Raw genomic sequence first — 57042 nt, forward strand, 5'->3', positions numbered from 1 at the left:
CCGTGCATTTTGGTAAAGCGCAGATTCATTGCTGCTGTCCGGTACAGGGTAAAAGGTCATTGTACTCCGGCAGGCGTGCGGCGTCAGGGGGGCTGCCCGGCCCTCTTGTTATTGCCATCTACAGGGGCTGCGTAGCCAGAGGATTATCGTGCAGTTGGGTGTACAATACGCCCCTACATTCTTTCAGGCTGCCATCATGCTTTCCTACCGCCACAGCTACCACGCCGGCAACTTTGCCGACGTTCTCAAGCACATCGTGCAGATCGCCATCATCGAGTACCTGAAAAAAAAGGACAAACCCTTCACGGTGCACGATACCCACAGTGGCGCGGGGAATTATCTGATCGATAGCACCCACATGCAGAAGACCGGTGAGTTTCACGACGGGATCGAGAAGCTGCTGGATCAGCGCACCGGGGTCGGCGTTATTGACCAGTATGTGAAGCTGGTGAAGCAGTGCAATCCTGTGGGCAAGCTGCGTGAATATCCCGGGTCTCCCAGGATCGCTGCCAGCCTGTTGCGCGAGCAGGATCGGCTTCAATGCACGGAGCTGCACAGCACCGACCATGAATTGCTCACCCAGCTGTTTGCCGGCAACAAGCGGGTGCGGGTGGAGAAAATGGATGCCTGGCAAGGCGTCAAGGCCATGCTGCCTCCCCAGCACCGGCGCGGTATGGTGCTGATCGATCCGTCCTATGAACTGGAGCGGGATTATCGGGACATGCTTCCCGCGTTGCAGATGGCCATGGAGCGTTGGGCTACAGCCACCTATGCAATCTGGTATCCGGTGATGGATCGCAATCGCACCGAGTCGTTCATTCGCCAGTTCGTTAAAGCCGATATCCCCAATATGCTGAGGGTGGAAATGTGTGTGCGGGCAGATGCCTCCGGTCGCGGCATGACCGGATCCGGCCTGCTGGTGATCAACCCGCCCTACACCCTGGCCCAGCACATGGCCCAGGCCATGCCGGTATTGAAGAAGTTACTGTGCGACCCGGAAGCACCGACCCTGGTGCGGCAGCTCACCGAAGAAGCGCCGTCATGAGTGCTCAGTGGGCGGCACAAGTCTGACCGCCCGGCTGCCGACGGTTGGCACTGCAAGGCCGCCAGCGCGCTGGTAGACTGCGCCGCTTTCGATGCCGCGGTGAGTGCTTACTGGCTACCGGGCGCGTATAACTAAACGTCCATGCTCCGGATTGTGCCGCCATGACCGAGACCCGAATTCGTCGACCTTCCCTGGTGGATGCCCTGTTTCCCATCGTCGTGCTGATCAGCTTGCTGGCGGCCGCTGTCTATCTGTATGGCGATGATGCCTCCTACGGCCCCAACCAGATTGCCCTGCTCTTCTGTGCCGGCCTGGCCTCCCTGATCGGCCTGAAAAATGGTCTCACCTGGCGGGAAATCGAAACCGCCATGGTGCGCGGCATTGCCGTGGCACTGGGCGCCATACTGATTCTGCTGATGGTGGGTGCACTGATTGGCACCTGGCGGTTGGCGGGCATCGTGCCGTCACTGATCTACTTCGGTCTGGAACTGATGAATCCCGCCCTGTTCTATGCGGCGGCCTGTCTGATCTGTGCGGTGATTGCCCTGAGCATCGGTTCCAGCTGGACCGTAGCTGCCACCGTGGGCGTGGCGCTGATTGGTGTTGCCAGTGGTCTGGGGTTGTCCCTGCCTGTGGCGGCCGGGGCGGTGGTGTCCGGCGCTTACTTTGGCGACAAGATTTCCCCGCTCTCTGAAACCACCAACCTGGCGCCTGCAGTGGCCGGCTCCGAGCTGTTCGAGCATATCCGGCTGATGCTATGGACCACAGTGCCCTCCATTGTCATCGCCTTGCTGATCTTCCTGGTCCTGGGCCTGAATGCCCGGATACCGGATGCTGGCGTGGATCGTATCGCCCCCCTGCTGGCCGGACTCGAGAGCCAGTTCCATATTTCCCTTCTTCATCTGGTGCCGTTGGGGCTGCTGTTGTTCATGGCGCTCAAGCGCATGCCAGCCTTGCCAGCCATTTTCATTGGTGCACTGGTGGGCGGCGTCTGGGCCTTGTTGTTCCAGCAGGAGGCCATTGCTGTGCAGGCGGGCGTGGCCGACCCGGACTGGGCGCTCACCCTGCAGGTGATCTGGCAGACCTTCTTTTCCGGCATCACGGTGGAGACCGGTGACGCCGCATTGAATGACCTGCTGTCGGGTGGCGGGATGGCCTCGATGATGAACACCGTCTGGCTGATCATGTGTGCCATGGCCTTTGGCGCAGTGATGGAAAAGGCCGGGCTGCTGGCCCGTTTGATCGAAGGACTGCTGGGCATGGTGAAGGGGGCTGCGGGCCTGATCACGGCCACTCTGGGTACCTGTTTTGGCAGCAATATCCTGACTGCGGATCAGTACATCTCGATCATCATGCCCGGCCGTATGTTCCGTGAGGAATATGAGCGGCAGGGGCTGGCGCCGGTGAATTTGTCCCGCGCCCTGGAGGACGGCGGCACCATCACCAGTCCGTTGATCCCGTGGAATACCTGCGGTGCCTACATGCAGTCGGTGCTGCTGGTGCCGGTGACGGACTACCTGTTTTTCGCCTTCTTCAACCTGATCAATCCCGTGCTGGCACTAGCCTACGCCTGGCTGGGCATCAAGGTTTTGCGTTTGAGCCCCCCACAAAAAGCCTCAGCCTGATACCTTGTAAGAGCTGCGCAGATAGGTCTTCAAACAAAAAGGCCCGCCCGGAAACCCGGGCGGGCCTTTTTGCTTTTGGCGCGTTGCCTGTTGCGTGAAGCGTGCTGCGTCGCTCTCACATAAACTGCATGTTCACCGCGAAGAACAGCTGCCATTCCGGCTGACCCGGACCGCGGTCGGCCACGGACACCTGCGGTTCCATGAAAAAGTTGAAAACGGTCTTGTTGGCTTTCACCACCTTGCCAAGCCGTGCCCCCACCGGAACGCTGTAATTGTCCGAGTTGAAATCGTAATTCCAGATCGGCGCAGTGCCGGTGTACCAGCCATCCTGCAGTTGATAGAAAAAGAACGGCTGGAAGGCGGTCAGGCTGACCCGGTCACGGTCATTGGTATCGCCAATGCCGCCACGGTAGATCAGCAGGTAACCGTACTGGTATTTGGCGGAGGTAGCATTGAAGTAAACGTTGGCGAGCCCGGCCTGCCATTGCTCATTGCCCAGTGCATCGTCGGACGCGGTGGGGGCTACCAGTTGCGGCCCCACCCCGAAGCTGACAGCGGGATTACCGGTGTCGATCAGGTAGGCGGCAAAGATGTCGGCATCACCGGAGCCGGTCTGGTGGGCGCCACGCATGCCGGTGGGGAAGGTGTTGATGGGCAGGGAGGCACGCATCAGCCAGGCGCTCTCGCCGATGGAAAATGGCTGGGCATAGCGGAACACCAGCTGATTGGCATCCTCGTCAATATCGGTGAGTTCACCAATGTAGTAATTCTGGACGTTGAAAGCTTTCATGTTGGCCAACGGGTTGTTGGCCTGGGCGGCAGCGTTGTCTTCGGCCTGGCTTGGGGTGGGAAGCATAAGTGCCATGGCGGCAACCATGCCGGTACGCAAGGCGGTGAGGGTATCCATCATGATGCTCTCTCTCTGGTCCGTGAGAAGCATTCAGTGTAACCAAGTGCCGCGAGTCTGACACTCCGATTAACTTTCATTGAACAGCAGCACCAGGGTGCCGCCGCGCAGCGCGCTGCCGTAGTTCAGGTTGATGCCGACGCCCACATTGTCCACGAAAGGGATGTTCATCTTGCGCACATCCAGTAGCCAGCCAATCCCTGCCTCATAGTAGTAATGGTTGCCCAACGGGCCATCCAGATCACCGCCCAGGTCATAGCGCTGGGCCTGCATCCAGACATTCTGGCCGGGCAGGATGCGGGTGACGAAGGGGTGGCGCCAGCGGGCGCCGTTGGACCAGTACCAGGCTTCCGGTTGCACATCGTGGGCGGCTTCGCCGGTGTCGAAGGTGCGGCCGTGCATGTAGTGCAGGCTGCTGATCAGCTTCAGTTCGGCATCCCTTCCGCCCACAAACCAGGTGACGCGGACATGGGGCTCTGCCTGCCAGGCGTTGGCGGAATAGTTGGTGACCAGACCGTCAAACAGCGGTGCGAGTGCCTGTGACTCCGGGGTGTTGAAGTCGGTGCGATTACGGTAGCGCTGCCAGTGCACATTCAGTCCGGCGGCCAGCCCCACATGGCCATTAAAGCGGTGCCGAACTTCGCCGCCCAGCGTCAACGTGGTGATCGAGCTGTCGATGGCGTCAACGGCGCTGCTGTCGGAGCTGATGATCTGGGTTTCCTGTTGCTGGCCCAGATAGGCCGCCTTGGCGCCCAGTACCAGGGTGTTGCTGTCTTCGCCCAGCGGAGTGCTCCATGTGTAGGGAATCGACAGTGTGGAGAGACGCTGGCGTAGCTGCTGGGCTTCCAGTGAGCCCAGGTTTTCATCTTCCAGGCCGATAAAGTTGTTCGGGTCAAAATCCCAGAAACCAAAGCGCACTGCATCCCCGCCGGTGAGCAGAATGGCGGTGACATAGCTTTCTGCCAGGCTGAGGCGGATCACCTTGTCCAGCGGCGAGGCGGCCCGTGATGTGGCGGCGACAGTGGCAAGCAGGGCGAGCAGAACGAGGTGTCGAGTCATGACCAGAGTGGGGAAGTGACTGTGGTGCTAGTTAAGCACAAATATCGCACCTGTTTGCACTGTGGGAGCGGTTGTCCGACCGCGATTTACTCTCTTCCCGGAAAAGATCGCGGTCGAACGACCGCTCCCGCAGGGAAGGTTGGGACTCATGCAAAGAAGCCGCACCCTGCATCCGGGCGCGGCCTCCTGCGTGATTGCTGCTACACAACCGTTTCCGCGTTGTTGCGTGCAGCGTGATGCGTGTTGCGTAAAAGGCGTGTTGCGTCTCTATTAAGGCAGTAACGACTCTGGTTTGAGCTGCTCATCGAAGGTCTCCCGCTGACGTACCACAAAGGCCTGGTCGCCATCCACCATAACTTCGGCGGGGCGGTTGCGGCTGTTGTAGTTGCTGGCCATGGCGAAGCCATAGGCACCAGCACTGCGCACGGCGAGCAGGTCGCCGGTTTCCAGGGCCAGGGCGCGGTCCTTGCCGAGGAAGTCGCCGGTTTCACACACCGGACCCACGATATCCCAGGTGCGGCAATCGGCGTCGTGAGGTTTTACCGGCACGATGTTCTGCCAGGCGGAATACAGGCTCGGGCGAATCAGATCGTTCATGGCGCCGTCGACGATGGCGAAGTTCTTGTGCTCGGTGGGCTTGAGGAACAGCACCTGGGTGATGAACACCCCGGCGTTGGCGGCAATGGAACGGCCCGGCTCGATATGCACCGGCAGGTCACCGGGAATGTGCTTGAGTAGCGCCTGCACGTAAGCGGCGCGGTCCGGTGGGGTCTCGTCGTTATAGGTCACGCCAAGGCCGCCACCCAGATCCAGATGATGGATTTCGATGCCGTGCTTCTGCAGGGTCTCCAGCAGTTTGAGGACGCGCTCCAGGGCATCTTCAAACGGTGCCAGATTGGTGAGCTGGCTGCCGATGTGACAGTCGATGCCGAGAATGCGGATATGCGGCATTTCGTGGGCACGCTGGTACAGGGCCGGGGCCTTCTCGATATCCACGCCGAACTTGTTGTCTTTCAGGCCGGTGGAAATATAGGGGTGAGTCTGGGCGTCCACATCCGGGTTCACCCGGATAGCGATGGGCGCTTCCATTTCCAGCTCGCCCGCCACCAGGTTGAGCAATTCCAGCTCGGCGGCAGATTCCACATTGAAGCAATGAATGTTGGCCTTCAGGGCGGCGGCCATCTCGGCGGCGGTCTTGCCGACACCGGAGAAGACAATCTTGTCCGGATCGCCGCCGGCACGCAGTACTCGCTCCAGCTCTCCACCGGAGACGATATCGAAACCGGCACCGCAGCGGGCCAGCACGTTCAGTACTGCCAGGTTGGAGTTGGCCTTGACCGCATAGCAGACCTGATGGGGGTGGTCGCCAAAGGCTTCGTCGAACGCCTTGTAATGACGCTCCAGCGCAGCGCGGGAATAAAGATACAGCGGCGTGCCGAAGCGGTCCGCCAGCTGTTCTACAGGCAGTTCTTCGGCAAAAAGCTGGCCGTCTCGGTACTGAAAGGGATCCATGATCAGTCCTGTTCGTCGTCTTGCTGAGTATCGTCAGCGGTGTCAGGGGCCGGTTGACTGGTGGCCGGCTGTTCGGTCTCGTCCGGGGCAAAATACAGCGGACCTTTCTGGCCGCATCCGGCAAGGAGGGCAAGCAGGCACAGGGCGGAGAGGCGCATGATTGGGCTCCGGCGTTGGCTGGCGGCACACTGGGTATGCCTCCAGAGAATGGCTTAGGCGTTCCCGGTATTGTCCAGCGCTTCGCGGGCGCGGGCAACGGCGGCGCGAACCTGGTCGGGGGCGGTGCCGCCGATATGGTTACGGGCGCTCACGGAGCCTTCCAGGGTCAGCACCTCGAAGACATCCTCGTCGATCTGGTCGCTGAATTGCTTGAGCTCGGACAGGGACATGTCGCCCAGATCCTTTTTCTTCTCCACGCCGTAGGCCACGGCCTTGCCGACAATCTCGTGGGAGTCGCGGAAGGCGATGCCCTTGCGCACCAGGTAATCGGCCAGGTCGGTGGCGGTGGCGAAACCACGACGGGCGGCTTCGCGCATCACTTCCCGGTTGGGTTCCAGGGCCGGGATCATGTCGCCGAAGGCGCGCAGGCTACCCTTGAGGGTGTCCACGGCATCGTACAGCGGTTCTTTGTCTTCCTGATTGTCCTTGTTGTAGGCCAGCGGCTGGCTTTTCATCAGGGTTAGCAGGCTGATCAGGTGGCCGTTGACGCGACCGGTCTTGCCGCGCACGAGCTCGGGCACGTCCGGGTTCTTCTTCTGCGGCATGATCGAGCTGCCGGTGCAGAAACGGTCGGGCAGGTTGATGAAGTTGAACTGGGCGCTGGTCCACAGCACCAGCTCTTCACTGATGCGAGACAGGTGGGTCATGGACAGGGCGGCCAGGGCACAGAACTCGATGGCGAAGTCGCGGTCGCTCACCGCATCCAGGGAATTCTCACAGACACCGTCAAAACCCAGCAGCTCGCAGGTGCGCTGGCGGTTGATCGGGTAGGTAGTGCCAGCCAGTGCGGCAGCGCCCAGCGGCATGCGATTCACCCGCTTCTTGGCGTCCAGCAGACGCTCGCGGTCACGCTTGAGCATTTCGAACCAGGCCAGCAGGTGGTGGCCAAAGGTCACTGGCTGGGCGGTCTGCAGGTGGGTAAAGCCGGGCATGATGGTGGCGGCTTCGCGCTCGGCCAGGTTGAGCAGGCCCTGCATCAGGTACAGGTACTGCTCTTCCATGATCAGCATTTCGTCACGCAGCCACAGGCGGATGTCGGTGGCCACTTGGTCGTTGCGGCTACGGCCGGTGTGCAGCTTCTTGCCGGTGATGCCGATCTTGTCGGTGAGGCGCGCCTCGATGTTCATGTGCACGTCTTCCAGGGCCACGGACCACTGGAATTCGCCGGCTTCGATCTCTTTCTGGATTTCCGCCAGGCCATTAATGATGGCGTCGCGTTCTTCCTCGGTGAGTACGCCCACTTCCGCCAGCATGGTGGCATGGGCCTGGGAGCCGAAGATGTCCTGACGGTACATGCGCTGGTCGAAATTCACGCTGGCGGTGAATTCCTGCACGAACTGGTCGGTGGATTCGCTGAAGCGGCCGCCCCAGAGTTTGTTCTGCTGCTTGTCAGTCATCGTCTTGCTCATCTAAAGCCGGAATTGCGGGCGCGCAGTATAGCAGGGACGGCGGAACCTCTGAATAACTGCGTGCGGGCCGGCAATCTGTGCACCGGTTCTGGCCACCGGGAACTATCCCTTGGGGCTGACGCCATGTTCAGGTATAAGTATCTGAAGACTCATAATTTATACCGATAAGGAGCAGGAATGGCGGCCATGGAAGAGCAGCCCTCCTCGAGCTTTCTGCCCGACCTGTGCAGCGCCCGTGCGGTGCTGGTGGTGGTGGTGGTGGCAGAATTGCTGGCGCTGGTCGTCACGTTGGTGGCCACTTACTACAACGATTTCAGTCTGGCCCGTCTCGCCACTACCTCCCTGTTCGTGCAGTGGGTAGGGCTGACCTCGGCGGCACTGGTGTGTCAGCTGCGTCATCGTCTCAATCGCCTGCCCTCCAGCTGGGCGGCGGTGGCCGTGGTGCTGATGGTGGTCGTCGATACCCTGATTTTCAGTATTATCGCCACTGCGGTGATGGGCTGGGTGCAGGGGATTCTTCCAGTGGTGTCCCTGATCAATGCCACCACCTTCGTTAACGGGCTGATTGCTGCCATCATCGCCGGGTTGGTGATGCGCTATTTCTACGTGCAGGAGCAGTTGCGCGAGAAGGGGCAGGCGGAGCTGCAGTCCCGCATTCAAGCGCTGCAGTCGCGGATCCGTCCTCATTTCCTGTTCAATTCCATGAATATCATTTCCAGCCTGATCGCGGTGGATCCGGATGCGGCTGAGCAGGTAGTCGAAGACCTTTCCGTGCTGTTCCGGGCCAGCCTGAAAAGTACCGGCAGTGAGGCGACGCTGGAGGATGAACTGGAGCTTTGCCGCCGCTATATTCATATTGAACAGCTGCGCATGGGTGACCGTTTGCAGGTGGATTGGGATATACAGGTAGTCGCCAATCGCGTGCCAATTCCACTGTTAACCTTGCAACCCTTGCTCGAAAATGCCATTTATCATGGTATCCAGCCGTTGGCGGCGGGTGGTCTGGTCACCATTCGCGCCACGGAAGCGGACGGTATGCTGGTGTTGTCGGTGAGCAATCCCAAGCCTGCCGGTGATGGCCATCACAAGGGGAACCGCATGGCACTGGAGAACATTCGCCATCGCCTTGAAGCCCTGTATGGTGACCAGATAGCGGTGGAAGCCCATCCGCAAGAAAAAGAATACGAGATCGAAATTCGATATCCGCTACAACGATAAGGGACGGAGATTATGCGGGTACTAGTATGTGATGATGAACAGCTGGCTCGGGATCGGCTGAAGCGTCTGGTGGAGAAGGCAGACAACGTGGAGGTTGTTGCCGAGGCCGCCAATGGTCGCGAAGCCATCGAACAGGCCCAGGAGCATCGCCCCGATGTGGTGCTGATGGATATTCGCATGCCGGAAATGGATGGCATGGAGGCCGCTGAGCATCTCAGCAAGATTGATAATCCCCCGGCGATCATTTTCTGTACTGCCTATGACGAGCACGCCCTGCAGGCGTTCAAGGTGCATGCGGTGGATTACCTGCTCAAGCCGGTAAGCCTGGGAGACCTGGAAACCGCCATGAGCAAGGCGCGTACCCTCAACCGGGTGCAGCTGGCGGAGCTGGGCAAGGAAGTCAGCGAAGACAAGCCCCGCCGTCGCGGGCATATCAGTGCGCGCACCCATCGCGGGCTGGAGCTGGTGCCCGTGGATGATGTGCGTTACTTCCTGGCAGACCAGAAGTACGTCACCGTGTGTTTCAGCGAGGGTGAAGTGTTGATCGACGAAACTCTCAAGGAGCTGGAGACCGAGTTCGGTGACCAGTTTGTCCGCATTCACCGTAATGCCCTGGTGGCCCTGAGGTATATCGAGGGCATGGAGCTGGCCACGGCCGGGCATCACCAGGTGCGTCTGCGGGGTATTGAAGAGCGATTGACGGTAAGTCGTCGCCATGTGGCGGGGCTGCGTAAGGTGCTGCAGAGCCTTTAGTCACTGGCAGAGCGGGTAATTAACAGGTCTGGCCGGCCATGCTAGCCTTGGCTGTCCTTGGGGTATGCAACAAATAACAACAACAGGAATCACACCATGAAGAAATTGCTGATGCTGCTGGCCAGTGCTGTTCTGCTCAGTGGCTGTGCCACCGCCACCATGCCCGTGTCCGGGCTGCTGTACGCCAATGTGAAGGCGCCCCTTACCGCCACCGCCTCCACCGAGAAGCCAACCCGCGTAGGCCGTGCGTCCACCCGCTCCATTCTCGGCCTGATCGCCTCCGGCGACGCGACCATCCAGACCGCTGCCCGCAATGGCGGCATCACCGAGATCCATCACGTGGATTATGAAGCGCAGAACTTCTTCGGGGTGCTGGCGGAATATACGGTGGTCGTGTACGGCAACTGATAACGACAGCTACAAGCTACAACGCGGCGGAGAGGCTTGAGAAGGCTGCTGCACCGGGGCCGCGTCCAGAGTCTGGGCGCGGCCCCGGTCGTTTATAAAGACCAGGTGCCGGTTTAAGTCATAGGGTTTGTGGTTTTTGATTGGGGCCTCAGGGTTGTCCGGGCGGCTTGGTCGCGGCCCCAAAACGTGAAACAGACACCGCCCTTTATGGCGCGTTGTAGCTTGCAGCTTGAAGCTTGTAGCTGCTTTTCCTGTAGACTAGGGAACCTCAGAGCAATGCCTTGCATGCTCAGTCTTTCAGGCTGGTTCGCAATCTAGGCCCACTTTTCAACTGAACAACAGGATGCCCCATGTCCCGCGAAATCTTGCGTATCGCTACCCGTTCCAGCCCCCTTGCCATTTGGCAGGCAGAGTATGTCCAGCAGCGGCTGGAAAGCCTGCATCAGGGCTTGAGCGTGGAGCTGGTGCGGATCAAGACCCAGGGGGACAAGATTCTCGATACCCCGCTGGCAAAGATCGGTGGCAAGGGCCTGTTCGTGAAGGAGCTGGAAGAGGCGATGATGGATGGCCGTGCGGATATCGCCGTGCATTCCATGAAAGACGTGCCCATGGAGCTGCCTGAAGGTTTTGTGTTACCGGTGATCTGTGAGCGTGAAGATCCCCGCGATGCCTTTGTTTCCAACACTTACGACAGCCTGATGGCCTTGCCCCAGGGAGCCTGTGTGGGCACTTCCAGCCTGCGCCGGCAGGCCCAGGTGAAGGCCAATCGGCCGGATCTGGTGGTGAAAAGCCTGCGCGGTAATGTGCAGACCCGCCTTGGCAAGCTGGATGCCGGCGAGTTCGATGCCATCATTCTGGCGGCCGCGGGCCTCAAGCGCCTGGAAATGCATGACCGCATTCGTTACGAGATGCCCCCGGAAGAATCCTTGCCTGCAGTAGGGCAGGGAGCGGTGGGTATCGAGTGCCGGGAAGGCGATGACCGTACCGTGGAGTTGCTCAGCCCCCTCAGTGATGTGGATACCTGGGACCGGGTGGTGGCCGAACGGGCCATGAATCGTCGTCTGGAAGGCGGGTGTCAGGTGCCCATCGCCGGTTTTGCCCTGCTGGAAGGCGATGAGCTGTGGATGCGTGCCCTGGTGGCAGAAGAAGACGGTAGCCGGGTCTTGCGTGCGGAGGGCCGTGCCCATCGCGCCGACGGCACCGAGCTGGGCGTGCGGTTGGCAGAGGAGTTGCTGGGCCAGGGGGCTGACGCCATCCTCAAGGCACTCTACGACCGCCAGTAGTCATGCGCATTCTGGTCACCCGTCCTGCGGGCCAGCAACAGCCCCTGATGGAGGCCCTGCAATCGGCGGGGCATCAGGCCTGCCATTGTCCTGCCCTGCTGATTGAGCCGCTGCCGGTGAGTGAAGATACGCGCCGGCGGTTGATGGATCTTGATCTCTACCATGCCGTGTTTTTTGCCAGCGCCAACGCTGCCAGGCTGGCTCTCTCCGCCATGGCGGATCTTTGGCCACAGTGGCCGGTGGGCCTGCATTGGCTGGCGGTGGGCAAAGCCACGGCGGCAGAGATGGCCACCTGGCATCTGTCCCCGGAGGTGCCGGCAGAAGGGTTCAACAGCGAAGCGGTGCTGGCCTTGCCCTGTCTTCAAATGCTGAACGAGAAGAAAGTGTTGATCTGCCGGGGTGACAGTGGCCGGGAGCTACTGGCGAATGCGCTGTCGTCTCGCGGGGCCGACGTGGTGGCGTTGCCTTTCTATCGGCGCCGGGCCAACCCGGATTTCCAACTGCCGGAAGACTGTCACTGGATCATGATCACCAGTGTGGAAAGCTGGCGAGCGGTGGCGCCGCACCTGAGCGCCGGCCTTGCCTGGTCGGGGGGCATTGTGGCGGCCGGTGAGCGGGTGGCCACGGCCATTGCCGCAGACTTCGCCGGTGAGATCCGGGTGGCGGCCAGTGCACACGACGCGGATATGGTGGCTGCGCTACCGGATCGGGAGCCTGGATAAAACGTTGTCTGTGCTGGCCATAGCAGCGGCGCATTACATTGTTTAATGGACACAATGCCTTGCCCCCATTAAGGTTTTTCAGGTGTTCAACAATCCTCAATGAGAACATGGAGCTGTCATGACGCAGGACCGTCTTTATTCCCGCCAGACTGGTATGACCCGTTGGCTGATGCTTGTCATCCTGATTCTGGCTGGTTTCATCGGTGCCGGTGGCTGGCTGGGCTGGCAGGAGTACCAGCGTCTGCAGGCTGACAAGGCCGATGTGGTGGGGCAGGTGGAAACGCTCAAGGCAGCCATGGCCGCGCAACGCAGTGACGTGCAAGGGGCGTTGGCGGCATTCGAGAAGAAACAGGCGGAACTGGCCGCTCAGCGTATCAAGGACCGGGCCCTGCTCACCGACATGAAAACTGGTGGCCAGAAACTGTGGCTGATCAACGAGGCTCGCGCCCTGGCCAGCCTGGCGAGCCAGCGACTGCTGCTTACCCAGGATGCCATGGCGGCTCGCCGTCTGCTGGAAGCGGCGGATAACGTGCTTGCCCGCCTTGATGACCCTTCCGTGTTGCCGGCTCGCCAGGCGTTGGCACTGGACATGGACAAACTCAGCCGCGCAGACAAGGTGGATGTGCAGGGCATGGTGCTGCAGCTCGGCGCCCTGCGCCAGACAGTGGCGGAACTGGCTGTGCCAGTGGAAGAAGCGCCGCCGGAGCGGGACACCCCTGAGGTGAGTCAGCCCTGGTGGCAGGATGTGCTCGATCGCATGCCGGTGTCGGTACGTCACCATGAGGGCCGGGTACCCCTGCCGCTTTCCGCCGGCCAGGCTTCCCTGGTGCGCTTGACCCTGGATGGCAGCCTGCAGCAGGCCCAGCTGGCCCTGATGCAGGGCCGCGGGGAGGCCTATCAACAGGCTCTGGATAATGCGGAGATGACACTCAAGGAATGGTTCCGAAGCGATGATCCTCGTGCCGCTCACATGCTAGAAGTGATCGGGGAAATGGGCGGTCGTCAGGTGGCCTATGTGTTGCCGGAGATCGGTGCGGGCCTGGCCGCCATCGAGGCTCTCAAACGCAAGGAAGGTGACGCATGAAGAAGGTCATCCTGCTGGTCATCGTCGCCTTGGTGGCCGCCCTGGTGCTGGGTCGCTGGATGGCGGCAGACTCCGGCTATGTGTTGGTGATCCGTGATGATTTTTCCATGGATACCACCCTGGGCTTCGTGGTGTTGATGTTGATCGTCGCTGCCGTAGCACTGGTGGTGCTGACGTTACTGGGCAACGCTGCCTGGAATGCGCTGGAGCCGGTGCGCGCCACCCGCCGTTGGAAAAAGGCCGTGGCCGCCCGTCGTTTGCGCAGCGGTTTTCTGCAACTGGTGGACGGAGAACTGGACAAGTCCGAGCGTCTGTTGGTGGCCGCCGGTGAAGACGGGGACTGGCCCTTGCTGGCCTGGCTGCTGGCGGCAGAAGCCGCGCAGGAGCAGGAGAAAATGGAGGCCTCCCAGCGTTACCTGGAAAAAGCTGGTGCCGATCACCGTGGCCGTCTTGTGGCGGGCTTGATGAAGGCGCGCTTTGCGCTGGACGAGGGCTACCCGGACCAGGCCCGCGAAGAACTCAAGGTGCTGGCGGACATGGCTCCCCGTAACAAGCGTATTCTGCGCACCTATGCCCAGGTGCTGGAAAGCCAGCGAGACTGGATCACGTTGTGCGACTTGATGCCCAGATTGAAGCGGGCCTTCGGTGAGGGTGAGTCCCGTCGTGAGCGTCGCGCCTGGCTGGCACTGCTGCAGGAAACGGCTCGCAAGCCCGGCTTCAATGATGCGGATAGCCGCCGGGAGGAGCTGCGCAAGCTATGGAAGAATGTACCGGTACAACTCAAGCATGACCCGGCCATGGTGGCCCGCTATACCGGTTTCCTGGCCCAGCTGGGCGGGGGCAAGGGGGCGCTCAATCTGGTGCGAGAACAGCTGGACCAGCAATGGGATGACCGGCTGCCGCCGGTACTGGAAGCCATTGATGAGGTGTCTCCGGATGAGCTGCTGCAGATTCTGGAGCGCTGGCTGGAGCAACGCCCGGGCAACGCCGCAGTGCTGATTACGGCCGGTCGTGTGGCCCTCAAGGCGCGCCTGTGGGGCAAGGCCCAGGGGTTTTTCGAGGCCGCGGCCAATTCCAGTCAGAGCGCCACCGCGCTGGCAGAGCTGTCCCGTCTCTATCAGGCCCTCGGGGACAGTTCCAAGGCCATGAAGACGTTCGAGAAACGTCTGGAGAAGCTGCAGGGCGACCTTCCTGCGCTGCCGTTGCCGGACAAGTCGGTTTAATTAACGCTGCACGCATCACGCGGCATGTAACACGCAAAAGCCGCGCCCATTGGGCGCGGCTTTTTTGTGTCGATGAACACGTCTGCGAAGCCGCTGTAGGAGCCCAGCTTGTCTGGGCGAAAGCCGCTTTCGAGTTGCGAGATGCGATTTTCGAAAACCAGCCCCGCCCGCAATGCCGGGTTTTCGTAACTCGAAGCTCACCACTCGCCGTCTCTCGCTCATTCGCCCAGGCAAGCTGGGCTCCTACAGAAACATCTGTGAGGGGGATCAATCCCGTGGCGCGTAATCGAACACGTCACAGTGAATATTGGCAGCGGGGACGCCTTCTTCCACCAGGGCATCAAAGACGGCCCAGGCCATGGGGGGAGAGCCGCCGAGGAAAAACAGGGGAAGATGCGGTTCGCCCAACGCGGCGAGGGCGGCCTCATGCACCAGGCCCTGCTGATGATCCGGGTGCTGCATATCGGAAAGCGCGGTGGTGGCTTCGAAGTCCCGGAGCTGGCTGGTCCAGTCACGCAGCGGGGCGGTGAGATACAGGTCTTCCGCTACCCGGGCGCCCCAGAACAGGCGCACCGGTTGTTGAAAATCCAGTTCCACCAGTCGTTCCATCATGGCTTTCACCGGCGCAAAGCCTGTGGAGCCGCAAATGAACCATACGGGCTGGTCCGGCGCGCTATCGATAAAGCGCACGCCGGCAGGTAGGGTAACGCTGACCGTGGCGTCGTTGGCCAGGCTGGCCATGATGTCCTGGGCTGCGCTGTTGTCATCGCCATGGCGAATGTGCAACTCAAGCTGCCGCCCCTGGCAGGCATTGGCGATGGAGAACGGATAGCACTCACCATGCAGGTTGAGCATCAGGTATTGGCCGGCATGCCAGTGGATGCGTTTGCCCGCAGGCAACATCAACCATGCACGGCTGACATCGTGATTGAGGGGCTCAATCCTGCTGATCTGGCAATTCAGGGTATGTACTGGCAGTTCGCCGGGAGCCGTCACTTCTGACACGCTAATCTCGCAATCGCTCAAGGGCTGGGCAACGCAGTATAGCACCTGAGTGCTATCCGCTTCGCCCGCACGAATGGTGTGGTTTCTTTGCTGGACGTATCCGCGGGTGAGAGCGCCCTCACAGCGCAGACAGTTGCCGTTGCGGCACGCCACAGGAAAACTGAAGCCGGCCAGCTGGCCGGCCTCGACGATGTTCTGGTCTGCACGGCAGGGAAAGGCGTCCTTGCCGTTGACGGTGATCGTGTAGGTTGTCATCCGGGTAGGGTGGAGATTATTCGCTGCGCTCACCCCTACGGGGCCAGCCTGCGGCTGTTCTGCGCTTCGCTTGTGGGCGTGAGCCCATCTCCATCATCTTGCTCCAACGGATTACGGCGGAGATGGGCATTCGCCCATTTCCGCCCTACGTTTTGGTTTAGCTGCCTACGCCAACAAACAGGGCGACGATACAGCCCATTCCGAAGGCCCAGACGAGAGTGCGGGCGCTGGCCCAGTCGGCAATGTAGCAGACGGTAAACAAAACGCGGCTGGCGACGAACGCCAAGGCGATGCCGTCAATGGTGCCCTGCGGCGCGGTGGCGGCCAGGTGGGCGATGATGACGGCAGCGGCGAAGGCCGGGGTGACTTCAAAACCGTTCTGTTGAGCCCAGTGGGCGCGTTTGCGACCGCCTTGCAGGGTTTCCAGGAACTCCCTGGGGTTATGGTTTTGCTTGGGGCCGAAGCCGCCCTGGAACTTGGCCAGAGACGTTGCAAGGTAGGGCAGGAAGATGGCGGCAAGCACGCACCAGTAAGCAATGGTCATGAAGTTCTCCTTGGTTTTTTTAAATGTGTTGGGGGCTGGCAGGCAGAGTCAGGTTCAGTTGAAAGTTCAAAGTTGAAATGCGAAGAGAGGCCCTGGCAATTTCCAGCTCTGGTGCCCCGCGCTTCACGGTTAAGGTTCGCGGGCAGGGCATTTAAGCTCTCGATAAACCCTTCCCGCGCTTTTCAACTTTAAACTTTGAACTTTCAACTCGATCTTGCACCAACGCCGCTTCGGCAGACTGCCTCAATCGCCGTCGTTCTCGCGTGAGACCGAGGCTAGCAAGCACTGCTCGATTATCGCAAAACGATCCTGCCCCCATACCATGTCATCTTGTGTCATAAAGCTGGGCACCCCCCAACTGCCTGCGGCCATCATGGCGTTGCGGTTGTCCTCGGCACGGTCGCGCCAGCTGTCATCATCCAGCCAGCGGCGGGCCCGATTCCAGTCCAGTCCGGCGTTCTCGACCAGGAACTTGAGGCCACCATCGCTGGCCGCGTTGATCCCCTGGCTCCAGATACCGGTGGCGGCAGCGCGCAGCCATTCTCGCAAGCGGCCTTCCTTCTCTGCGAAGGGCCACAGGGCCATGCAACGTTCTACCCCCGGGCCCACCGGATCGCAGACCCGGCCGAAGGGTACCTGGTGGAGACGCGCTTCCCGGGCCGCATCCTTGAGAATGTAGAAGCGTTTTTCCTTCGGTACGCTCAGCCCGCGCATGACCATGGGCAGCACGGGGCGGATCTTCAGGTTCAGCCCGTAATGGTCCGCCAACGCATAGGTGCGGGACAGGGCGATATAGGAATAGGGGCTGCGAAAGGAAAAGAACATCACCAGCGGCTTGCCTTTCAGTGCCGCTTCGCTGTTGCTCAGCTGGGCCCGTTTGGCCCGACCGTAGGGCAGGGGCCAGTCCTGGCTGCCGAGGCCCAGGGCATTGAGACGGTGGGCAAGATGATCCAGCCGTTCTACGCTCCAGTACCACTCCCCCTGATACAGCAGGGTGCCAGTGAGGTAATGGCCATCGCTGAGGAACTGGTCACGGCGGGCTTCCAGGGCCAGCTGTGCCTGATCTGCGGGCATCTGGCCATGCTCGCTGAGCAAGGCCTCCAGCTTGTCATGATCATGGCGCCACAGGGCATCGGCCAGCGCTGCCGCCAGGCTCCAGAATCGTTCATCCTTTTCATGGCGCAGCAGGCAGCGGGTGGCGGCCAGGCTGACTTCCCGCTGTGGCAGCTGCCAGTCTTCCGGGAACTCCAGCGCGTGCAGTGCTGCCAGCTGACGGGCATCCCGTGGGGCCAGTTCGGCGAGCATATCGGCGGCGGGGTACATCTGTTGGTCCAGATAGAGCATGACCCGCGGGGTAATCTGAATGCCGAAGTGTCGGGCAAAGCGGGGCAGAACCTGTGCCATGAGCACAGAATAGGGGTCATCAATGCGGAAGTAGAAGGTGGCCGCATGGGGCTGGCGACGCAGGGTTCGCCGCCACTCCAGCAAGCGCCGGCGTATCTGTTGCAGGCCTTCGCTGGTAATCAGCCCGGCGAACAGCGGCATCAGTTTATGTTTCAGGCTCATGCGGTCGGCAGCTCCTTTGGCGGGGACGGGTTCTGGCCAGAATGATGACTATAGCCTAAGGCATCCATGCCTTTCCGTGAAAAGGGGTAAAAACGCTCGATGCTAGACGCCAGATGCCGGACGGGAAAGGCGAAAACCCGCTCTGCCTCTGACGTTAATCTTTCTGCGTCTGGCATCAGGCGTCAGGCGTCCAGCGCCACAACAACAAAAAAGGCGACCCATGAGGTCGCCTTTTTTGTTGTTGCGGCTTTCCGGGAATTACTCCCCGATCTGGCTCAGATCACGCACTGCGCCGCGGTCGGCACTGGTGGTCAGGGCCGCGTAGGCCTTCAGTGCCGTGGAGACGCGGCGGGGGCGGATCTCCTTGGGTTTGAATGCCAGCTTGCCGCGGTTTTCCATATGGGTGCGGCGGTGGGCCAGCTCCTCGTTGCTGATATCCAGATTGATGGTGCGGTTGGGGATGTCGATGGCGATGGTGTCGCCTTCTTCCACCAGCGCAATGGCGCCACCTTCTGCCGCTTCCGGAGAGGCGTGGCCGATGGACAGGCCAGAAGTGCCACCGGAGAAGCGACCATCGGTGAGCAGGGCGCACTGCTTGCCCAGCCCCTTGGATTTCAGATAGCTGGTGGGGTAGAGCATTTCCTGCATGCCCGGGCCGCCTTTCGGCCCTTCGTAGCGGATCACCACCACATCACCGGCCACGATCTGGTCGCCAAGAATGGCGCGGACCGCAGACTCCTGGGATTCGAACACCCGGGCACGGCCGGTGAAGGTGAGGATGGACTCGTCCACGCCCGCAGTCTTCACGATACAGCCGCGCTCGGCGATGTTGCCGTACAGCACCGCCAGCCCGCCGTCCTTGCTGTAGGCGTTCTCGTAGTTGCGGATGCAGCCGTTCTCGCGGTCATCGTCCAGGCTCTCCCAGCGGGTGTCCTGGCTGAAGGCGGTCTGGGTGCGGATGCCCGCCGGACCGGCGGTGAACATCTTGCGCACGCCTTCATCGCGGGTGCGCATGATGTCGTAATGCTCAAGGGCTTCGGCCACCGTGGCGGAATGCACCATGGGGATATCCCGGTGCAGCAGACCGGCCCGATCCAGTTCACCGAGGATGCCCATGACGCCCCCGGCACGATGCACATCTTCCATGTGGAATTTCTGGGTGGCGGGGGCCACCTTGGACAGGCAAGGCACCTTGCGGCTCAGGCGGTCGATATCTTCCATGGTGAAGTCCACTTCCCCTTCCAGGGCAGCGGCCAGCAGGTGCAGAACCGTGTTGGTAGAGCCGCCCATGGCGATATCCAGGCTCATGGCGTTTTCGAAGGCCTGTACGTTGGCAATGTTGCGTGGCAGCACCGCTTCCACATCCTGCTCGTAGTAGAGCTTGGCGATATCCACGATGCGGCGACCCGCTTCCAGGAACAGCTCGCGGCGGTCCGCATGGGTAGCCAGCAGGGAGCCGTTACCGGGAAGGGACAGGCCCAGAGCTTCGGTGAGGCAGTTCATGGAGTTGGCGGTGAACATGCCGGAGCAGGAACCACAGGTGGGGCAGGCGGAGCGCTCTACTTCATTGACGGTTTCTTCATCCACGCTGTCATCGGCGGCCATGACCATGGCATCCACCAGATCCAGTTTGCCCTCTGCCAGCTTGGTCTTGCCAGCTTCCATGGGGCCACCGGATACGAAGATCACCGGGATGTTCAGGCGCATGGCGGCCATCAGCATTCCCGGGGTGATCTTGTCGCAGTTGGAGATGCACACCAGCGCATCGGCGCAGTGGGCGTTGACCATGTATTCCACGGAATCGGCGATGATGTCGCGGCTGGGCAGGGAGTAGAGCATCCCGTCGTGGCCCATGGCGATGCCATCATCCACCGCGATGGTATTGAATTCCTTGGCGATCCCGCCGGCCTTTTCCACTTCGCCGGCGACCAGCTGGCCCATGTCCTTCAGGTGTACGTGACCGGGCACGAACTGGGTGAAGGAGTTGGCGATGGCGATGATCGGCTTGCCGAAGTCGCCGTCCTTCATGCCCGTGGCGCGCCACAGGGCGCGGGCGCCGGCCATATTGCGGCCATGGGTGGTAGTACGGGAGCGATACTGCGGCATGGGAACCTCGTAATGGTCAGTAACTGTGCATAAGGGGAGACATTGTAACCCACAGAGGGGGGGATCTTGTAGGCGCGATGCGCCGCGACATCTGGGCCGCTGGATTGTGGGAACTTCAGCTTGCTGGATGAATGCTGAGGTGATTGTGGTTCTTGCCTGGACGGCTGGTGGCCTGGCTGAGATTTTATCGCGCTATGACACGTGCTTGTCCTCGCCGGACGGGCCCAAAGGGGTGTAGCGCGACACCCCTCTGGACACCCCCGCGCCCCGACTCCGTTCGACCCGCTGCGCGGGCACACTCCGGTACTCACCCTGTGCCGGACGCAAAAAAGACTCGCTCCGCTCAGACAGGTTTTTTGCTCTACGCCGTCACAGGGCTGCGTTCCTCGACTCACTCTAACGGGGAAGATTCCGTGCTGATGGCATTGGTGCTTTTCATGCACAAACGGAAGAGGGTTACTGTGGGAGTGTCGGTTATTCGCTGCGCTCACCCCTTCGGGGCCGGCTTGCAGGCGTTCCTTCGCTTCGCTCGGTGAGGCGCGAATTCTGCGGTGACGGTGGCTCCCACTTAGCCGACATGACACCTGCTGATATTTCATCGCACTATGATACGTGCGTGTCCTCGCCGGACGGGCCCAAAGGGGGAACTGGCTCCCCCTCTGGACTCCCCGCCACCCCGACTCCGTTCGACCCGCTCCGCGGGCACACTCCGGTACTCGCCCTGTGACGGACGCAAAAAAGACTCGCTCCGCTCAGACAGGTTTTTTGCTCTGCGCCATCACAGGGCTCCGTTCCTCGACTTACTCTAACGGGGAAGATTCCGTGCTGATGGCATTGGTGCTTTTCATGCACAAACGGAAGAGGGTTACTGTGGGAGTGTCGGTTATTCGCTGCGCTCACCCCTTCGGGGCCGGCTTGCAGGCGTTCCTTCGCTTCGCTCGGTGAGGCGCGAATTCTGCGGTGACGGTGGCTCCCTCTTTGCCGGTATTACACTCACTTTCACGTCATCGCGCCAAACAAACGTGCGAGTCCGACCTGAGTGTCGTGCTGGTAACCAGATCAAGGTATTGTAGTGTCCGGGATAACGGAAGAGATGAAGAAAGGGGGGAAGAGAGATGGGGCGATTTATCCTGCTTCTTGTGTGCCTGGTAAGCCAGGCCGCGTGGGCTGCGAGTACGGCAACGACAAATGTTTTTCATCATGCCCAGAAAGGCGACAGCTTTGAGGTAGAGCGCTGGATACGTAAAGGAGGGAATCCCTCCTACGTGTATTTCAGCAAAGGCGAGAACGCGATGCAGCATGATAAACGCTACACGCCTGTCCATGCCGCTCTGGCTTGGGCAGGAGGCGATCCCGTCGACGTTATTCGTGTGCTGCTGAAATACGATGCGGATATCGAATACTTCGCTGATGTAAATCTGAGATATGCAACCAGGGATTCCTATGGGATTCCGCCTCTGTATCGTGCAGTAAGTCGTGATCAAGTGGAATCTGCCCGCGCCTTGATCAGGGCGGGTGCGAAAACCCGCTACGACTATCGCCGCTTTGATGAACCGGAATTGGCAAAAGGCGACCCCTTTGATCCTGACGTGGTTTTTGCGGATTCCAGGAAAATGCAGCAATGGAAGGCGCGGGCAGCACTGACGAGTTATGTGGAGTCCGCAGAGATGGCTACCATGCTGAGTCAGGAGAACGCCATTTCAATGGTGGAGCTGGGGGCTCTGCTTGCCCAGGGAAAACCTTATGGCCGTGAATTGGCGGCTAAACTGGGTGTTAGTCCGTTTGCCACGGGAAAGATTTATGGTGTGGATCCAGGGTATGCGGCGCTGGTGGGCGAGTTCCTGCAAGAACTGGATGGTTACAACCGGAAAAGTGGGTCGCTCTCAGAAGAGGACCGTCAGTTACTCGCTTCGTTAAACAAGATGAAGGCGGGTTTGGCCAAGGAGCTGCTTCTTGCGGTGGATGAGAGTGGCTGCTCCCTGTCCGAGGATCTTTTCGTGGAAGGCGGGGTGAAGCTGAACCTGTTGATCATCGTTGCCGAATCCGGCGGACCGGTCTGCTATCAATATTTTCAGCGAAAGGGTCTGGGCTGGCCGGATGATGTCAAAGCGGTGGGAGCTGGCCCATTGCATGTGGCTGTCCGTTTCAATAACAGCAATCTTGCCAAGTGGCTGATTGAGCAAGACCCAGGTCTGCTCGACAGCAAGGACAATGAAGGTCGCCGGCCGCTGCTGTATTCCCAGAATGAGGGGATGGTCAGGTTCCTGCTTCAGAATGGGGCGACACCGCCCGAAGCGTGGAAGGATTAATTGGCTGGCTGTTTCTCCTGATGATAGTGGCTCTCTTCCTGGAGGGCGCCGCTCTCGTTGATATGTCATTGCACTATGACACGTGTGTGTCCTCGCCAGACGGGCCCAAAGGGGGAACTGGCTCCCCCTCTGGACTCCCGGCCACCCCGACTCCGTTCGGCCTGCTCCGCAGGCACACTCCGGTACTCGCCCTGTGACGGACGCAAAAAAGACTCGCTCCGCTCAGACAGGTTTTTTGCTCTACGCCGTCACAGGGCTGCGTTCCTCGACTCACTCTAACGGGGCAAGGTGGAAGCTGCCGTGCTGATGGCATTGGCGTTCTTTCTCGCACAAACGTAGAAGATGGCTGTAGGAGTGCCGGTTATTCGCTGCGCTCACCCCTTCGGGGCCGCCTGGCAGGTGTTCCTTCGCTTCGCTCGGTGAGGCGCTAAATCTGCGGTAATCGTGGCTCCCTCTTAGCTGAACCTCACCCGCTTTAGTGGACACCTTTTCCTAACCAAAGGAGGAAGAAGTACCAAGTCGATGGGGTTATCTAGAGGAGCGGTTCTTACCCCGGGCTTGCTCGCCAAGTTTTACCAAGTAGCTTTCCAGGGCCGTTCTGACCAGATCGTTAAGGCTTTTGTGCTCCCGGCTGGCTGCTTCGGCGGCGGCCAGGTGCATGGCGTGACCGACTCTGACGTTGAAGGTGCCCTTACAGGGTTTTTCCGGTTTGATGTCTTGGGCTTCGCACTCGCTCAGGTAGTCATCGACGGCCTCATGAAATGCGGCCTGTAGTTCTGCCACTGTCTCCCCTTCGTAGTTCACCAGAGCCTGCAGGTAGAGCAGCTTACCGTACAGGATGTTGTCTTCCGGGCTGGCCTCAATGGAGCCGATATAGCCCCGGTATTTCATTTCATTTGCCATCAGATCAGCCCTCCGTTCTCGAGCTTTTCGATAATTTGCCTGCGTGCGTATTTCTTCAATTCATTACCCGGGTGTGGTTTGTGAAGATTGATCATGTCTGCGGGATTGCCATTGCTGAATTTCACCCTTGATCCGCGACCTTCCTGTTTCTCGTAACCCAAACGGTGCAAAAGTTTCTCCAGCTCTTGCCAGGTAAAGCTGCCGTTCAGGTTCCGCAGCCTGGCAATCAGCTTTTCAGGTTTTGACATTCCTTGTCCTCCCTAAGGTGTAGGCTAGGTAATCACTGGCTCTTATGCAACTGTAAATGGTTGCAATAGGGGGCAAGGCTGTAATGAGGGTGGACGTAGCATTGAACCTGCAGGATGGTTTCCCCGTTAGAGTGAGTCGAGGAACGGAGCCCTGTGACGGCGTAGAGCAAAAAACCTGTCTGAGCGGAGCGAGTCTTTTTTTGCGTCCGTCACAGGGTGAGTACCGGAGTGTGCCTGCGGAGCAGGCCGAACGGAGTCGGGGCGCGGGGGAGTCCAGAGGGGTGTCGCGCAGCACCCCTTTGGGCCCGTCCGGCGAGGACAAGCACGGTTATCGGTGCGAAATGATTTCAGGTAGGCAGCATGTCATCCAGGCAGGAGCCACAATCCCTTCCTAATCGCCATGCAAGCACAAGCATAGGCTCCCGCGGCGATAGCCCTACAACGGCTTAACAAACACCTTCGAATTCCGCTGCCAGTTATACAGCGACTGCCGGGCCCCCGGCAGTGCATCCACCCCGGCCGCTTCAAAGCCCTGCTGTTGAAACCAGTGGGCGGTGAGCGTGGTGAGCACGAACAGGCTGTTCAGTCCCTGCTCCCGTGCCCGCCGTTCCACATACCCAAGCAGCTGCGCGCCGCGCTCGCCTTTGCGATAGCTGGGATGCACGGCCACGCAGGCCAGTTCGCCGGTCTTGTCATCCGGGAACGGGTAGAGGGCGGCGCAGGCGATGACCATGCCGTCCCGCTCGGTGATGGCGAAGCGGTGGATTTCGGTTTCCAGCAGTTCCCGTGAACGGCGCACCAGGGTGCCGTCCGATTCCAGTGGCTCGATCAGTTCCAGAATGCCGCCCACGTCTTCGATACGCGCGCCGCGAACGGTTTCGTAGGTTTCCCGGGTGACCAGGGTGCCGCAGCCGTCGCGGGTGAACAGTTCCTTGATCAGGGCGCCGTCCACATTGGCATCCAGAAGGTGAGCGCGGCCCACGCCATTGCTGGCCGCATGACAGGCAGCGGTGAGTTGACGGTCGATGTCGCTGTCCTGAAACACATCGTCTGCCAGCAGCTTGCCGGCTTCCTGGGGGGAGAGCTCGCGCAGTTGGTGGTCGTTGCCATCGGTGAGGCGCAGCTGGTTGCCGATCAGGATCAGTTTGTCGGCCCCCAGGGCAATGGCGGCCGTGGAGGCCACTTCCTCGGCGTTGACGTTGAACAGTTCGCCGGTGGGGGAGCAGCCTAGCGGGGAGAGCAATACCACGTTGCCGGCGCTGTGCTGTTGACGAATAGCGTCCACGTCGATGCGCCGCACTTCACCGGTGTGCTGGTAATCAAAGCCGTTTCGCACTCCCACCGGTTTGGCGACCACAAAGTTGCCGCTGACCAGGCGGATGCTGGCGTTATGCATGGGGGAGTTGGCCAGCCCCATGGAGAACAGCCCTTCCAGTTTCAGACGCAGAGCGCCCACCGCTGCCATTACCCCACCCAGGGCAGCGGTATCGGTAATGCGCATGTGCTGTTCGAAGGTGGACTCGATGCCCGCCGCCGCCAGCCGCGCGCTGATCTGCGGGCGGGCGCCGTGAACCAGCACCAGCTTGATGCCGAGGCTATTCAGCAAGGCCAGGTCATGAACCAGGGTTGGCAAGCGTGGCTCGTCCAGCAGTTCCCCGGCCAGCATGACCACAAAGGTTCGGCCCCGGTGCGCGTTGATGTACGGCGAGGAGTGGCGGAACCAATGAACCTGATTGTCGGGTGTGGTGCTGGACACGGTGTTTTCCCTGCTGTTTTCCCGGAATGGGGCCAGTAAGTGGCTGATTGGCCAGTATAGCCAGTGGGAGCGTGCGGGCGCTAGCGGTCGCTACGGAGCCGCTGTGGGAGCTTGCCTGCAAGCGAAAAAGGCCAATTACGAGGCACGAGTTTCGAGTTGCGAAAACCTGAAAGGCAGAGCGGGGCTTTTGCCTTCCGAAACTCGTTACTCGAGCCCCGAAACTTTCTGCATTTTCAGTGGGCTAAATCGCTTGCAGGCAAGCTCCCACAGTGGCGCTGCCGGAAGTTGTGCCAAACAAAAACGCCGCCCGGAGGGCGGCGTTAGCGTGTTGCTTGCTGCGTGAAGCGTGCAGCGTCTCCTTAGGCCCCAAACAGACCCTTGAAGAAGTAGAAGAACAGGATGGACAACAGCGCCCCTGCGGGCAGGGTGACCACCCAGGAGGTGAAGATGGTGCCGATCACGCGCAGGTTCAGGGAGCCGATGCCGCGTGCCATGCCCACGCCAAGGATGGCGCCCACCAGGGTGTGGGTGGTGGAGATCGGCAGGCCGGTGCCGGAGGCCAGTACCACGGTGGTGGCGGCACCCAGCTCGGCGGCGAAACCGCGGGACGGGGTCAGCTCGGTGATCTTCTTGCCCACGGTGGCCATTACCCGGGCACCGAAGATGGCGAGGCCGAACACGATGCCCATGGCGCCCACCAGCAGGATCCAGCTGGGCATGGGAGCCTTGGCGCCGACCTGGCCGCCGGAGGCGATCACGCTGTTGATGGCGGCCAGTGGGCCCACGGCGTTGGCCACGTCGTTGGAGCCGTGGGCAAAGGCCATGGCACAGGCGGTGAAGATCATCAGCACCGCAAAGACGCGCTCCACGGAGCTGAAGCGAAAATCCTTGTCCGCTTCCGGGTCCGGCTTGATGCGCTTGAGGAACATGCTGCCTACGACCATCACGATGGCGCCGCCACCCAGGGCCCACAGGAAGCTCTGCAGGAAGGTCAGGTGCAGGCCTACGTGCTTGAGGCCCTTGACCATGGTGACCATGGAGATCACGAAGCCCACCAGGAACATGTAGTAGGGCACCACTTTCTTGGCCCGCTCGAAGGGGTCATCGTGATTCAGCACCAGTTTCTGCACGCTGCGTATCAGTGCGAAGGAGATAAACCCGGCCAGCAAGGGCGAGGTGACCCAGCTGGCAACGATGGAGCCCACCTTGTCCCAGTGCACCGCGTCCATGCCCAGGCCCACGGCGGCAAAGCCGACAATGGCACCGACGATGGAATGGGTGGTCGAGACTGGCCAGCCGAACCAGGAGGCCACCATCAGCCAGATGCCGGCGGCCAGCAGGGCGGACATCATGCCATACACCAGATATTGCGGGGCATGGGAGAAGGTTTCGGCATCAATGATGCCCTTGCGGATAGTGGCGGTGACTTCGCCCCCGGCCAGGTAGGCCCCCGCAAATTCGAAAATGATGGCGATGATCACCGCTTGCTTCACGGTCAGTGCCTTGGCACCCACCGAAGTGCCCATGGCATTGGCCACGTCATTGGCGCCTACGCCCCAGGCCATCAGGAAACCGAAGCCGCCGGCGAGCAGTAGCATCAGAAAGGCGTTGTCGAGCATCCACTCCATAAGAAATCTCCTAGCGTGCGACCAACATCTGCAGGCGGCCGCCCACTTTCTGGGCGCGATCAGCCAGATCGCCTACCCATTCGATGATCTTGTAGAGGAAGATGACGTCCACCGGGGACAGTTCTTTTTCCAGTTTGAACAGGGTGGAGCGAATGACGATTTGTTGCTCGTCATTGGCGCGCTCCAGCCGGTCGAGCTCTTCGATCAGTTCTTCCACCAGACGAATTTCACGCCCGCTGAAGCCGGTTTCGATCAGCTCATCCAGCTCGTTGATGGCTTTCTGTGCCTGGGCGGAGGTATCGATGGCGCCCTGAACATAGCTGCGCATGGCATCGGCAAGGGTCGGGGGGATCGTCATTTCCCGGCCCAGCATCAGCCCGGAGATGTCCTTGGCCTTGTTGGCGACCTTGTCCTGCACGCTGATCAGCTCGAGCAGATCGGTGCGTGGCATGGGCAGGAACAGGCTTTTGGGCAGGTTGAGACGGAACTCTTTCTTCAGTTCGTCGGCCTGGTTCTCCAGCTCGGCGACCTGTTTGCGCAGGGTGCGGGCCTTGTCCCAGTCGCCACTGATAACGGCGTCAAAAAACTGGCCAAGACTGCAGGCGCACTCGTGTACGGTGTCGTAGTGTTGCTGGAGGGGTTTGATCGGGGAGCGGCCAAACAGGCCGGCAATGGAGCTTCCTAAGGACATAAGCGCCTCGGATCCTGGTTAGGGGGCTTCTATTTTCCCATGTTGCCGGAGACCCGCCTATGGCTGGCTCTGGCGGACGACGATGCAGCATGTCACATTGTCGTCATGAAATTGGTCGCGAGTATAGAGAATGCGGGCCGGGCTGTCAGGGGGTTAAGGGTCTCTGGATGGTGGCGGGTTGTTAGGGGTACAGTTGAGTAGCTTCCTAAACCCCTTGTGCGCTGGGCGCACAAGGGGTTTGCAAGAGGCTTGAAGCACAGATAACGATAAGCGCACCTGACCGAAGAGTAGGTGCTGAACAGAATTCGGAGAGACTTGAGTGAACGCCACTGCCAAACCTGCCGTACCTGATGGCTTGCAGATTGATGTGCGCTGGTTGATGCGCGAATTGCTGGATGAGGGGCGGGTCAGTCAGGAAGACTTCAACGTCATTTCCACCACGCCAAGGGAAAAGAAGGAGCTGAACTGGCACCCGATTCAGGTGCTGGCCAAGTACCGGCTGACGGATCGCTCCAATACACACCAGATTCTGGATGTGGACTTTCTCACCGACTGGTTGGGCAAGCGGGCGGGCATCCGTGTCTACAATATCGATCCGCTCAAGGTGCAAGTGGACCAGGTCACCAATGTGATGAGTTACGCCTTTGCCGAGCGTCATGGCATTGTGGCGGTGGAGGTTCACAGGGACAAGGTGGTGGTGGCTTGTGATCAGCCTTTCCTGAGCGACTGGAAAGGCCACCTCCAGCAGGTTTTGCGAGAACGGGAACTGGAGGTGGTGCTCGCCAACCCGGAGCAGCTGCGGCGCTACCGTATCGAATTCTACAATCTGAGCCGTTCCATTGCCGGTGCCAGCGGCAATACGGGCCAGGAGTTGAGTGGCATCACCAACTTCGAGCAGCTGCTGGAAGTGGGCAAAGGGCACCATGATGCGGACGATCAGCATATCGTCAATATCGTGGACTGGATTCTGCAGTACGCGTTTTCACAACGCGCCAGTGATATCCACCTTGAGCCGCGCCGGGATGCGGGCAAGATGCGGTTCCGTATTGATGGGGTGCTGCATGATGTCTACGAGCTGCCGGCGGCCATCATGGCGGCGGTAACCAGTCGACTCAAGATTCTCAGCCGCCTGAATGTGGCAGAAAAGCGCAAACCCCAGGATGGTCGTCTGAAGACCAAATCCCCCGAGGGTAATGAGATCGAACTGCGGATTTCTACCTTGCCCACGGCGTTTGGCGAGAAGATGGTCATGCGGGTGTTTGACCCGGATGTGCTGGTGCGCAGCTTCGAGCAGATGGGCTTCACCCGCGAGGATTACGATACCTGGCAGAAGATGACAAAGAACCCTCACGGGATCATCTTTGTTACTGGCCCCACCGGCTCGGGCAAAACCACCACCCTGTATTCCACCCTCAAGCAGCTGGCTACCAGTGAAGTGAATGTGTGCACCATCGAGGACCCCATCGAGATGGTGGAGCCCAGCTTCAACCAGATGCAGGTGCAGGCCAATATTGATGTGAGCTTCGCCCAGGGGGTGAAGGCCATGCTTCGTCAGGACCCGGACATCATCATGATTGGTGAGATCCGGGATCTGCAGACGGCGGAAATGGCCATCCAGGCGGCCCTGACCGGCCACCTGGTGCTGTCCACTCTGCACACCAATGACGCGCCGTCCTCCATCACTCGTCTGGTGGATCTGGGGGTGGCGCCGTACATGATCTCCGCCACGGTGATCGGTGTCATGGCCCAGCGCCTGGTGCGGACCCTGTGCCCCAGTTGCAAGGAAGAGGTGGCACCGGATGCGGATGCCTGGGAGGAGTTGGTGCGGCCGTTCAAGATGAAGATGCCGGAAAAGATCTGCCGCCCGGTGGGCTGTCTGGAGTGTCGCGGCACTGGCTATCTGGGGCGGATGGGGGTCTACGAGACTCTGCCGCTCAATACCGCCATGAAAAACAACATCACCCGGGGCGCAGAGCTGGAGACCCTGACTCGGCAGGCGCTAAAAAGTGGCATGAAGCCGCTGCGTATCAGTGGTGCCATGAAAGTGTCCAAGGGCCTGACCACCATCGAGGAAGTGATGCGGGTAACGCCGTCGCAGGATATTTTGATGGGGTAGGGAAGCTACGCGCTGTGAGCTATGAGCTATGAGCTGCGAGACGCGGGCGGAGAGTGGCGGCTAGTCTGGCAGGTCGGGACTCCGCGCTGAAATGCTTGCTGCGAAGCCGCAGCAGGCGTTTCGGTTACTCGCTCCGTGCCCCCCTCTGGGGCCCACTTTGTGCGTTACGCCGCGTTGCTACACTCTAGTCTTCCGTAGGGTGGAAATTGGCGAAGGCCAATCTCCACCATCCAGGCTTGGCGGCAGAGATCGGCCTTCGCCGATTTCTGCCCTACGGTCTGGTTATTCATTTCCCGCCTGGCAGCTGAAAGCTCGCAACTCGTAGCTGTTATTCCCGCTTGTAGCTTGCCCCGTCGCGTACGACAATAGCCCACCATGAATGAACCCCAATATTCCGCCCTTCCTGATGAACTCTCGGTGCTGGTCAGCCAGCACTGGCAGAGTTTCGTTGAATCCGGCAATACCATGCCTGCAGCACTCCATGATGACCTGCCCCGTGTCTGGGCTGGTTCGGATTATGTGGCAAGCCAGTTCCTGCGGGATCCCGAACTGGGGCAGTGGCTGGTCGACAGCGAACTGAGTCAGCCTCTCGAGGCGGAATCATTGCACCAGCAGGTGCGTGAACAGCTGACAGATTGCGATAGCGAAGACGAGCTGAAGCGCCGGGTACGCCGTCTGCGGCACCGGCACATGGTGCGCATTATCTGGCGGGACCTGGCCGGTATTGGCGACTATCACAGTACGGTGGCGGACCTGTCCCTGTTGGCCGACACCCTGATCGATGAAGCTCTGGCCCTGCTGTATCGCTGGGCCTGTGAGCGCAGCGGCACTCCCACCGCACCGGATGGCAAGCCTGTGCAGCTGGTGGTGTTGGCCATGGGGAAATTGGGCGCCCGGGAGCTGAACCTGTCCTCGGATATCGACCTGATCTTTGCCTATGAACACGAGGGCGAGCTGGAAGGAGGGCGTCGCCCCCTGTCCTACCATCAATTCTTTGTGCGTCTGGGCCAGCAGCTGATCAAGGTGCTGGACCAGACTACCGCGGATGGTTTTGTCTTCCGGGTGGATATGCGTCTGCGCCCCTGGGGCAAGAGTGGTGTGCTGGCCATTGGCTTTGATGCCATGGAGGGTTACTACGAGACTCAGGGACGCGAATGGGAGCGGTATGCCCTGATCAAGATGCGCCCGGTGGCCGGTGACCTTGAGGCCGGTGCCCGCCTGCTCAAGCGACTCACGCCCTTCATGTACCGTCGCTATATCGATTACGGGGCCTTCCAGTCCCTGCGGGAAATGAAGTCCCTGATCGAGCGGGAGGTGAACCGCAAGGGCATGCAGGCGGACGTAAAGCTGGGTGCTGGCGGCATCCGCGAAGTGGAGTTTATCGTTCAGGCCTTCCAGTTGATTCGTGGTGGTCAGCTGCCGGCCCTGCGCGAGCCGAACCTGATCAAGGTGCTGCCCTTGCTGGTGGAGCAGGAGCTGCTTCCCGAGGATGTGGCGGACGAACTCACTGACGCCTACCTGTTCCTGCGGGATGTGGAGCATCGCCTGCAGGCCGTGGGTGACAAGCAGACCCAGCGTCTGCCGGACGACCAGCTGGGCTGGCAGCGGCTGACCTTTGCCATGGGCTTCTCTGCCCGGGCGGCGTTTGAGCGCAAGCTGCGCCGACATCGGGAGAATGTGCGTCTTCATTTCAGTCAGGTAATTGCCGATCCGGAACAGGAAACCGAGGCCGTCCAGGGGGCGGATCAGGAGTTGCTGGACCTGTGGTTGGGAGAGCTGGATGACGAGGCGGCGGTGGCCCAGCTCCAGGGCATTGGTGTGCTGGATGCGGAAACCGTTTATGCCCGCCTGAATGCGTTCCGGGAAAGCCGGGCGGTGCAGAACATGCAGGCCATCAGCCGCCAGCGGCTGGATCGTCTGATGCCGTTGATGCTGGAGGCGCTGGGCTATCAGGGCCATGGTGAAACCACTGCGGTACGGCTGCTGAACTTTGTGGAATCGGTGCTGCGCCGCAGCGCCTATATCGCCTTGTTGGTGGAAAACCCCGGGGCACTGACTCAGCTGGTGAAGCTTTCCGGTGCCAGCCCCTGGATCGCCGAACGATTGGCGCTGCACCCGGTGTTGCTGGATGAGCTTCTGGATGTGCGCACCCTGTATTCACCACCGGAACGGGCGGAGCTGGACGACGAGCTGCGCCAGCAGCTGTTGCGGGTGGCCGAGGATGATCTTGAGCAGCAGATGGAAGTGCTGCGGAACTTCAAACAGGCTCATCTGTTGCGGGTGGCGGCCTCGGAAGTGACCGAGGTGCTGCCGTTGATGAAGGTGAGCGATTACCTCACCTGGCTGGCAGAGAGCATTCTCAACCAGGTGGTGATGCTGGCCTGGGAGCCGCTGGTGGAGCGTCACGGTCGCCCATCGCGGGACAATGGCCAGCCCTGTAACCCGGATTTTGTGGTGGTGGGCTACGGCAAGCTGGGTGGTATCGAGTTGGGCCATAACTCAGACCTGGATCTGGTGTTTCTCCACGATGCCGCCAGTGGCGGGATGACCGATGGTGACAAATCGGTCTCCAACGAGCAGTTCTATGCCCGGCTGGGGCAGCGCATCGTGCACATTCTTTCTACCCGCACCATGAGTGGCCAGCTCTATGAAGTGGACACGCGCCTGCGCCCCTCCGGCAGTGCCGGTTTGCTGGTGAGCTCCATGGATGCGTTCGAGAAGTATCAGCTCAATGATGCCTGGACCTGGGAGCACCAGGCACTGGTGCGTGCTCGTGTAGTGGCCGGGTGTGACCGGTCACGGCAGCGTTTTGAGGGGATTCGCCACAAGGTGCTTTGCGCCGGGCGGGAGCAGCAGTCGCTGCGTGATGCCGTGCTGGAAATGCGTGAAAAGATGGTCAGCCATCTCAGTGACAAGCGCGAAGGCCGATTCCATCTCAAGCAGGACCCCGGTGGTATCGTTGATATCGAATTTATGGTGCAATACGGGGTTCTGAGATGGGCCTACTCCCACGGTGAACTGACCCGCTTCACCGATAACGTGCGGCTACTGGAAACCCTGGCCGCGCTGGACATCATGTCGGCGCAGGATGCCGGCCTTTTACGGGAAGCGTACCTCGCTTACCGGTCCGCGGCCCATCGCGCCTCGTTGCGCAAAGAGAAATCCATTGTCGACGACACCCGTTTCCGTGATTTGCGGGAAGGCGTTCGAGCGATCTGGAAGCATTGGTTCGACCTGTAGAGCGGTCGCTCAAAGGTCCATAGCGTTGGAGACACATTGCCATGTCGATGGCTGTAAGAGACGGTTTTATCTGGCTGGATGGAGAACTGGTTCCCTGGGAAGAAGCCAAGGTTCACGTCCTCACTCACACCCTGCACTATGGCATGGGCGTCTTTGAAGGGGTGCGAGCCTACGAAACCGCCAAGGGTCCGGCAATCTTCCGCCTCAAGGAGCACACCGACCGTCTGTTCGGCAGTGCCCACATCATGAACATGAAGATTCCGTTCTCCAAGGACGAGATTAACGCCGCCCAGGTGGAAGCCGTGAAGGCCAACGACCTGCCCCACGCCTACCTGCGCCCCATGGTGTTCTACGGAAGCGAAGGCATGGGTCTGCGTGCCCACAACCTGAAAGTGCACGTGATGGTAGCGGCCTGGGAATGGCCGGCCTATATGTCCCCGGAAGCCCTGGAATTGGGTATCAAGGTGCGCACCTCCAGCTACACGCGCCACCATGTGAACATCACCATGTGCAAGGCGAAGGCCAACGGCAACTACATCAACTCCATGCTGGCGCTGAACGAAGCGCTGTCCGGAGGCGCTGATGAGGCCCTGCTGCTGGACAACGAAGGTTATGTGGCAGAAGGTTCCGGTGAGAATATCTTCGTGATCAAGAACGGTGTGATTTTCACGCCGGAGCTGACCTCCTGCCTGGACGGGATTACCCGCAAGACCATTATTCAGCTGGCCGAAGAACGTGGCTACACCGTTCGCGAGAAGCGCATCACCCGTGATGAGATCTACGTGGCCGACGAAGCCTTCTTCACCGGCACCGCTGCCGAAGTGACCCCGATCCGCGAGCTGGATGGCCGTATCATTGGCGCCGGCAAGCGGGGCCCGATCACCGAGCTGCTGCAGAGCACCTACTTTGATCTGGTCACCGGCAAACTGGATGACCAATACGGAGAGTGGCTCACTTACGTGAGCTAAAGCCCGGGATGTCCGAAACGCCGTCCGCCATCCTTGTTGTCGGCCCGTCCTGGGTCGGCGACATGGTGATGGCGCAGACCCTGTTTTCCGAACTGCGCCGCCAATACCCGGACTGTGCCATTGACGTGCTGGCGCCTGCCTGGTGTCGGCCGTTGCTGTCACGTATGCCGGAAGTGCGCGAGGCGCTGGCGCTCCCCTTCGATCACGGTGATCTGAAGCTTGGCGAGCGGCGCGCGCTGGGCAAGTCCCTGCGTGGGCAGTACCAGCAGAGTTATGTGCTGCCCAATTCTCTCAAGTCCGCCCTGGTGCCCTGGGCCGCGAAAATCCCCGCCCGCATTGGTTGGCGAGGCGAAATGCGCTACGGCCTGCTCAACGACGTGCGCTCACTGGACAAGGAGCGCTATCCGCTGATGGTGCAGCGCTTTGTGGCGCTGGCCTTGCCGGAAGATGCCCCGGTGCCGTTGCTGGATGAAATTACCGCGCCTCATCTGGAAGTGGATGATGCGTCCCGGGAGAAGGCCATGGCGACCCATGGCCTGCCGGTGGAGCGGGCGGTGCTGGGACTGTGTCCCGGTGCCGAATTCGGCCCTGCCAAGCGTTGGCCGGAGCAGCATTATGCGGCGGTGGCCCAGCACTGGATCGATCATGGCGGCCAGGTGTGGATCTTTGGTTCCGGCAAGGACCAGCCGGTGGCCGATGATATCGTGGCGGCCCTGGACGAAGGGGCCCGTAATCATGCCTCGGTGCTGGCAGGCAAGACCTCCCTGGAAGAGGCTGTGGATCTGCTCTCGGCTACCCATGCGGTTGTCAGTAATGATTCCGGGCTGATGCACATTGCCGCGGCGCTCAAACGGCCGCTGGTGGCCGTGTACGGTTCCACCTCGCCGGGCTTTACGCCGCCGCTGGGAGACCGGGTTGCCGTGGTGCGTCTGGGGCTGGAATGCAGCCCCTGCTTTGAACGGGAATGTCCTCTGGGCCACCTGAACTGTCTCAAGCAGTTGCCGCCAAACCGGGTCATCGAGGCCCTGCAACAGCTTGAAACCGCGGATGCCTGAGCCGGTGATGCCATGCGCGTGCTGTTGATCAAGACCTCCTCCATGGGGGACGTGATTCACACCCTGCCGGCGTTAACCGATGCCCGTGCGGCCTTTCCTGATCTGCAGGTGGACTGGGTGGTGGAAGACGCCTTTGCCGATCTGGCACGCCGCCACCCTGCCGTCGCCAATGTCTTCCCCTGTGCCCTGCGCCGCTGGCGCAAGCATCCTTTCAAGGCCCGTCGCTCTGGTGAATGGGGTGTCTTTAAATCGGCCTTGCAAGCGACAGACTACGATGTGGTGATTGACGCTCAGGGGCTGATCAAGAGTGCCTTTATTACCCGCCTGGCCCGTGGCCCCAAATTTGGTTTGGACAAGCATTCTGCCCGTGAGGGGCTGTCTGCCAAAGTGCTGGATCATCCCCAGGCGGTAGCCAAAGGTCAGCATGCTATTGCGCGGGTTCGCCAGCTGTTTGCCCTGTCTCTGGGGTATGCATTGCCCGCCAGCCGACCGGACTATGGTTTGCCGCGCAGCCATGTGCCCACACCGCTGGCGCAGCCTGCTGAGCTGGTGTTCTGTCATGGCACGACCTGGGTGACCAAGCACTACCCGGAGGCCTTCTGGCGTCAGCTGGTGGAGCTGGCCTGTGCGGAGGGGCACCGGGTACATCTTCCCTGGGGCAATGACACGGAAAAGGCGCGCGCGGAGCGTCTGGCGGACGGGATCACGCAGGCCTCGGTGCTGCCGAAGATGGGGCTGGATGCACTCACTGACAAGCTGTTGTGCTGGGATGCCTTCGTGGCCGTGGATACCGGCCTGGCTCATCTGGCTGCCGCTGCGGGCCTGCCGGGCCTGGCGCTGTATGGCCCAACGGACCCGGTGTTGACTGGTGTGCAGGGGGTGAGGGCCGAGTCCCGGGCGGCGGATTTCCCCTGTGCCCCCTGTGTCCAGGAGAGGTGCACCTACCGCGGGGAGTTGGGTAAAGGGGTGTCGCCGCCCTGCTTCAGCACCCTGAAACCGGAATTTGTCTGGCGCGAACTGAAGAGGCTGAGCCCGTGAAGCTGGCCATGGTGCTGTATCACTATTTCCCCTGGGGCGGGCTGCAGCGTGACTTTGCCCGCATTGCCCGGGAAGCGGTGCAACGGGGGCATGAAGTGGTGGCGCTGGTCAGTGACTGGGAAGGCGATGCCATCGAGGGCGTTGCCATTGAGGCCCTGTCTGTCACTGGGCGCAGCAATCACGGGATGATGGCGGCGTTTGCCCGTTCGCTCAGCGCGCATCTTCAGCACAATTACTACGACCGGGTACTGGGGTTTAATCGTCTGCCCGGACTGGATGTGTATTTTGCTGCCGACAGTTGCTTTGCGGCCCATGTGGCCGGCAAGCCGGCCCTGGTGCGCGTACTGCCGCGCTATGCGACCTACCTGAAACTGGAGCAAGCTGTCACCGCACCCTCCGGCCCGCATATCCTGTTTCTCAATGAAGATCAGCGCGACCAGTACCGGCACTACTATGATTTGCCGGAAAGCCGCTACTCCCTGTTGCCGCCAGGCATCGAAGCGGATCGTCGCCGTCCTGACAATCACGTCGCGCTGCGTGCCCAGACCCGCGCCGCACTGGGCGTCAGTGATGATGAGTCGCTGCTGTTGTTCCTCGGTTCCGGCTTCAAGGTGAAGGGGCTGGACCGGGCGCTGGCGGCGTTTGCCACGCTGCCGGCGTCCGCAAAGCTGATGATTGTCGGCAACGATGATGCTGCCCCCTATCTGGGCGCCGTGACGGCGGGGGTAAGGGAGCGGATTCAGGTACTGGGGCCCCGTGATGATGTGCCGGCCTTGATGCAGGCGGCGGATCTGTTGCTGCATCCTGCTTACCGGGAGAGTGCCGGCATGGTTCTGCTGGAGGCAACAGTGGCGGGGCTGCCGGTGCTGACCACGGATACCTGTGGTTATGCCCGCTATGTTACCGAGGCGGGTTCCGGGGAGGTGATGACGTCACCGTTTAGCCAGGAGGCGCTGAACAGAACCTTGAACAGCATGCTGAACGACTTGCCCGGAAAATGGAAGAAGAAGGGGCTCGCCTACGCCGAGTCACCGTCCCTGTATCAGTTGCCCCGGAATGTTATCAATGCGGTGGAGTGTGGCTCGTGATGCTTTTTCTGCGTGAGGATATCGCCGCGCTTTGGGGTGAGCGGGATCCGTTTGCGTGTGCCGCCGAGCAGGACGGTGATATTTTCCGGGCGCGCGAGGGGCGCCGCACACTCCGTTTCCATGGCAATGGGCGAAGCTATTTTCTCAAGTATCACGGCGGGATCGGTTGGAAGGAAATCTTCAAGAACCTGACTCAGGCAAAGCTGCCAGTGCTCGGAGCCATGGACGAAGTGAATGCCATCGAGGCAGTACGCGCCGCCGGACTGGATACCATGACCGTTGCGGCCTACGGCAGTCGGGGGATCAATCCTGCCGGGATCGAATCCTTCATTGTTACTGATGATCTGGTCGGCACTCTGAGTCTGGAAGAGGTCGGTGAGCAGTGGGTAGCCAGTGGCCACGTCCCTGTGGTGTTCAAGCGCGCCCTGATCGCGCGGGTGGCTGACATTGCCCGTCGCATGCACGGGGCCGGCATTAACCATCGAGACTTTTATCTGGCCCATTTTCTCATGCCACAGGAGGATGTGGCCCGCCAATCGGTTCAGGGGCCCATGTATCTGATTGACCTGCATCGCTCCCAGGTGCGCAGCAAGGTGCCCCGTCGCTGGCAGATCAAGGATCTGGGCGGGCTGTATTTCTCTACCGCCCGTTTCGGCATGACCCGCCGGGATCTGTTGCGTTTTATTCGGGACTATACCGGGCTGCCCCTCAGGGAGGCGCTGAAGGAGGCGTCGATTTGGGCTGCTGCCCGCCATGAAGCGGATAAGATCTATCGGCGTTACTTCGAGGTGGAGCCGCAATTGCCACTGCAATTCAATGAGCACCCCGGCAAGGATATCTGACATGTCAGACGCTAATGTGCCCACAGTCACCATGAAGGCATTGCTTGAGCAGCGCCAGCCGCAGCTGCCTGCACAGCTTCAGTGTGGGGAGCATCAGTGCGAAGTACGGTCTTTGTTGCGCTTTTTCCCTGGTCGCCGTGGCGTGTACCGCGCCCGGCTGGACGGGGGCGAGGAGGTCATTCTCAAGCTGTACACCCGTCAGCCCAGGGCGCGCCGGGAGCTTCACGACGAAGCTGCGGTGCTGCGTGCGTTGAAAGCCCGCGGCGTGGCGGCGCCGGCCATTGTGGCCCGCCTTGAGCAGGGCGAGGAACAGGGCCTGGTTATCGAGGATCTTGGTCAGACGTCGGCGAGTGCTGTTCTCGCCTCACTGGCGGATGCTGATGTTGCGAAACTGGTGAATGGGCTGGTGGCATTTACCGGGCAGATGCACGCTGCAGGCGCCCTGCAGGAAGACATTCACCTGGATAACTTCGTGCTGCACGAGGGGAGCTGGTATGTGATCGATGCCGGCGGTGTGAAGCTGGCGGAGCGATTCTCCAAAACCGCTCGCTTGCAGAATCTGGCCCTGCTGCTGGCGCAGTTCCCACCGTTGACGCTGCCCTCCCCGGAGCAGATCGTGGCCGCTTATCAGCAGGGTGTGACGGTGCCTGAATTGGTTGCCATCGTCCGCCAGGCCCGTGAGAAACGGTTGAAGCGGCTGGTAAAGAAATCCCTGAGGGACTGCACCGAATTCGCCACGTTGGAACGGCACGGGCTGAATGGTATGGCCCGACGCGCGGATGCGCCCATGGTGGAAGCCATGCTCGATACGGGGCTGGATGCCTTGCTGGACAGCAGTGAGCTGCTCAAGGACGGCAACAGTGCCACCGTAGGCCGGGTTCGCTTCCAGGGGGAAACCCTGGTGATCAAACGCTATAACGTGAAGAGCGCCATCAAGCGTATCGGGCGCCAGTTCCGCAGTCGCGCCCGCAATTCCTGGATGAATGCGGCCTATCTGGGGCTGGTGAACGTGGCAACGCCGCAGGCGGTTTGTTATCTGTCCTCCCGCAAGGGTGGATTGAAGGACCGTGAATACCTGGTATGTCGCAACGTGAGCGGTGAAATGCTGCCGGAAATGTGTGAGCAGGGCGGAGAAACGCGCCTCTCGGCACTTCGGCAGATGGCAGACTTTTTCGTCACCATGGCATTGATGCGGTTCAGCCATGGTGACAGTAAGTATACCAATTTCATTTTTCAGGAAGGGGGCCTGCAGGTGCTGGATCTGGATGGCATGGTGCGTCACCCCGGTGCCAGCCTGGAGGCGGATCTGGCCGGGCAGCGGCAGCGTCTTTTCCGGAGCTGGAAGCCCAGGGAAGCGCTGGCGCCCGCTGCTGAAGAATGTTTTCTCGGCTTTTACCATGAGCGCAAGGCAACCGTAGAGAGCTGGCTATGAAGACCCTGATCGTTTCCACTGATGGCAAGCTGATGGTGACGCGGCCTTTGTGGCAGGCGGCAAGACAGTTTTTTGATTTCGATCATGTGGAAGTGACCCGTGAGCATGGACTGGAAGCCTACTTCAACGAGGCGGATTTCAGCGGTTACGACCGGGTAGTGGCAGACACCAATCTGCGCCGGTTGGGCAAACGTTATCAGTGCCTGAAGCGCGCCCCGGGACTGGTGGTGTTCGATCATGATGTCTGCCAGAACAATGTGCCCAGCAGTGAGTGGTATCACCGTTATCCGGCGGTCCTGCGTGATCTGGGCAAGGTGCGCATTATCGTATCCGGTGCGGCCCTGGCCCAGCAGCTTTGCGACGAGGGCATTGATGCCTGCTACCTGCCCAAGGGCTATGACGATAACGTTATTTCCCCTTTGGGTATTGAGCGGGATCATGAGGCGGCGTTTGTGGGGCGGGTAAAGAACAAGGTGTACAAGCGCCGCAAGAAGTTCCTGCTGCGACAGGAAAAACTGGGACGGCTGGCGCTGTTGCGGGCGGAGCCCGGCGATGCCTATAACCGTTTGCTTAATCAGATCCGGATTTTTGTCAGCGCGGATATCGGTTTTGGCGAATACATGATCAAGAATTTCGAAGCCATGGCGGCGGGGTGTGTTTTGTTGGCCTGGCGACAGCCGGATATCGAGCAACAGTCGCTGGGGTTTATTGATGGCGAGAATGTGGTGCTGTACGACAGCGAATCCGAACTGCTGGAAAGGCTGGCCTGGCTGAAACAAAACCCGGACCTGTTGAACCGGATTGCCAGCGCGGGTCAGCGGTTGGTATCCCAACGGCATACCTGGACGGAACGCATGAAGGCCATGCCCGGGCTGTTGCAGCCAGAGATTCAGGCCGCGCCGCCAACGAACTGGTTGGATCGCCTGCGAATCATGGGAGCGGGAAAATGACGGCGATCAATCTGCATGTGGTGGGCTGCCCCCGAAGCGGTACCACGCTGATGGCAGAAATGTTGGTGGCCTGCTATCCGCATCAGGGGCATTCCGACCATGAAGAAACCCTGTTCAAGGTCGGGCCCCATGAAGACGGCATTCGTTTGTCGAAGAAACCCAACGATATCCTGTGGATGAGGCCGGTACTGGAGCGTGATCCCAACCTGTTCGTGATCGCCATGATGCGAGATCCGCGCTCGGTGATTTGCAGCCAGCACAAGGCCTGGCCAGGCATGTATTTCTGTAATTATCCGGTCTGGAAGCGGGCAGAAAAGGGGGCGGCGAAGATTGCCGGGCACCCCCGGGTGTTGCTGTTGCGTTATGAGGACCTGGTCCGCGATCCCATGAAGATACAGGCAGAGATTGAAGCGAGGTTTCCATTTTTGACCCGCAGTCATGACTTTGATCGTTTCCACGAAGTGGCAGAGTCCGGAGAGGATGCGCAGAACGCCCTGGGAGGGGTGCGCGAAGTGGATCTATCGAGGATTGCTGGCTGGAAGGCGCACTTGCCAAGGCTGAAACAGCAGATCGAGCGCTATCCTTCATTGGTCAAGGATCTGGTACAGCATGGATATGAAGTGGATGATCAGTGGCTGGAATGTCTGGTGGACGTGGAGCCGGAAAACTTCCCCTGTCGGTACTCGGATTCGTCGGAGTTCTGGAAGCATCTGGAGCAGAAGCTGCGCTTTTTTGGCAAGCGTCGACGTTACTACAAGGCAAGAGGGCTGTAACCATGCAGCAATGGCGTGAGTTTATTTTTCTCGGCCTGACCAATCATCTGCCAAGACTCCGGTTCAGTGACAAGATCCGCTGGCTGCTGCTCAAGGCGGCAGGCTTTGATATGCAGGGGCGTTCTACGGTGTATGGGCCGGTGATCCTTCGCCCTATTGGTGGTGCGAAATCGGTGTCCATCGCCAAGGGCTGCTTCATCAACACGGAGGTTCGTTTTGCTTGCCCGAAAGCACGGATCAGCCTGGGCGAACGTTGCCGCATCGGGCCGCGGGTCTGTTTTGAGGGCGCCCAGCACAGCCTGTATCTCAATGAAAAAGGGCGTCGAGGCACCACCGGGGCACCGATTGTGGTTGGGGACGATGTGTGGATTGGTGCAGGAGTGATCATTACCGCGGGTGTCACCATTGGCGAAGGTGCCGTCGTAGCCGCTGGCGCAGTGGTGAGCAAGGATGTGAAGCCCTTTACCCTGGTGGGCGGGGTGCCGGCAAGAGTGATTCGGGATCTGAGTGTCAAAGATGATTCAACCGGTGAAAACTGATCGGTTACAGGCTTTTTCGGGGAAGCCGGTAGCGTTGGCCAAATTCCCGAATGAAGAGTTCCAGCCGTCGTAACAGGTTGGCGTTGTTTTTCTTTTTTCTGCGTCTCCTGTGCAGCTTGCTGCGCCCTTCTTCCAGGTTGGAATTGCCGGATTGCACCTGACAGAGCCCCGCTGCCTTCGGAACCACAGCAAACATATCCAGGTCCTTGCGGATCCAGCCGCCGGAGACAAAATCATCGGCGGGCAAATAAAACTCCTTGCTCAGATCCACCAGCTTCTGCGCCCCTGACGGGGTTACCATGTAGGCCCCCAGGCAATAGGCCCGGCGATTGGCAAACTTGGCCAGAATGAAATCGTCGTCCAGTCGTTGTTGATACCAGGCCGATGGCACGCATTTGGAGTAGTAGAGCATGGCCAGTTCCCATTTATGGGGGCGCGAAGCCAGTTGCTCAGTAACTCTTCGTGAGGCCGGAGTGAGTTTGGCGTCCCCTTCCAGTATCAGTGAAGGTCTGTCTGATTGGGCGGCGGTGATCCAGGCATTTCGGTGACTGAGAAAGCAGCCGATTTCCCCGGGGCTCAGATCCCGGCCAATCATGGCCAGTGATTTCTGATGATTGAAGCCCACCTCTTCCCAGCGATTCTGATGAACCGGCGGAGAGGTCTTGACCAGGTCGTAGTGCATCCCCAGGGTGGACAGCATGTCATCCAGATGCTGTCTTCGCGCTGTTTCCGTGGGTTGGGCTATGCCCAGCACATTGTAGGGTTGTTCAGGGGTGGGCATGTGCTTTTTGAGCCTTTAGCAAAATCATGAGTATCGGCAGCCAGGTATAAAGCCAGAAGCTGTTAGGTGGTCGTACCGGATACACACCTTCGAAAAACTGGGTCGTCAGACCGAATAGCAGTATATACAGCCAGATGCTCTGCCGGGAGGCCCTGCCTCCGTGCTTTCTGACTGTCAGCCATATCAGCGCGATAAACAGGGCCAGAGCCAGTAACCCGCCACGCAGCAGTAGGGCAAAGTAGAGGCTGTGTGGTTCCAGTTTCTTGTCTTGCACCTGGGAAAAAACCGTCACACTGCCCGAGAGCCCACTACCGGAGAGGAGATTGAATTCCGGGAAGTGAGAGAGGAATTCCCCCCAGAGTGAGGGGCGCTTGCTCAGCAGGCGTTCCGCGTCCAGATAGCCGGCCAGCATCAGCCCCACGATGGTGAGCGCTCCAGCCAGGCAGAGCGTCAGCCAAAGGGCTGCCAGTCTGTTACGTTGGTGGTGAAACAGGAATGCAAAAGGAAGCGTGACAGCCAGCCCGAGCATGGCGGCCCGGCTGCTTGCCAGAGTGATGGCAACCAGGAAAGGGAGGCACAGCAGAGCGGCAGACAGACGCACCTTTTTCATTAGCGACACGGTTAGCACGAGAAAGCCTACCGAGAGGGCCAGGCCGGTCTCATTGGGGTTGTCTCCCAAGTTGCCCATGCCGTGATTGCCTCTGAAGATAACGCCTTCTCTGGCAAGCACGATGAAGAACAGGGCCAGGGCAATGAGGCTTGCTGCCAGAATGAGCGCCGGCAAGTGCTCTTGAAGTTGTGGATATTCAAGATGCAGATGTCGTACCGCTACGCCGAGACTGATCACAAAGAGGACACACTTGAGGTTCTTGCGCAGGGTGTCGAGTACATCGCCATCCACCCAGAGGCTTGGCAAGTAGAGCGCGATGGTGATCAGAGCCACCCAGAGCAGGGCGCGCTGATCATCCAGAAAGTAGCGGCGGAAATGAAACAGGGTGTAGTAAAGGGCGGGCAGAATCAGGCCGATATACAGGGTCAGATACTGTGCCTTGCTGGACGGCGCCAGGTAAAAACCACACACATAGAGCAGCAGGCCAATAATCAGCCAGTTGGAAAAAACGCGCTCACTCATGGATGGATAGGATGATGTCATCAGTAACGTTTGGCCTGACCGGGCGGTTGATGCTTGAAGCGTTTGTGCACCCAGAGGTATTGCTCGGGACATTTGCGCACATAATGTTCGATGGTTTTGTTAATGCGGGCCGTGTCTCGTTCGTCATCACCACTGGGAAAATTGTCCAGGGCTGGGCCAAACTCGATTTCATAGCGTCCGTCAGGGTGACGGTAATGCGCGATGGGGATGACCGCGCATTTACCCATGCGCGCAATGCGGCTGGTGGCGGTAATGGTCGCGGCCGGAATGCCAAAGAACGGCACAAAGACAGCGTGTGCAGTGCCGTAATCCTGGTCTGGGGCGTACCAAATCACTTCCCCGTTACGCAGTCGACGTATCATCTGGCGGATATCAATCCGGTCAATGGTGCCTTTCACATAGCGGCGGCGCCCCCGGTCGATCAGCCTGTCGATGACCGGATTGTCATTGGGGCGATACACCGCATGGAAATCAAGCTCCGTTGCCAGCATCCGTGAGCAGCTGTCCAGAGTATTGAAGTGCATCCCCAGCAGGAGGATGCCTTTACCTTCGGCTTTGGCCTTTTCAATGTGCTCCATGCCGACAAAGGTTGCCCGCTTGTTGAGGTCGATGCGGTGATTGTTATAACTGCCGGCCATTTCCAGAATGGCTTCGCCGGTGCTGATCATGCAGCGGTGGGCCAGGTTCAGTTGTTCTTCCTCTGAGCGCTCCGGAAAACACAGCCGTATGTTGGTGATGGTGACCTGGCGGCGGGATTTCGCGAGATACCAGGCCAGTCGGCCAACGGTTCTGCCGAAGGCCTGAAGTATTGGCCAGGGCAGTTGCCCGATAAGCCAGAACAGCCCGACCCCGATCCAGGAGGGGATCAGGCGAGGATCGCTAAGCCGAGTGGGGCGTTGTTTGCGTTTTCCCATGGTTATGCCCGCTGCCTAGCGTAGTTCAGGTTGCGCTGAAGGCCGCTCGCAGAGGCGCGCAAACAGCAGGGCCAGTGGCAGCCACAGGCTCATCCAGCTGGCGTGGAAAGGCACCAGCAGGTAGGTGCCCACGGCAAACGCCATGCACAGCCCGGGAATCACGGTGATGGTATAGGCACCACGGGAGCCCTGGAAATCCTCACGCTGTAACAGGGCGGCCAGCGGACTGCCCCAGCTGGCGATGAACAACACCAGGCCGATCAGGCCGAGGCTGTGTATCAACAGCAGGAACAGGTTGCGGGGGTGAGCCAGCTCAACCAGCGAGTCCCCATCGTGAGCCAGGACCCCGTTGAGACTTTCCTGATTGAGACCATTGCCAATCAGCGGGTGAAGGAAATAGCGGTCTATGGTCACATCTGTAGCGCCTTGTACCATCAGATACAGCGCAGCCAGTGCCGGAACCACTGCCAGCCAGGGGCGGGAAGTGCGGCTCACCAGCCAGGCAATAGCCAGCAACAGGCACATCAGCCCCAGAGGCAATGACACCAGCCCGATGAACACCAGTCCCATGGCGGCGCCGGCGAGGCGGCGTCCACCCTTGCCCCCGGTTCCTTCTTCCAGCCCCTGGGCCACCAGGATAAAGGTGGGCGCCACCATGGCCATCAGTGCCAGGGATGGGTCCAGGGAGGGAAGGCGGAAGATCAGGTTGGCGGGCTCGCTGAACAACGGGCTGCTCAGGGGTTGGGTGGTGTAGTAACTCACAGTGACCATGGCAGCGACAACCATGGCGCACAGAGCCCCATTGGCCAGGGCCTGCTTGAAGGTGTTTCTGAAATACAGGTGTAGCCAACGGAAGATGCCCACCATGACCAGCAGCTGGACAACGCCCCGCACTGTCCGGGAGGTGTTGGGGTCCTCAGCCCAGGCCATGCTCAGCAGGGCCCAGCCCAGTAACAGATAAAAAGGCACCAGCAGTGGCGAGGTCAGTAGTCGGTGATCGCCGCTGACCATGGCCCGGGTGAGCAGGGTGAGCGATGGCAGGAAGAACAGCACATCCAGCACGTTCAGCAGCCCGATCCGGGAGTTGAACAGGAAGGTGCTGGTGAACATGACCGTAAAAGAGAGGGTCAACCACCAACGAAGCCAGCGTCCTTGCATGATGTTGGGAGGGAGAGGGGGCATGGGGTTCGTGAAGCTCCTGACGATTTCTGATGGGGATCATACCCTTATCAGCGATGACTGTGAGTGACAGCAGCGGCAAAGTGTACTGTCCGTGCCCGTTTGCATCCACTGCCGGATGCCGCTGCAGCGTTCCTGTTCGGTTCCCTATGCTACACTTCGGCCACATTTGGCACTGTTGTGTTTTGGAGACGCTATGCACAATCCGCAGATTCCCGTTCTGGCAAAGGCCCGCGTACTGGTGGCTGGCGATGTCATGCTGGATCGTTACTGGCACGGGCCCACCGGGCGGATTTCGCCGGAGGCGCCGGTGCCAGTGGTGCGGGTGACCGACCTGGAAGACCGTCCAGGTGGTGCCGCCAACGTGGCTCTGAATATGGCGGCGCTGGGCGCAGGGGCCGAGCTGGTGGGGGTTACCGGCGAGGACGAAGCGGCGCGGATTCTGGAAGAGCGTCTTCAGGCTGCGGAGGTGGGGTGTCATTTCCAGAAAGTCCCCGGTCTGCCCACCATCACCAAGCTGCGGGTGATCAGTCGCCAGCAGCAGTTATTGCGGCTGGACTTCGAGGAAGCCTTCCACGATCAGGATCCCCAGCCCTTTGCTGAAAAGGTGAAAGCGCAATTATCCCGCTGTGGGGCTCTGGTGTTGTCGGATTATGCCAAGGGCGCGTTGCGCGACCCCCAAGGGCTGATTGCCATGGCCCGGGAAGCCGGTGTGCCGGTACTGGTGGACCCCAAGGGGTCTGATTTCAGCCGCTACCGTGGAGCCACGCTGTTGACGCCCAACCTCAGTGAGTTTGAGGCCGTGGTGGGAAGCGTGAAGGATGAGCAGGATCTCATCGCCAAGGGGCAGCAGCTGATTCGCGATTTCGGCCTGCAGGCCCTGCTGGTCACCCGCAGTGAAAAGGGCATGACCCTGTTGCGTGACGGCAAACCGGAGTTGCACCTGCCGGCACGGGCCCGGGAAGTGTTTGATGTGACGGGTGCTGGCGATACGGTGATCTCTGTTCTGGCCACGGCCATTGCCGCCGGCGCCCCCATGGAAGATGCGGTGGCCCTGGCCAACATTGCTGCCGGTATTGTGGTGGGCAAGCTGGGTACCGCCGTGGTCTCCGCCCCGGAGCTGCGCCGTGCAGTCCATCAGGAAGGCGGCTTTGGTCGCGGTGTGATGACCGAGGAACAGCTGCTGATCGCCATCGAGGATGCCCGAGCCCAGGGGGAGAAAATTGTCTTTACCAATGGCTGCTTCGATATCATTCACGCCGGCCATGTGGGCTATCTGGATTCCGCCCGCCGCCAGGGGGATCGCCTGGTGCTGGCGGTGAATGGGGATGAGTCCATCCGTCGCCTGAAAGGACCGGGGCGTCCCATCAATCCCCTGGAGCGTCGCATGGCCGTACTTGCCGCCCTGGAAGCGGTGGACTGGGTCGTGCCCTTCGACACCGATACCCCGGAACCCCTGCTGGAAGCCATCAAACCGGACGTGCTGGTGAAGGGCGGGGACTACAGCGTGGAAGAGGTGGTCGGCCATGAGTTCGTTAAGGGCTATGGCGGCGAAGTGAAGGTGTTGGACTTTATTGATGATATTTCGACGACGAAGATCGTGGAGAGGATCAAAAAAGATAGTGAATAGTTAATAGTGAACAGTTAACAGCTGCGCGAGCAGCCGTTTTTGATTTTTCAAACGCAAGAGGCCGCGCCCATCCCTGGGCGCGGCCTCTTGCGTTTCACATGCAGAGCGGTAGCACGCGCAGCTGTTAACTGTTCACTATTAACTGTTAACTGCCTTTACGGTGGCGCGCCGGCGTCACCCCCGTCCACCGTTCAAACGCCCTGACAAAGGCGGCTGACTCGCTATAGCCCAGTAGCTCTGCGATCTCGGCGACGCTGCGGCTGGAGTCGGCCAGGTAGCGTTTGGCTTTTTCTTCTCTGACCTGATCCACGATGCCCTGGAATGGGCGGCCTTCCTTGCTGAGTTGGCGGCGGAAGCTGCGTTCGGGGATGCTGAAGGCTTGCGCCACCTGTTCTGCGGTGGGCAGGGTTCTGGCAAACAGGCCAAGATAGGAGGTCACCCGGTTGGCCAGGTCTTCGCTGGGTGCCTCCCGGCGGGCCAGCATGGCGTCGCACTGATCCCGGTACATGTCCTGGGCCATCTTGTTGTAACCCGGCAGGCGGATTGCCATGTCTTCGTTTCGGATCACGGCCTTGCTGTAGGGCTGGTCAAAGCGAATCGGGCAGCCAAAGTATTCTTCCAGCACCGGAGCATGGTCCGGGCGGGGGTAGGGCATCCACACCTCAACGGGTTTCAGGCTCAGGTTGAGCTGGGTCTGGATATCGTTGACCAGTTTGAAGGTGCCGACCATGTCGCGGTCGATCAGGGTGCGGCTGACTTCCGGGGGCAGGGGGATAGGGTGCAGTTCCAGGTCGGTGGTGGTTTCCCCGGGGACCAGCGCCAGTTCGCCATAAAGGTAGGTCAGCGCCTGGTATTTCACCCCGAACTGAAAACCTTGAAAGGCGGTCTCGCTGGTCATGAACAACATGGCCAGCTGGCCGTAGCCAGCGAAGCCAAAGCTGCTGCCCATCCGGAAGCCCAGCAGTGGATCGTCCACCTGCGGTAGCAGCTCAGTGAAGATCAGCAGTTCCCTGTCCCGGCCGATTTCACTGCTGGGATCCAGCTTGTCACGCTCCAGCCCATGCCGCGCCAATACTGAAGCACAGTCGATTCCCTCCTCTTTCTCGAGCAGGTCGATGGTATAGATCAGTGCGAGTATCGAACGTGCTGACATGGCCGGAATTATCAATTTTGAGTCAGGTTAACACGTATTCACCAGGGGGTGGCAAGGATAGAGTGTCGTCATGCCGATAACCCGGATTGCCGGAGGAGACGAATAATGACAAGTCAGGCCCAGATCAATGTGAAGAACCGCCATGTGAAAGTCGCCATCGTCGGTGGTGGCTTCGGCGGCATGTGTATGGCCATCAAACTGCGCGAAGCGGGTATTGATGATTTCGTGTTGCTGGAGAAAGGCAGTGGCATGGGTGGCACCTGGTACCATAACAGCTACCCGGGCGCGGCCTGTGACGTCCAGTCGCACATGTATTCCTTCTCGTTCGAGGGCAATCCGGACTGGAGCCACCGCTACAGCGGCCAGCAGGAGATCCACGACTATATCCAGGGCGTCTCCGACAAGCATGGCCTGCGCGATTTCACCCGTTTCAATGCGGAAGTCACCGGTGCCCATTTTGATGACAAGGCGGCCCTTTGGACGCTGAATCTGGCCGATGGCTCCCAGCTGGTTTGTCAGCACTGGGTGCTGGCCAGCGGCCCCCTGCACGTCCCTTCGTACCCCAACTTCAAGGGCATGGACACCTTCAAGGGCAAGGTGATCCACTCCGCACTGTGGGATCACGACTACGCTCTGGCCGGCAAGAAGGTGGTTTCCATCGGCACTGGCGCCAGCGCTATTCAGTATGTGCCGCACGTGGCCAAAGAGGCGGATCACCTGACGGTGGTGCAGCGCACGCCGCCGTGGATCATTCCCCGCGATGAGCGCGCCTATTCCGGCCTGAGCAAGTGGGTGTTCCGCCGTTTCCCGGCTCTGCGCAAGCTGCATCGTCTGCGTCTGTACCTGAGCAACGAGGCTCGAGTGCTGCCGATCTTCAACCCGCGCCTGGCCAAGCTGGCCGAACCGGCCCTGAAAGCCTTCATCCACTACCAGGTGAAGGACAAGGAAACTGCGCGCAAGTTGGTGCCCAACTACACCCTGGGTTGTAAGCGGATTCTGATTTCCAACAACTACTACCCCACCTTCAACCGTGACAACGTGGAGCTGGTGACCGAAGGGGTGAAGGAAATCCGGGAGAACAGTGTGGTGTTCAGTGATGGCAGTGAGCAGCAGGCGGACTGCATTGTGCTGGGTACCGGTTTCATCGTGGACCCGCGTATCTACATGAAGGATTTCGAGATCACCGGGCTGCCGGGTCGTCGTCTGCAGGATGACTGGAAGGAGGCAGCGCAGGCCTATCTGGGCACCACCGTGAGCGGTTACCCGAACATGTTCCAGCTGGTGGGACCGAACACTGGCCTGGGCCATAACTCCATCATCTTCATGATCGAGAGTCAGGTGCGTTACATCATGGATGCCATCACCAAGCTGGATAAGCGCGGCGATGCCTGGCTGGACGTGAAGCAGGATGTGCAGGATCGTTTCAACGACAAGCTGCAGGACGAGCTGAAAGGCACGGTATGGCAGAACGGTGGGTGCAGCAGCTGGTACCAACAGGCGGATGGTCGTAACACCGCCCTGTGGCCCCACGCCACCTTCCAGTTCATGGCCCGCACCTGGACGGTGAACATGAAGGACTACGACTGGCAGCCGGCGACGGCGAAGGTCGGTGCTGAGGCAAAAGCGGTTTAAAGTTGAAAGTTTAAAGTTGCAACGCGGACCACGTGGGTTGTTTGCCGACGCGTATAGGCCGCGCCCAGACCATGGGTGCGGCCTATTACGTTGAAAACCCGATAACCTTGGCCTGGGCCTTTCAACTTTGGACTTTAAACTTTCAACTCATCTGCCAATCGCTCGATTATGAAGTCTCTCCTCGCAGTCTGCGGGGCTGGCCTGCTGGTAGATCGGTAGTGCCACGTCCATCCTTTCCTGCAACGCCTCGATCCGGCTGTCATGGTTGGGGTGGGTGGAGAGAAATTCCAGAGGCTGGCCGCCGCCGGCCTCGGCCATGTTGCGCCACAGGGCGGTGCTTTCCCGTGGATCAAAACCCGCGCTGGCCATCAGTTCCAGTCCCATCAGATCCGCTTCTTCCTCATGGGCACGGCTGAAGGGCAGGGCGATGCCAAGATGGGCGCCCAGCCCCAGTGCCTGCAGGATGCTTTCGGTGTCCGCATCTCCTTCACTCAGCAAACCGATTAGCGTCAGCGTGGCCTTGATGCCCAGTTCCTGGGTCAGCCTCTCATTGCCATGGCGAGCCAGGACATGGGCAACTTCATGGCCGATCACAGCGGCAAGTTGGTCATCGCTTTCCGCCACATCCAGAAGCCCCTGGTTCACACCAATCTTGCCGCCGGCCACAGCGAAGGCATTCGGCGTGCTGTCGGCGAACACCACGATTTCCCAGCTGTCAGGCATTGGGCTGCCGGGAAAGCGGGCGTTGATCCGTTGAATCAGCTGTGTGGCGACGCATTGCACTTCCCGGTTTGCCTCCGGGTCTTTGCTGGCCGGCACCTGTTGTTGAATCTGCATGAACGTCTGCCGGCCGAGGTCGGCCATCAAGCTGTCTGGAATGAGCGCGAGCCGGTCGCGGCCGGTGGGGGTCTGATCACAGGCGACGAGCATCAGCAGCGTGGCCAGAAACAGCAGGGGGCGCATATCCGTTGTCCAGAACATTGAGGAAAGGGCTAACGTTAGCGGAGAGGAGGTGAACAGGCTAGTTGCAGTGAACCGGGGCGGATGGGGTGGCAGAAACGAAAAAGGCCTCGCGATGCGAGGCCTTTAATATGGTGCCCGGAGGCGGAATCGAACCACCGACACGGGGATTTTCAATCCCCTGCTCTACCGACTGAGCTATCCGGGCAATCAGGGCGCGTATTAAAGCGTCTGAAGGGGGAGGCGTCAAGCCATTGTCGGTTCATTTGTTCGCATCGTGAGCAACCGGAGTGTATCCCTCGGCTTTTTCGTAGTTTTCGTTGTTCAGAAAACGATCACGTTGCTCATCCAGAAAGGCTTTTGCCTGCGGATCCATCACGTTGAGGTGTTTTTCGTTGATCAGCATGGTCTGCTCGTGCAGCCATTCCTGCCAGGCTTTCTTCGACACATGTTCGAAGATGTCCTGACCTTTCGGGCCGGGGAAGGGGGCGCGATCCAGGCCTTCCAGTTCGGTCTGGTACTTGCGGCACATTACCGTGCGGCTCATGGCAACTCCGTGGGCTGATACATGTGGGGTGGACTATAACATGCGTGACTGTCGTGGGGCTGCCAGTCCGGCCAGCAGTTTCTTCACCGGAGCGGCCAGGCCGAGCTCACCGGGGGCGGCGGGGTCGACCCACTGGCCTTCGCTGTCCCGCGTACCTGAGGCCCGGACCGGAATTTCCAGCGGGGAAATATCCAGATGGAAATGACTGAAGGTATGGCGAAAGCCGTCCAGGGGCTGTGCATCAGCGCAGGGGCTAAAGGCGCGAGCCTCAAGGGCGGCATTGGCTTCTTCGCTGGTCTCGGTCTGCGGGAAACACCACAGACCGCCCCAGATACCCTGTGAGGGGCGTTGCTCCAGCCATACATGGCCTTGCTCGTTGCGCAGAATCAGCATGGTGGTGGTGCGCACAGGAATGACCTTCCTGGGCTTCTTGCCGGGAAAGTCCTGAGGGTTGCCATTGGCGAAGGCGGAGCAGCCCTGGTTCAGGGGGCAGGCGGGGCAATCGGGTTTGCCGCGACGGCACAGGGTAGCGCCCAGATCCATGATGGCCTGAGTATAATCAGCCAGTCTTTCATGGGGCGTATAGTGCTCGGCCAGTTCCCACAGCCGCTTCTCCACGGGCTTCCTGCCAGGCCAGCCTTCCACGGAATGAAGCCGTGAGAGTACCCTTTTCACATTGCCGTCGAGAATGGGCGCACGCACCCCGCGACTCTGGGCCAGGATGGCGCCGGCAGTGGAAAGGCCGATCCCCGGCAGGGTGGCCACCTCTTCAACGGTGTCGGGGAAGTCGCCCCGGTAGTTCTCCAGAAGCTGTTTGGCGCACTTGTGCAGATTGCGGGCGCGGGCGTAGTAGCCGAGGCCGGTCCACAGATGCAGCACCTCGTCCTGTTCGGCCAGTGCCAGGGTCTGCACGTCAGGAAAGCGCTCCATGAAGCGCTCGAAGTAGGGGATCACGGTGCTCACCTGGGTCTGTTGCAGCATGATTTCCGAGATCCACACCTGGTAGGGGGTGCGCGGATGCTGCCAGGGCAGGTCCTGGCGCCCGTGCTGGTCGTACCAGGCAAGCAGGTTCTGGCTGAATTGTTTGGGGCTAAGAGACTTGTTGGGCATCAGGTTCTGGGCGGTAATGGCGGAGATGGGCTTTCGCCCATTTCCGCCCTGCGGGTGGCTTCAGGTTTTGGTGTGCAGCGTGTTGCGTGAAGCGTGCCGCGTTAATCAAACAACTTCTTCAGCCCTTCCTGGATCTGCTTGTTCACTTCTTCCTTGGCTTTTTTCTGGGCGGCGTCCTTGATGACTTCCTCGGCGGTATCGCCTTCACCCTCAATGCCCAGTTCGTCCTTGAGCTTGTCCTGGGTGGCCTTGGCGGCAACCTGTTTGCCGATATCCTTGAAACCATCCTTGTCCGGGCCGCACCACTTGGCGGGGCTACCTTCCAGGTTGCCCTCACAGCGCAGGGGCCAGGTTGTGCCTTGCAGGTATTTCGAGGATCCGAGTTCTGGCGACTGCATACCGATCTTCAGGTCGAAATCCTGATTGAGGATGTTGAGCCAACCGTCACCGCTGATCTTGCCCTTGTTGAGTACCGCATTCAGGCTGTCCAGATAGGCCACGTTCTTTTCCAGGCGGGCCTTGGAGGTCAGGTCCAGAATCTTGGTGTCTTCAGACAGGGCGGAGGGCAATTTGCCTGACTCCTGGCCGGGAATCATGGTGGCGGCGAGCCCCGAGAATTGTCCCAGCATATCGTTCACCCCACCCACCAGGGTGTTGTAGAGGTTCAGCCCGCGCACGGTGGCATCCGCAAGGTTGAGGTCGATGTTGCCCTTGGCGGAGTCCATCAGCGCCTTCTCGCTGTTGCCACTGGCACTGTAACTGCCGGTCATGGTGAAGATGCCCTTGGCCAGGTCGTCATCCAGCGCCATCTGTGCAACGGGCTGGATCTGTACCGAGGTGATCGAGTTGTTGGCGGTGATCCTGGGCGTCTTACCGGAAGCGTCCAGAGTCGCTTTGGCGCTGAAGCTGCCGTCCAGGGTCTTGCCGGTGGCTTGTGTGAGTTTGATGATGCCGTCTTTGGCGGTAACGGCAAACTTCATGTCGCTGGCGTTGATGCCGTCATAGCTGAGATTACCGATAGCAAACTTGCCGTCGAGCAGCAGCGGGCGTAGTGTTTCCACAGGGATCAGTTCCTCGCTGGAGAGGCTGGCGGTGCCGCCGGTCTTGCCGCCACCGGGGGCTGCATCAGCGCTCTCTTCATCACTGGAGGGAGGCAGGTAACCATCCAGCGCAATCTTGTCCAGCAGCAGGTCGAAAACGATCTTGCCGGTCTCCATGCTGGCCAGTCCGGCGCTGCCGCTCAGGGTGCTGTCATCCAGTTTCACGGTGAGTGGGTTGACCATGACACTGCCCGGTTCGCCGCCCAGTGTGGCGTCTACGGCAATGTTGCTGAGCGCGTTGTCATCGCTGGTTTCGATGGGCGCTTCACCGATGGCCTTGAGTACCTTGTTGGCATCGAAGGGTTGGGTGGCCAGCTTGCCGCTGAGTTGCATATTCCCTGTGAGGGCCTCCACGGCCAGGTTGCCCCGGGTTTCGGTGCCGGCGGCGGTAAGCAGCAGGTCCTTGATGGACAGGGTGTCATCACTCAGATTCACATCCAGATTCTGCTCAAGATGCACGTCCACCGGCATGGTGGTGGCGCCGGCAATATTGGCGTCCAGGGTCATGGGGTTGAGCACGAAATGGGTGTTGTCGATGTCGGCGGCCAGCACGGTATCCAGATTCAGGTCCACCCGCATGTCGCTCTGATCCTGATAACGCAGGGACATCTGCAACGGGAACGGGGTGTCCAGATTCACGTCCTGGGCGCCCAGGTTGAAGTGCTCAACCACGATGTCGGTGCCATCGGCGGTGTTCCGGTAACGAATCTTGCCGTCAGAGACCACCACCTCCGGAATGGTCAGGGGGATATCCAGGCTGGTGGCGTCGCCGCTTGCGTCACTGGCGGGCTCCGGGGTGGCCTCCTCGGCGGACTCGCCCTGCGGGCCGATGAGTTCCCAGTTGGCTCCGTCAGGGCCATCTACCAGATTGACTTCAATGCCGGCCAGGCGGATGCCGTCCATTTCTACCTGTCCATACAGCAGGGGTAATACCGCGACGCTGAGCGAAGCTTCGTTGAGTGCCGCAAACAGGTCTTCCTGCTCAGCAATGCGGGCTTCCGTGCGGCCGATGCTGACCCCCAGTGAGGGCCAGAACTGCCAGGCCAGATCTCCCTCGATATTCAGTGACAGATTGGCCTGTTCTCTGGCCTGTTTCTCGATTTCCGGCTTGAATTGATTGGGATCAATCACCTGGGTGATCACAAAAACGGCTATGGCCAATAGCAGAATGATGGCAAATACCGTGATCAGCAAAATTTTTAACAGGCGTCCCATGTAGCTCTCCTTGCGTGTTGGCCGGTGGACACGGATTATAGCAGTCGGGAATGACCTACCATAACCAAAGAAGCGGCAAAGGAGCGACAAGGATGCTCCTTCGAATTAGTTAGGGGAAGAACCGTTGCGAAAGTTCCATTGGGTTGTGTTTGCCGTGTTGGCGCTCCTCAGCACGGTGGCGCAGGCGATAAAGCCAGAGCCTGTTGTCCTTGAAGGTATCGGCGATGAGGTGGCACTGGGGGCCAGAATGCAGATTCTGGAAGATCCGGAAAGTCACTGGACTCTGGATCAGGTGCGCAACCAGTTTGCCAGCCGCTTTCGTAACAGCGATGCCTCGGCGCTGAATTTCGGTTTTACCGACAGTACGCTGTGGCTGCGCTTCGCGGTGGATGCCACCGATGCGGAGGGCAGCTGGTTTCTGGTGGAGCGCCATCCGATTCTGGATGAGTTGACACTCTACGTGCCCGACGGTGCCGGGGGTTACCGCTCTTTTCCGGTGGGTGATACCCGGCCCTTCTCGTTGCGGCCAATGGATCACCGCTCCTTCGTATTCTCCCTGAATACCGATAACGGTGGTGTTACCGAGTACTATCTCAAGGTGAAGGGCAAGGGGGCGCTGAACATGATGCCCATGCTCTACAGCGCCAAAGGGCTGGTGGAATATTCCTATTTGGAGCAGCTGATCCAGGGGCTGTTCTATGGCTCTCTGGCCATCATGCTGATCTATAACCTGATGCTGTTCCTGTCCCTGCGCGATAACGTACACCTGCATTTTGTGATGTTTCTGGCCGGGATCATCTTTTTCAACATTTCGGTAAGCGGTTATGGCCTGCAGTTTCTCTGGCCGGAAACACCGAAGATCAATGAATATTTCTGGTTGGCGACCTATGTGATTGCGCTGGCGCTGGCGCTGTATTCCCGCCAGTTTTTGCAGTTGGCGCAACGCTTTCCGCGCTACGACCGCCTGTTACGTCATTACATGATTCTGATCGGGGTGGCGTTTCTGCTGCAGTGGGTGTTGCAGCCGCCTTACTCCTATCACCTTTCCACCTTCATCGCCCTGCTAACGGTGGTACTGTTCAGCTGGCTGGGCTGGACGGTGTGGCGTCAGGGGTTCCGGGTGGCGCGGCTGTATGTGCTTGCCTGGTCGGTTTTCCTGCTGACCATTTTCCTCTATGCGATCGGTAATCTCGGGCTGATTCCCTACCATGTGCTGGTGCCTTACCTGCCGCATATTGGCGCCCTTTGGGTGGTGGTGATGTTGTCGCTGGCGCTGGGTGACCGAATTCGGTTTCTGGAGAATGAGCGCAAGCAGCTGGCGCTGGAGGCGCAACAGAATCTGGAGCGGCACCTGTCCGATATCGAGCAGATGAACCAGGACAAATCCATGTTCCTGCAGTACATCAGCCATGAGCTGAACACGCCGATCAACTGGATCGGGGCTGCGGACTCGCTGGGCAACAACAACGGTGAAGACAGTGATGTGGATGTGTGGGCCATGGTGCGCAAGGGGCAGAAACGCCTGATTGGCATTGTGGGCACCTCACTGCGTTACTTTGACCTTTCCGACCGCAGCCAGGCGCCGCCGGTGGGTAGCTGCCAGCCCATGTGGATCCTGGATGCCCTGATCCGCGAGGAATCCGACCGCATTGAGCAAAGCGGGCTGACCCTGCGCAATCGGGTCTCACCCAATTTGCGGGTGCGGGCCAGTGAAACCGAGCTGCGGGAAGTGTTTGCCATGGGGCTGGACAATGCCCTGCGATTCAGTGCCGAAGGCGGCATTGTGGAGATGGTCAGCGAGGTGGATGTGGGCGAGGGCTTTGCTCATATCGTGATTCGCGACGAGGGCAAGGGGGCTACGGCGGAGCAGCTGGAGCACATCATGGAGCCGTTCTTCGTGATGGGTTCCCGGCACCATGAGGAGGGCTTTGGCCTTTCGCTGGCCATGGCCCGGGTCATGGTCGAACAGGTGGGCGGTCAATTATGGGCGGAGAGCCCCGGTCCCGGCCGGGGCTTCAGCCTGCATGTGCGTCTGCCGCTGGCCGAATTCGAGGGTGCAACCGCCTCCTGATGGATCAGCCCTGCTGGCAATGTGCCGGCAGGGTAAGGTCTTCACCCAGCGCCTGACCGATCAGGCGGACGAAATCCT

At 60.0% G+C, this 57042-nt stretch carries 49 protein-coding genes and 1 tRNA gene (2 of these 50 running past the window's edge); 24 read left to right on the forward strand and 26 right to left on the reverse strand.

Annotated features, from left to right (window positions below):
* Positions 1-29, reverse strand: the 5' end (the start) of a protein-coding gene (dapF, locus tag HF945_RS01080; RefSeq protein WP_366492366.1) for a diaminopimelate epimerase. It extends 820 nt beyond the left edge of the window; only the first 29 of its 849 coding nucleotides appear in the window; it begins with the start codon at positions 27-29; the stop codon falls past the left edge of the window.
* A 167-nt stretch (positions 30-196) separates the two neighbouring features.
* Here dapF and rlmJ point away from each other — a divergent pair, with 167 nt between their 5' ends.
* On the forward strand, positions 197-1045 hold the full coding sequence (rlmJ, locus tag HF945_RS01085; RefSeq protein WP_290523951.1) for a 23S rRNA (adenine(2030)-N(6))-methyltransferase RlmJ: 849 nt from the start codon (positions 197-199) through the stop codon (positions 1043-1045).
* Positions 1046-1206: 161 nt separating this feature from the next.
* The gene (nhaC, locus tag HF945_RS01090; protein WP_290523952.1) at positions 1207-2670 is read left to right on the forward strand and encodes a Na+/H+ antiporter NhaC; all 1464 of its coding nucleotides are present in this window, start codon (positions 1207-1209) and stop codon (positions 2668-2670) included.
* Positions 2671-2785: 115 nt separating this feature from the next.
* Here nhaC and HF945_RS01095 read toward each other — a convergent pair whose 3' ends face one another.
* The 5 genes from HF945_RS01095 to argH form a co-directional block, all read right to left on the reverse strand.
* Positions 2786-3610 (reverse strand): hypothetical protein, encoded by an 825-nt coding sequence (locus HF945_RS01095; RefSeq protein ID WP_290523953.1) that lies wholly within the window; start codon positions 3608-3610, stop codon positions 2786-2788.
* 36 nt (positions 3611-3646) lie between these two features.
* Positions 3647-4636, reverse strand: coding sequence for a Solitary outer membrane autotransporter beta-barrel domain (locus HF945_RS01100; RefSeq protein WP_290523954.1), 990 nt, complete (start codon positions 4634-4636; stop codon positions 3647-3649).
* A 270-nt stretch (positions 4637-4906) separates the two neighbouring features.
* Complete coding sequence (gene lysA, locus HF945_RS01105) at positions 4907-6148, reverse strand: diaminopimelate decarboxylase (RefSeq protein ID WP_290523955.1); 1242 nt, start codon at positions 6146-6148, stop codon at positions 4907-4909.
* A gap of 2 nt (positions 6149-6150) precedes the next feature.
* Entirely contained in the window at positions 6151-6306 is a 156-nt protein-coding gene (locus tag HF945_RS01110) for a lipoprotein (RefSeq protein WP_290523956.1), read from the reverse strand.
* A gap of 54 nt (positions 6307-6360) precedes the next feature.
* Positions 6361-7764, reverse strand: coding sequence for an argininosuccinate lyase (gene argH, locus HF945_RS01115; RefSeq protein WP_290523957.1), 1404 nt, complete (start codon positions 7762-7764; stop codon positions 6361-6363).
* Between the two features lie 189 nt (positions 7765-7953).
* Here argH and HF945_RS01120 point away from each other — a divergent pair, with 189 nt between their 5' ends.
* The 7 genes from HF945_RS01120 to HF945_RS01150 all read left to right on the forward strand — a co-directional run bounded on the left by HF945_RS01120 (position 7954) and on the right by HF945_RS01150 (position 14467).
* The gene (locus HF945_RS01120; protein ID WP_290523958.1) at positions 7954-8994 is read left to right on the forward strand and encodes a sensor histidine kinase; all 1041 of its coding nucleotides are present in this window, start codon (positions 7954-7956) and stop codon (positions 8992-8994) included.
* 12 nt (positions 8995-9006) lie between these two features.
* Positions 9007-9747 carry a LytTR family DNA-binding domain-containing protein gene (locus tag HF945_RS01125; protein ID WP_290523959.1) on the forward strand — a complete coding sequence of 247 codons (741 nt, stop codon included), beginning with the start codon at positions 9007-9009 and terminating at the stop codon, positions 9745-9747.
* A gap of 96 nt (positions 9748-9843) precedes the next feature.
* Positions 9844-10155, forward strand: coding sequence for a TRL domain-containing protein (locus HF945_RS01130; RefSeq protein WP_161318484.1), 312 nt, complete (start codon positions 9844-9846; stop codon positions 10153-10155).
* Between the two features lie 350 nt (positions 10156-10505).
* Positions 10506-11438, forward strand: coding sequence for a hydroxymethylbilane synthase (hemC, locus tag HF945_RS01135; RefSeq protein ID WP_290523960.1), 933 nt, complete (start codon positions 10506-10508; stop codon positions 11436-11438).
* A 2-nt stretch (positions 11439-11440) separates the two neighbouring features.
* Positions 11441-12160, forward strand: a complete 720-nt coding sequence (locus HF945_RS01140; protein WP_290523961.1) for a uroporphyrinogen-III synthase — start codon at positions 11441-11443, stop codon at positions 12158-12160.
* Positions 12161-12278: 118 nt separating this feature from the next.
* Positions 12279-13244, forward strand: coding sequence for a uroporphyrinogen-III C-methyltransferase (locus tag HF945_RS01145; protein ID WP_290523962.1), 966 nt, complete (start codon positions 12279-12281; stop codon positions 13242-13244).
* Complete coding sequence (locus HF945_RS01150; protein WP_290523963.1) at positions 13241-14467, forward strand: heme biosynthesis HemY N-terminal domain-containing protein; 1227 nt, start codon at positions 13241-13243, stop codon at positions 14465-14467. Before HF945_RS01145 ends, HF945_RS01150 begins: the two co-directional genes overlap by 4 nt.
* Positions 14468-14734: 267 nt before the next feature.
* Here the strand turns inward: HF945_RS01150 and HF945_RS01155 are convergent, their stop codons facing one another.
* From HF945_RS01155 to ilvD, 4 genes are all read right to left on the reverse strand, one after another.
* Positions 14735-15727 carry a 2Fe-2S iron-sulfur cluster-binding protein gene (locus tag HF945_RS01155; protein ID WP_290523964.1) on the reverse strand — a complete coding sequence of 331 codons (993 nt, stop codon included), beginning with the start codon at positions 15725-15727 and terminating at the stop codon, positions 14735-14737.
* 157 nt (positions 15728-15884) lie between these two features.
* Positions 15885-16271: an MAPEG family protein gene (locus HF945_RS01160; protein ID WP_290523965.1), complete on the reverse strand. Its 387-nt coding sequence runs from the start codon at positions 16269-16271 to the stop codon at positions 15885-15887.
* A 243-nt stretch (positions 16272-16514) separates the two neighbouring features.
* Entirely contained in the window at positions 16515-17837 is a 1323-nt protein-coding gene (locus HF945_RS01165) for a DsbA family protein (protein ID WP_290523966.1), read from the reverse strand.
* A 258-nt stretch (positions 17838-18095) separates the two neighbouring features.
* A complete protein-coding gene (ilvD, locus tag HF945_RS01170; protein ID WP_290523967.1) occupies positions 18096-19943 on the reverse strand; it encodes a dihydroxy-acid dehydratase in 1848 nt (615 codons plus the stop codon).
* A gap of 1115 nt (positions 19944-21058) precedes the next feature.
* Between ilvD and HF945_RS01175 the strand changes: the two genes are divergently transcribed.
* Positions 21059-22252 carry an ankyrin repeat domain-containing protein gene (locus tag HF945_RS01175; RefSeq protein ID WP_290523968.1) on the forward strand — a complete coding sequence of 398 codons (1194 nt, stop codon included), beginning with the start codon at positions 21059-21061 and terminating at the stop codon, positions 22250-22252.
* 528 nt (positions 22253-22780) lie between these two features.
* Here HF945_RS01175 and HF945_RS01180 read toward each other — a convergent pair.
* From HF945_RS01180 to HF945_RS01200, 5 genes are all read right to left on the reverse strand, one after another.
* The gene (locus tag HF945_RS01180; RefSeq protein ID WP_290523969.1) at positions 22781-23155 is read right to left on the reverse strand and encodes a type II toxin-antitoxin system HicB family antitoxin; all 375 of its coding nucleotides are present in this window, start codon (positions 23153-23155) and stop codon (positions 22781-22783) included.
* Positions 23155-23403: a type II toxin-antitoxin system HicA family toxin gene (locus tag HF945_RS01185; protein ID WP_290523970.1), complete on the reverse strand. Its 249-nt coding sequence runs from the start codon at positions 23401-23403 to the stop codon at positions 23155-23157. Before HF945_RS01185 ends, HF945_RS01180 begins: the two co-directional genes overlap by 1 nt.
* A gap of 436 nt (positions 23404-23839) precedes the next feature.
* Complete coding sequence (argA, locus tag HF945_RS01190) at positions 23840-25159, reverse strand: amino-acid N-acetyltransferase (protein ID WP_290523971.1); 1320 nt, start codon at positions 25157-25159, stop codon at positions 23840-23842.
* 359 nt (positions 25160-25518) lie between these two features.
* Positions 25519-26787 carry an inorganic phosphate transporter gene (locus tag HF945_RS01195; RefSeq protein ID WP_290523972.1) on the reverse strand — a complete coding sequence of 423 codons (1269 nt, stop codon included), beginning with the start codon at positions 26785-26787 and terminating at the stop codon, positions 25519-25521.
* A 10-nt stretch (positions 26788-26797) separates the two neighbouring features.
* Entirely contained in the window at positions 26798-27478 is a 681-nt protein-coding gene (locus HF945_RS01200; RefSeq protein ID WP_290523973.1) for a TIGR00153 family protein, read from the reverse strand.
* Between the two features lie 379 nt (positions 27479-27857).
* On the opposite strand from HF945_RS01200, the gene HF945_RS01205 reads away from it, so the two are divergent.
* The 11 genes from HF945_RS01205 to HF945_RS01255 all read left to right on the forward strand — a co-directional run bounded on the left by HF945_RS01205 (position 27858) and on the right by HF945_RS01255 (position 41519).
* Entirely contained in the window at positions 27858-29594 is a 1737-nt protein-coding gene (locus tag HF945_RS01205) for a GspE/PulE family protein (RefSeq protein WP_290525369.1), read from the forward strand.
* A 375-nt stretch (positions 29595-29969) separates the two neighbouring features.
* Positions 29970-32834: a bifunctional [glutamate--ammonia ligase]-adenylyl-L-tyrosine phosphorylase/[glutamate--ammonia-ligase] adenylyltransferase gene (gene glnE, locus HF945_RS01210; RefSeq protein WP_290523974.1), complete on the forward strand. Its 2865-nt coding sequence runs from the start codon at positions 29970-29972 to the stop codon at positions 32832-32834.
* Between the two features lie 41 nt (positions 32835-32875).
* The gene (locus HF945_RS01215; protein WP_290523975.1) at positions 32876-33802 is read left to right on the forward strand and encodes a branched-chain amino acid transaminase; all 927 of its coding nucleotides are present in this window, start codon (positions 32876-32878) and stop codon (positions 33800-33802) included.
* A gap of 8 nt (positions 33803-33810) precedes the next feature.
* Positions 33811-34857 (forward strand): lipopolysaccharide heptosyltransferase II, encoded by a 1047-nt coding sequence (gene waaF / locus HF945_RS01220; RefSeq protein WP_290523976.1) that lies wholly within the window; start codon positions 33811-33813, stop codon positions 34855-34857.
* 12 nt (positions 34858-34869) lie between these two features.
* On the forward strand, positions 34870-35895 hold the full coding sequence (gene waaC, locus HF945_RS01225) for a lipopolysaccharide heptosyltransferase I (RefSeq protein WP_290523977.1): 1026 nt from the start codon (positions 34870-34872) through the stop codon (positions 35893-35895).
* Positions 35892-36983, forward strand: a complete 1092-nt coding sequence (locus HF945_RS01230) for a glycosyltransferase family 4 protein (RefSeq protein ID WP_290523978.1) — start codon at positions 35892-35894, stop codon at positions 36981-36983. Before waaC ends, HF945_RS01230 begins: the two co-directional genes overlap by 4 nt.
* Positions 36983-37825 (forward strand): lipopolysaccharide core heptose(I) kinase RfaP, encoded by an 843-nt coding sequence (rfaP, locus tag HF945_RS01235; RefSeq protein ID WP_290525370.1) that lies wholly within the window; start codon positions 36983-36985, stop codon positions 37823-37825. The genes HF945_RS01230 and rfaP overlap by 1 nt, the downstream gene beginning before the upstream one ends.
* 1 nt (position 37826) lies before the next feature.
* Positions 37827-39257 (forward strand): phosphotransferase, encoded by a 1431-nt coding sequence (locus HF945_RS01240; protein ID WP_290523979.1) that lies wholly within the window; start codon positions 37827-37829, stop codon positions 39255-39257.
* Entirely contained in the window at positions 39254-40207 is a 954-nt protein-coding gene (locus HF945_RS01245) for a glycosyltransferase (RefSeq protein WP_290523980.1), read from the forward strand. The genes HF945_RS01240 and HF945_RS01245 overlap by 4 nt, the downstream gene beginning before the upstream one ends.
* Positions 40204-40980, forward strand: coding sequence for a sulfotransferase domain-containing protein (locus tag HF945_RS01250; RefSeq protein ID WP_290523981.1), 777 nt, complete (start codon positions 40204-40206; stop codon positions 40978-40980). Before HF945_RS01245 ends, HF945_RS01250 begins: the two co-directional genes overlap by 4 nt.
* 2 nt (positions 40981-40982) lie before the next feature.
* On the forward strand, positions 40983-41519 hold the full coding sequence (locus tag HF945_RS01255; protein ID WP_290523982.1) for an acyltransferase: 537 nt from the start codon (positions 40983-40985) through the stop codon (positions 41517-41519).
* Positions 41520-41523: 4 nt separating this feature from the next.
* Here HF945_RS01255 and HF945_RS01260 read toward each other — a convergent pair whose 3' ends face one another.
* From HF945_RS01260 to HF945_RS01275, 4 genes are read right to left on the reverse strand one after another with little or no spacing between them, the layout of a single operon-like run.
* Complete coding sequence (locus HF945_RS01260; RefSeq protein WP_290523983.1) at positions 41524-42300, reverse strand: glycosyltransferase family 25 protein; 777 nt, start codon at positions 42298-42300, stop codon at positions 41524-41526.
* Positions 42287-43453 carry an O-antigen ligase family protein gene (locus HF945_RS01265; RefSeq protein WP_290523984.1) on the reverse strand — a complete coding sequence of 389 codons (1167 nt, stop codon included), beginning with the start codon at positions 43451-43453 and terminating at the stop codon, positions 42287-42289. The genes HF945_RS01260 and HF945_RS01265 overlap by 14 nt, the downstream gene beginning before the upstream one ends.
* The gene (lpxL, locus tag HF945_RS01270) at positions 43453-44367 is read right to left on the reverse strand and encodes an LpxL/LpxP family Kdo(2)-lipid IV(A) lauroyl/palmitoleoyl acyltransferase (RefSeq protein WP_290523985.1); all 915 of its coding nucleotides are present in this window, start codon (positions 44365-44367) and stop codon (positions 43453-43455) included. Before lpxL ends, HF945_RS01265 begins: the two co-directional genes overlap by 1 nt.
* A gap of 15 nt (positions 44368-44382) precedes the next feature.
* Entirely contained in the window at positions 44383-45549 is a 1167-nt protein-coding gene (locus HF945_RS01275) for a hypothetical protein (protein WP_290523986.1), read from the reverse strand.
* A gap of 193 nt (positions 45550-45742) precedes the next feature.
* On the opposite strand from HF945_RS01275, the gene hldE reads away from it, so the two are divergent.
* Positions 45743-47176: a bifunctional D-glycero-beta-D-manno-heptose-7-phosphate kinase/D-glycero-beta-D-manno-heptose 1-phosphate adenylyltransferase HldE gene (gene hldE / locus HF945_RS01280; protein ID WP_290523987.1), complete on the forward strand. Its 1434-nt coding sequence runs from the start codon at positions 45743-45745 to the stop codon at positions 47174-47176.
* 145 nt (positions 47177-47321) lie between these two features.
* Here the strand turns inward: hldE and HF945_RS01285 are convergent, their stop codons facing one another.
* Complete coding sequence (locus HF945_RS01285; protein ID WP_290523988.1) at positions 47322-48329, reverse strand: AraC family transcriptional regulator; 1008 nt, start codon at positions 48327-48329, stop codon at positions 47322-47324.
* A gap of 105 nt (positions 48330-48434) precedes the next feature.
* Between HF945_RS01285 and HF945_RS01290 the strand changes: the two genes are divergently transcribed.
* Entirely contained in the window at positions 48435-49961 is a 1527-nt protein-coding gene (locus tag HF945_RS01290) for an NAD(P)/FAD-dependent oxidoreductase (protein WP_290523989.1), read from the forward strand.
* A 147-nt stretch (positions 49962-50108) separates the two neighbouring features.
* On the opposite strand, the gene HF945_RS01295 is transcribed toward HF945_RS01290, so the two are convergent.
* The 5 genes from HF945_RS01295 to HF945_RS01315 form a co-directional block, all read right to left on the reverse strand.
* On the reverse strand, positions 50109-50924 hold the full coding sequence (locus HF945_RS01295) for a M48 family metallopeptidase (protein ID WP_290523990.1): 816 nt from the start codon (positions 50922-50924) through the stop codon (positions 50109-50111).
* Between the two features lie 129 nt (positions 50925-51053).
* Positions 51054-51129: transfer RNA gene (locus HF945_RS01300), tRNA-Phe, on the reverse strand.
* Positions 51130-51183: 54 nt separating this feature from the next.
* Complete coding sequence (locus HF945_RS01305) at positions 51184-51468, reverse strand: oxidative damage protection protein (protein ID WP_035233341.1); 285 nt, start codon at positions 51466-51468, stop codon at positions 51184-51186.
* Between the two features lie 33 nt (positions 51469-51501).
* The gene (mutY, locus tag HF945_RS01310) at positions 51502-52578 is read right to left on the reverse strand and encodes an A/G-specific adenine glycosylase (protein ID WP_290523991.1); all 1077 of its coding nucleotides are present in this window, start codon (positions 52576-52578) and stop codon (positions 51502-51504) included.
* Between the two features lie 101 nt (positions 52579-52679).
* Positions 52680-54893, reverse strand: a complete 2214-nt coding sequence (locus HF945_RS01315) for an AsmA family protein (protein WP_290523992.1) — start codon at positions 54891-54893, stop codon at positions 52680-52682.
* Positions 54894-55017: 124 nt separating this feature from the next.
* Here HF945_RS01315 and HF945_RS01320 point away from each other — a divergent pair, with 124 nt between their 5' ends.
* The gene (locus tag HF945_RS01320) at positions 55018-56964 is read left to right on the forward strand and encodes a sensor histidine kinase (protein WP_290523993.1); all 1947 of its coding nucleotides are present in this window, start codon (positions 55018-55020) and stop codon (positions 56962-56964) included.
* Between the two features lie 4 nt (positions 56965-56968).
* Here the strand turns inward: HF945_RS01320 and HF945_RS01325 are convergent, their stop codons facing one another.
* Positions 56969-57042 carry the end of a GNAT family N-acetyltransferase gene (locus HF945_RS01325; protein ID WP_290523994.1) on the reverse strand. Its footprint extends 241 nt past the window's final position, so only the last 74 of its 315 coding nucleotides appear in the window; its start codon lies beyond the right edge, outside the window — the gene reads right to left on this strand; its stop codon occupies positions 56969-56971.

The organism is Alcanivorax sp. (genome assembly GCF_017794965.1).
Lineage (GTDB): Bacteria > Pseudomonadota > Gammaproteobacteria > Pseudomonadales > Alcanivoracaceae > Alcanivorax.

What these genes read in the sequence shown, in the direction of transcription:
- HF945_RS01305 (WP_035233341.1), bottom strand. Translation starts at nt 51,468, where the DNA reads ATGAGCCGCACGGTAATGTGCCGCAAGTACCAGACCGAACTGGAAGGC.
- HF945_RS01240 (WP_290523979.1), top strand. Translation starts at nt 37,827, where the DNA reads ATGTCAGACGCTAATGTGCCCACAGTCACCATGAAGGCATTGCTTGAG.
- lysA (WP_290523955.1), bottom strand. Translation starts at nt 6,148, where the DNA reads ATGGATCCCTTTCAGTACCGAGACGGCCAGCTTTTTGCCGAAGAACTG.
- ilvD (WP_290523967.1), bottom strand. Translation starts at nt 19,943, where the DNA reads ATGCCGCAGTATCGCTCCCGTACTACCACCCATGGCCGCAATATGGCC.
- waaF (WP_290523976.1), top strand. Translation starts at nt 33,811, where the DNA reads ATGTCCGAAACGCCGTCCGCCATCCTTGTTGTCGGCCCGTCCTGGGTC.
- HF945_RS01110 (WP_290523956.1), bottom strand. Translation starts at nt 6,306, where the DNA reads ATGCGCCTCTCCGCCCTGTGCCTGCTTGCCCTCCTTGCCGGATGCGGC.
- HF945_RS01165 (WP_290523966.1), bottom strand. Translation starts at nt 17,837, where the DNA reads ATGAGCCTGAAACATAAACTGATGCCGCTGTTCGCCGGGCTGATTACC.
- HF945_RS01265 (WP_290523984.1), bottom strand. Translation starts at nt 43,453, where the DNA reads ATGACATCATCCTATCCATCCATGAGTGAGCGCGTTTTTTCCAACTGG.
- HF945_RS01295 (WP_290523990.1), bottom strand. Translation starts at nt 50,924, where the DNA reads ATGCGCCCCCTGCTGTTTCTGGCCACGCTGCTGATGCTCGTCGCCTGT.
- HF945_RS01175 (WP_290523968.1), top strand. Translation starts at nt 21,059, where the DNA reads ATGGGGCGATTTATCCTGCTTCTTGTGTGCCTGGTAAGCCAGGCCGCG.
- HF945_RS01215 (WP_290523975.1), top strand. Translation starts at nt 32,876, where the DNA reads ATGTCGATGGCTGTAAGAGACGGTTTTATCTGGCTGGATGGAGAACTG.
- HF945_RS01200 (WP_290523973.1), bottom strand. Translation starts at nt 27,478, where the DNA reads ATGTCCTTAGGAAGCTCCATTGCCGGCCTGTTTGGCCGCTCCCCGATC.
- hemC (WP_290523960.1), top strand. Translation starts at nt 10,506, where the DNA reads ATGTCCCGCGAAATCTTGCGTATCGCTACCCGTTCCAGCCCCCTTGCC.
- HF945_RS01155 (WP_290523964.1), bottom strand. Translation starts at nt 15,727, where the DNA reads ATGACAACCTACACGATCACCGTCAACGGCAAGGACGCCTTTCCCTGC.
- hldE (WP_290523987.1), top strand. Translation starts at nt 45,743, where the DNA reads ATGCACAATCCGCAGATTCCCGTTCTGGCAAAGGCCCGCGTACTGGTG.
- HF945_RS01195 (WP_290523972.1), bottom strand. Translation starts at nt 26,787, where the DNA reads ATGGAGTGGATGCTCGACAACGCCTTTCTGATGCTACTGCTCGCCGGC.
- HF945_RS01125 (WP_290523959.1), top strand. Translation starts at nt 9,007, where the DNA reads ATGCGGGTACTAGTATGTGATGATGAACAGCTGGCTCGGGATCGGCTG.
- HF945_RS01130 (WP_161318484.1), top strand. Translation starts at nt 9,844, where the DNA reads ATGAAGAAATTGCTGATGCTGCTGGCCAGTGCTGTTCTGCTCAGTGGC.
- argH (WP_290523957.1), bottom strand. Translation starts at nt 7,764, where the DNA reads ATGACTGACAAGCAGCAGAACAAACTCTGGGGCGGCCGCTTCAGCGAA.
- rlmJ (WP_290523951.1), top strand. Translation starts at nt 197, where the DNA reads ATGCTTTCCTACCGCCACAGCTACCACGCCGGCAACTTTGCCGACGTT.
- HF945_RS01160 (WP_290523965.1), bottom strand. Translation starts at nt 16,271, where the DNA reads ATGACCATTGCTTACTGGTGCGTGCTTGCCGCCATCTTCCTGCCCTAC.
- HF945_RS01100 (WP_290523954.1), bottom strand. Translation starts at nt 4,636, where the DNA reads ATGACTCGACACCTCGTTCTGCTCGCCCTGCTTGCCACTGTCGCCGCC.
- HF945_RS01255 (WP_290523982.1), top strand. Translation starts at nt 40,983, where the DNA reads ATGCAGCAATGGCGTGAGTTTATTTTTCTCGGCCTGACCAATCATCTG.
- HF945_RS01315 (WP_290523992.1), bottom strand. Translation starts at nt 54,893, where the DNA reads ATGGGACGCCTGTTAAAAATTTTGCTGATCACGGTATTTGCCATCATT.
- rfaP (WP_290525370.1), top strand. Translation starts at nt 36,983, where the DNA reads ATGCTTTTTCTGCGTGAGGATATCGCCGCGCTTTGGGGTGAGCGGGAT.
- mutY (WP_290523991.1), bottom strand. Translation starts at nt 52,578, where the DNA reads ATGCCCAACAAGTCTCTTAGCCCCAAACAATTCAGCCAGAACCTGCTT.
- HF945_RS01260 (WP_290523983.1), bottom strand. Translation starts at nt 42,300, where the DNA reads ATGCCCACCCCTGAACAACCCTACAATGTGCTGGGCATAGCCCAACCC.
- HF945_RS01185 (WP_290523970.1), bottom strand. Translation starts at nt 23,403, where the DNA reads ATGTCAAAACCTGAAAAGCTGATTGCCAGGCTGCGGAACCTGAACGGC.
- HF945_RS01275 (WP_290523986.1), bottom strand. Translation starts at nt 45,549, where the DNA reads ATGCCCCCTCTCCCTCCCAACATCATGCAAGGACGCTGGCTTCGTTGG.
- HF945_RS01140 (WP_290523961.1), top strand. Translation starts at nt 11,441, where the DNA reads ATGCGCATTCTGGTCACCCGTCCTGCGGGCCAGCAACAGCCCCTGATG.
- HF945_RS01180 (WP_290523969.1), bottom strand. Translation starts at nt 23,155, where the DNA reads ATGGCAAATGAAATGAAATACCGGGGCTATATCGGCTCCATTGAGGCC.
- HF945_RS01145 (WP_290523962.1), top strand. Translation starts at nt 12,279, where the DNA reads ATGACGCAGGACCGTCTTTATTCCCGCCAGACTGGTATGACCCGTTGG.
- HF945_RS01205 (WP_290525369.1), top strand. Translation starts at nt 27,858, where the DNA reads ATGCGCGAATTGCTGGATGAGGGGCGGGTCAGTCAGGAAGACTTCAAC.
- HF945_RS01250 (WP_290523981.1), top strand. Translation starts at nt 40,204, where the DNA reads ATGACGGCGATCAATCTGCATGTGGTGGGCTGCCCCCGAAGCGGTACC.
- nhaC (WP_290523952.1), top strand. Translation starts at nt 1,207, where the DNA reads ATGACCGAGACCCGAATTCGTCGACCTTCCCTGGTGGATGCCCTGTTT.
- HF945_RS01285 (WP_290523988.1), bottom strand. Translation starts at nt 48,329, where the DNA reads ATGTCAGCACGTTCGATACTCGCACTGATCTATACCATCGACCTGCTC.
- HF945_RS01120 (WP_290523958.1), top strand. Translation starts at nt 7,954, where the DNA reads ATGGCGGCCATGGAAGAGCAGCCCTCCTCGAGCTTTCTGCCCGACCTG.
- lpxL (WP_290523985.1), bottom strand. Translation starts at nt 44,367, where the DNA reads ATGGGAAAACGCAAACAACGCCCCACTCGGCTTAGCGATCCTCGCCTG.
- HF945_RS01150 (WP_290523963.1), top strand. Translation starts at nt 13,241, where the DNA reads ATGAAGAAGGTCATCCTGCTGGTCATCGTCGCCTTGGTGGCCGCCCTG.
- HF945_RS01095 (WP_290523953.1), bottom strand. Translation starts at nt 3,610, where the DNA reads ATGCTTCTCACGGACCAGAGAGAGAGCATCATGATGGATACCCTCACC.
- HF945_RS01245 (WP_290523980.1), top strand. Translation starts at nt 39,254, where the DNA reads ATGAAGACCCTGATCGTTTCCACTGATGGCAAGCTGATGGTGACGCGG.
- glnE (WP_290523974.1), top strand. Translation starts at nt 29,970, where the DNA reads ATGAATGAACCCCAATATTCCGCCCTTCCTGATGAACTCTCGGTGCTG.
- HF945_RS01290 (WP_290523989.1), top strand. Translation starts at nt 48,435, where the DNA reads ATGACAAGTCAGGCCCAGATCAATGTGAAGAACCGCCATGTGAAAGTC.
- waaC (WP_290523977.1), top strand. Translation starts at nt 34,870, where the DNA reads ATGCGCGTGCTGTTGATCAAGACCTCCTCCATGGGGGACGTGATTCAC.